61 protein-coding genes, 1 tRNA gene and 5 pseudogenes (2 of these 67 only partly in view) are annotated in these 55524 nt (G+C 52.1%); 22 read left to right on the top strand and 45 right to left on the bottom strand.

What is annotated here, in order from left to right; all coding sequences use genetic code 11:
* Together RAL90_RS16175 and RAL90_RS16170 are read left to right on the top strand one after the other, a co-directional pair.
* Positions 1-625, top strand: partial view of a TonB-dependent receptor gene (locus RAL90_RS16175; protein ID WP_306252479.1) — the end only. It extends 1481 nt beyond the left edge of the window; the window shows 625 of its 2106 coding nt (coding positions 1482-2106); its start codon lies off the left edge, out of view; its stop codon occupies positions 623-625.
* Positions 626-883: 258 nt separating this feature from the next.
* Entirely contained in the window at positions 884-1591 is a 708-nt protein-coding gene (locus RAL90_RS16170) for a hypothetical protein (protein WP_306252478.1), read from the top strand.
* A gap of 9 nt (positions 1592-1600) precedes the next feature.
* On the opposite strand, the gene metB is transcribed toward RAL90_RS16170, so the two are convergent.
* Both metB and RAL90_RS16160 read right to left on the bottom strand, forming a co-directional pair.
* On the bottom strand, positions 1601-2812 hold the full coding sequence (gene metB, locus RAL90_RS16165) for a cystathionine gamma-synthase (RefSeq protein ID WP_306252477.1): 1212 nt from the start codon (positions 2810-2812) through the stop codon (positions 1601-1603).
* Positions 2812-3843 carry an alpha/beta fold hydrolase gene (locus RAL90_RS16160; RefSeq protein WP_306252476.1) on the bottom strand — a complete coding sequence of 344 codons (1032 nt, stop codon included), beginning with the start codon at positions 3841-3843 and terminating at the stop codon, positions 2812-2814. The genes metB and RAL90_RS16160 overlap by 1 nt, the downstream gene beginning before the upstream one ends.
* Before the next feature lie 348 nt (positions 3844-4191).
* Between RAL90_RS16160 and RAL90_RS16155 the strand changes: the two genes are divergently transcribed.
* Positions 4192-4551, top strand: a complete 360-nt coding sequence (locus tag RAL90_RS16155; RefSeq protein WP_306252475.1) for a helix-turn-helix transcriptional regulator — start codon at positions 4192-4194, stop codon at positions 4549-4551.
* A 142-nt stretch (positions 4552-4693) separates the two neighbouring features.
* Here RAL90_RS16155 and RAL90_RS16150 read toward each other — a convergent pair whose 3' ends face one another.
* Positions 4694-5527, bottom strand: a complete 834-nt coding sequence (locus tag RAL90_RS16150; RefSeq protein WP_306249540.1) for an IS5 family transposase — start codon at positions 5525-5527, stop codon at positions 4694-4696.
* Positions 5528-5590: 63 nt separating this feature from the next.
* On the opposite strand from RAL90_RS16150, the gene RAL90_RS16145 reads away from it, so the two are divergent.
* The gene (locus RAL90_RS16145) at positions 5591-5998 is read left to right on the top strand and encodes an SRPBCC domain-containing protein (protein WP_306252474.1); all 408 of its coding nucleotides are present in this window, start codon (positions 5591-5593) and stop codon (positions 5996-5998) included.
* 47 nt (positions 5999-6045) lie between these two features.
* The gene (locus tag RAL90_RS16140; protein ID WP_306252473.1) at positions 6046-6585 is read left to right on the top strand and encodes a DUF4287 domain-containing protein; all 540 of its coding nucleotides are present in this window, start codon (positions 6046-6048) and stop codon (positions 6583-6585) included.
* Between the two features lie 15 nt (positions 6586-6600).
* Here the strand turns inward: RAL90_RS16140 and RAL90_RS16135 are convergent, their stop codons facing one another.
* Both RAL90_RS16135 and RAL90_RS16130 read right to left on the bottom strand, forming a co-directional pair.
* Positions 6601-7089, bottom strand: coding sequence for a GNAT family N-acetyltransferase (locus tag RAL90_RS16135; protein ID WP_306252472.1), 489 nt, complete (start codon positions 7087-7089; stop codon positions 6601-6603).
* 19 nt (positions 7090-7108) lie between these two features.
* The gene (locus RAL90_RS16130) at positions 7109-7567 is read right to left on the bottom strand and encodes a GNAT family N-acetyltransferase (protein ID WP_306252471.1); all 459 of its coding nucleotides are present in this window, start codon (positions 7565-7567) and stop codon (positions 7109-7111) included.
* Between the two features lie 105 nt (positions 7568-7672).
* Between RAL90_RS16130 and RAL90_RS16125 the strand changes: the two genes are divergently transcribed.
* Positions 7673-8080 (top strand): hypothetical protein, encoded by a 408-nt coding sequence (locus RAL90_RS16125; protein WP_306252470.1) that lies wholly within the window; start codon positions 7673-7675, stop codon positions 8078-8080.
* Positions 8081-8090: 10 nt separating this feature from the next.
* Here the strand turns inward: RAL90_RS16125 and RAL90_RS16120 are convergent, their stop codons facing one another.
* The 5 genes from RAL90_RS16120 to RAL90_RS16100 all read right to left on the bottom strand — a co-directional run bounded on the left by RAL90_RS16120 (position 8091) and on the right by RAL90_RS16100 (position 11941).
* Complete coding sequence (locus RAL90_RS16120) at positions 8091-8528, bottom strand: nuclear transport factor 2 family protein (RefSeq protein WP_306252469.1); 438 nt, start codon at positions 8526-8528, stop codon at positions 8091-8093.
* 17 nt (positions 8529-8545) lie between these two features.
* On the bottom strand, positions 8546-8854 hold the full coding sequence (gene yidD, locus RAL90_RS16115) for a membrane protein insertion efficiency factor YidD (protein ID WP_306252468.1): 309 nt from the start codon (positions 8852-8854) through the stop codon (positions 8546-8548).
* Complete coding sequence (locus tag RAL90_RS16110; RefSeq protein ID WP_306252467.1) at positions 8851-9291, bottom strand: iron-sulfur cluster assembly scaffold protein; 441 nt, start codon at positions 9289-9291, stop codon at positions 8851-8853. Before RAL90_RS16110 ends, yidD begins: the two co-directional genes overlap by 4 nt.
* Before the next feature lie 46 nt (positions 9292-9337).
* Positions 9338-11017 (bottom strand): FAD-dependent oxidoreductase, encoded by a 1680-nt coding sequence (locus tag RAL90_RS16105; protein WP_306252466.1) that lies wholly within the window; start codon positions 11015-11017, stop codon positions 9338-9340.
* Positions 11018-11422: 405 nt separating this feature from the next.
* Positions 11423-11941 carry a hypothetical protein gene (locus RAL90_RS16100; protein ID WP_306252465.1) on the bottom strand — a complete coding sequence of 173 codons (519 nt, stop codon included), beginning with the start codon at positions 11939-11941 and terminating at the stop codon, positions 11423-11425.
* Between the two features lie 62 nt (positions 11942-12003).
* On the opposite strand from RAL90_RS16100, the pseudogene RAL90_RS16410 reads away from it, so the two are divergent.
* Positions 12004-12725 (top strand): annotated as a pseudogene (locus tag RAL90_RS16410) (IS5 family transposase); the annotation flags it as partial.
* Here RAL90_RS16410 and RAL90_RS16085 read toward each other — a convergent pair.
* The 3 genes from RAL90_RS16085 to RAL90_RS16075 are packed head-to-tail and all read right to left on the bottom strand — an operon-like array spanning position 12718 to position 14765.
* Positions 12718-12891 (bottom strand): TetR/AcrR family transcriptional regulator, encoded by a 174-nt coding sequence (locus tag RAL90_RS16085; protein WP_306252464.1) that lies wholly within the window; start codon positions 12889-12891, stop codon positions 12718-12720. The pseudogene RAL90_RS16410 and the gene RAL90_RS16085 overlap by 8 nt on opposite strands.
* 52 nt (positions 12892-12943) lie before the next feature.
* On the bottom strand, positions 12944-14074 hold the full coding sequence (locus RAL90_RS16080; protein WP_306252463.1) for a VOC family protein: 1131 nt from the start codon (positions 14072-14074) through the stop codon (positions 12944-12946).
* Positions 14016-14765 carry a PQQ-binding-like beta-propeller repeat protein gene (locus RAL90_RS16075; protein ID WP_306252461.1) on the bottom strand — a complete coding sequence of 250 codons (750 nt, stop codon included), beginning with the start codon at positions 14763-14765 and terminating at the stop codon, positions 14016-14018. The genes RAL90_RS16080 and RAL90_RS16075 overlap by 59 nt, the downstream gene beginning before the upstream one ends.
* Positions 14766-14960: 195 nt before the next feature.
* Between RAL90_RS16075 and RAL90_RS16070 the strand changes: the two are divergent.
* Positions 14961-16078 (top strand): annotated as a pseudogene (locus RAL90_RS16070) (IS3 family transposase).
* Positions 16079-16301: 223 nt separating this feature from the next.
* Here the strand turns inward: RAL90_RS16070 and RAL90_RS16065 are convergent.
* A complete protein-coding gene (locus RAL90_RS16065) occupies positions 16302-16949 on the bottom strand; it encodes an NAD(P)-dependent oxidoreductase (protein ID WP_306252459.1) in 648 nt (215 codons plus the stop codon).
* Entirely contained in the window at positions 16949-17329 is a 381-nt protein-coding gene (locus tag RAL90_RS16060) for a PAS domain-containing protein (protein ID WP_306252456.1), read from the bottom strand. The genes RAL90_RS16065 and RAL90_RS16060 overlap by 1 nt, the downstream gene beginning before the upstream one ends.
* Positions 17330-17683: 354 nt before the next feature.
* Here RAL90_RS16060 and RAL90_RS16055 point away from each other — a divergent pair, with 354 nt between their 5' ends.
* The 4 genes and pseudogenes from RAL90_RS16055 (at position 17684) to RAL90_RS16045 (ending at position 20645) form a co-directional block, all read left to right on the top strand.
* Positions 17684-18400, top strand: a complete 717-nt coding sequence (locus tag RAL90_RS16055) for a bacteriorhodopsin-like (RefSeq protein ID WP_306252455.1) — start codon at positions 17684-17686, stop codon at positions 18398-18400.
* 9 nt (positions 18401-18409) lie between these two features.
* The gene (locus RAL90_RS16405; RefSeq protein WP_372340389.1) at positions 18410-19315 is read left to right on the top strand and encodes a Brp/Blh family beta-carotene 15,15'-dioxygenase; all 906 of its coding nucleotides are present in this window, start codon (positions 18410-18412) and stop codon (positions 19313-19315) included.
* 65 nt (positions 19316-19380) lie between these two features.
* Positions 19381-20352, top strand: coding sequence for an NAD(P)/FAD-dependent oxidoreductase (locus RAL90_RS16050; protein WP_306252453.1), 972 nt, complete (start codon positions 19381-19383; stop codon positions 20350-20352).
* Positions 20353-20357: 5 nt separating this feature from the next.
* Positions 20358-20645: pseudogene (locus tag RAL90_RS16045) on the top strand (TIGR03643 family protein).
* 255 nt (positions 20646-20900) lie between these two features.
* Here RAL90_RS16045 and RAL90_RS16040 read toward each other — a convergent pair.
* From RAL90_RS16040 to RAL90_RS16015, 6 genes and pseudogenes are all read right to left on the bottom strand, one after another.
* Positions 20901-21080: pseudogene (locus RAL90_RS16040) on the bottom strand (transposase); the annotation flags it as partial.
* A gap of 178 nt (positions 21081-21258) precedes the next feature.
* Positions 21259-21726, bottom strand: a complete 468-nt coding sequence (locus RAL90_RS16035) for a DUF4174 domain-containing protein (RefSeq protein WP_306252451.1) — start codon at positions 21724-21726, stop codon at positions 21259-21261.
* A 12-nt stretch (positions 21727-21738) separates the two neighbouring features.
* Positions 21739-21975, bottom strand: coding sequence for a hypothetical protein (locus RAL90_RS16030; RefSeq protein WP_306252449.1), 237 nt, complete (start codon positions 21973-21975; stop codon positions 21739-21741).
* Positions 21944-22063: a DUF2256 domain-containing protein gene (locus tag RAL90_RS16025; RefSeq protein WP_306252447.1), complete on the bottom strand. Its 120-nt coding sequence runs from the start codon at positions 22061-22063 to the stop codon at positions 21944-21946. The genes RAL90_RS16030 and RAL90_RS16025 overlap by 32 nt, the downstream gene beginning before the upstream one ends.
* Positions 22064-22254: 191 nt before the next feature.
* On the bottom strand, positions 22255-23088 hold the full coding sequence (locus RAL90_RS16020; protein ID WP_306249540.1) for an IS5 family transposase: 834 nt from the start codon (positions 23086-23088) through the stop codon (positions 22255-22257).
* Positions 23089-23308: 220 nt separating this feature from the next.
* Positions 23309-23842, bottom strand: coding sequence for a peroxiredoxin (locus tag RAL90_RS16015; RefSeq protein WP_306252445.1), 534 nt, complete (start codon positions 23840-23842; stop codon positions 23309-23311).
* Between the two features lie 231 nt (positions 23843-24073).
* Between RAL90_RS16015 and RAL90_RS16010 the strand changes: the two genes are divergently transcribed.
* Together RAL90_RS16010 and RAL90_RS16005 are read left to right on the top strand one after the other, a co-directional pair.
* Positions 24074-24661, top strand: a complete 588-nt coding sequence (locus tag RAL90_RS16010; RefSeq protein ID WP_306252443.1) for a demethoxyubiquinone hydroxylase family protein — start codon at positions 24074-24076, stop codon at positions 24659-24661.
* 17 nt (positions 24662-24678) lie between these two features.
* The gene (locus RAL90_RS16005; RefSeq protein WP_306252441.1) at positions 24679-24978 is read left to right on the top strand and encodes a VOC family protein; all 300 of its coding nucleotides are present in this window, start codon (positions 24679-24681) and stop codon (positions 24976-24978) included.
* A gap of 83 nt (positions 24979-25061) precedes the next feature.
* Here RAL90_RS16005 and RAL90_RS16400 read toward each other — a convergent pair whose 3' ends face one another.
* Positions 25062-25469 carry a thiol-disulfide oxidoreductase DCC family protein gene (locus RAL90_RS16400; protein ID WP_372340388.1) on the bottom strand — a complete coding sequence of 136 codons (408 nt, stop codon included), beginning with the start codon at positions 25467-25469 and terminating at the stop codon, positions 25062-25064.
* A 136-nt stretch (positions 25470-25605) separates the two neighbouring features.
* Between RAL90_RS16400 and RAL90_RS16395 the strand changes: the two are divergent.
* Positions 25606-26327 (top strand): annotated as a pseudogene (locus RAL90_RS16395) (IS5 family transposase); the annotation flags it as partial.
* A gap of 272 nt (positions 26328-26599) precedes the next feature.
* Here the strand turns inward: RAL90_RS16395 and RAL90_RS15985 are convergent.
* The 7 genes from RAL90_RS15985 to rpmI all read right to left on the bottom strand — a co-directional run bounded on the left by RAL90_RS15985 (position 26600) and on the right by rpmI (position 32133).
* Positions 26600-26674 (bottom strand) — tRNA-Thr (locus RAL90_RS15985).
* 13 nt (positions 26675-26687) lie between these two features.
* On the bottom strand, positions 26688-27386 hold the full coding sequence (locus tag RAL90_RS15980; RefSeq protein WP_306252437.1) for a GNAT family N-acetyltransferase: 699 nt from the start codon (positions 27384-27386) through the stop codon (positions 26688-26690).
* A gap of 5 nt (positions 27387-27391) precedes the next feature.
* Positions 27392-29803, bottom strand: coding sequence for a phenylalanine--tRNA ligase subunit beta (gene pheT, locus RAL90_RS15975; RefSeq protein WP_306252434.1), 2412 nt, complete (start codon positions 29801-29803; stop codon positions 27392-27394).
* A gap of 10 nt (positions 29804-29813) precedes the next feature.
* Positions 29814-30371: a hypothetical protein gene (locus tag RAL90_RS15970; protein WP_306252432.1), complete on the bottom strand. Its 558-nt coding sequence runs from the start codon at positions 30369-30371 to the stop codon at positions 29814-29816.
* The gene (pheS, locus tag RAL90_RS15965; RefSeq protein WP_306252430.1) at positions 30368-31441 is read right to left on the bottom strand and encodes a phenylalanine--tRNA ligase subunit alpha; all 1074 of its coding nucleotides are present in this window, start codon (positions 31439-31441) and stop codon (positions 30368-30370) included. The genes RAL90_RS15970 and pheS overlap by 4 nt, the downstream gene beginning before the upstream one ends.
* A 116-nt stretch (positions 31442-31557) precedes the next feature.
* On the bottom strand, positions 31558-31914 hold the full coding sequence (rplT, locus tag RAL90_RS15960) for a 50S ribosomal protein L20 (RefSeq protein WP_306252428.1): 357 nt from the start codon (positions 31912-31914) through the stop codon (positions 31558-31560).
* An 18-nt stretch (positions 31915-31932) separates the two neighbouring features.
* Entirely contained in the window at positions 31933-32133 is a 201-nt protein-coding gene (gene rpmI / locus RAL90_RS15955; protein WP_306252426.1) for a 50S ribosomal protein L35, read from the bottom strand.
* Between the two features lie 215 nt (positions 32134-32348).
* On the opposite strand from rpmI, the gene RAL90_RS15950 reads away from it, so the two are divergent.
* On the top strand, positions 32349-33281 hold the full coding sequence (locus RAL90_RS15950) for a hypothetical protein (protein ID WP_306252424.1): 933 nt from the start codon (positions 32349-32351) through the stop codon (positions 33279-33281).
* Positions 33282-33296: 15 nt separating this feature from the next.
* On the opposite strand, the gene RAL90_RS15945 is transcribed toward RAL90_RS15950, so the two are convergent.
* Together RAL90_RS15945 and RAL90_RS15940 are read right to left on the bottom strand one after the other, a co-directional pair.
* Positions 33297-34826 (bottom strand): hypothetical protein, encoded by a 1530-nt coding sequence (locus RAL90_RS15945; protein WP_306252422.1) that lies wholly within the window; start codon positions 34824-34826, stop codon positions 33297-33299.
* Between the two features lie 129 nt (positions 34827-34955).
* Positions 34956-36269, bottom strand: a complete 1314-nt coding sequence (locus tag RAL90_RS15940; protein WP_306252420.1) for an alginate export family protein — start codon at positions 36267-36269, stop codon at positions 34956-34958.
* 204 nt (positions 36270-36473) lie between these two features.
* Here RAL90_RS15940 and hemH point away from each other — a divergent pair, with 204 nt between their 5' ends.
* The 3 genes from hemH to RAL90_RS15925 are packed head-to-tail and all read left to right on the top strand — an operon-like array spanning position 36474 to position 39680.
* Entirely contained in the window at positions 36474-37508 is a 1035-nt protein-coding gene (hemH, locus tag RAL90_RS15935; protein WP_306252418.1) for a ferrochelatase, read from the top strand.
* A gap of 6 nt (positions 37509-37514) precedes the next feature.
* Positions 37515-38414, top strand: a complete 900-nt coding sequence (locus RAL90_RS15930; protein WP_306252416.1) for a histone deacetylase — start codon at positions 37515-37517, stop codon at positions 38412-38414.
* 42 nt (positions 38415-38456) lie between these two features.
* Complete coding sequence (locus tag RAL90_RS15925) at positions 38457-39680, top strand: serine hydrolase (protein WP_306252414.1); 1224 nt, start codon at positions 38457-38459, stop codon at positions 39678-39680.
* Here the strand turns inward: RAL90_RS15925 and RAL90_RS15920 are convergent, their stop codons facing one another.
* The 7 genes from RAL90_RS15920 to ppa all read right to left on the bottom strand — a co-directional run bounded on the left by RAL90_RS15920 (position 39681) and on the right by ppa (position 46555).
* Positions 39681-41117: an amidohydrolase gene (locus tag RAL90_RS15920; RefSeq protein WP_306252413.1), complete on the bottom strand. Its 1437-nt coding sequence runs from the start codon at positions 41115-41117 to the stop codon at positions 39681-39683.
* Positions 41118-41128: 11 nt separating this feature from the next.
* Positions 41129-42175: a low specificity L-threonine aldolase gene (locus RAL90_RS15915; protein WP_306252411.1), complete on the bottom strand. Its 1047-nt coding sequence runs from the start codon at positions 42173-42175 to the stop codon at positions 41129-41131.
* A 30-nt stretch (positions 42176-42205) separates the two neighbouring features.
* On the bottom strand, positions 42206-42913 hold the full coding sequence (locus RAL90_RS15910) for an HAD family phosphatase (protein WP_306252409.1): 708 nt from the start codon (positions 42911-42913) through the stop codon (positions 42206-42208).
* A 19-nt stretch (positions 42914-42932) separates the two neighbouring features.
* A complete protein-coding gene (locus RAL90_RS15905; RefSeq protein WP_306252407.1) occupies positions 42933-43322 on the bottom strand; it encodes an NINE protein in 390 nt (129 codons plus the stop codon).
* The gene (locus RAL90_RS15900) at positions 43315-43644 is read right to left on the bottom strand and encodes a TM2 domain-containing protein (protein ID WP_306252404.1); all 330 of its coding nucleotides are present in this window, start codon (positions 43642-43644) and stop codon (positions 43315-43317) included. The genes RAL90_RS15905 and RAL90_RS15900 overlap by 8 nt, the downstream gene beginning before the upstream one ends.
* 73 nt (positions 43645-43717) lie before the next feature.
* Positions 43718-45868 carry a sodium-translocating pyrophosphatase gene (locus RAL90_RS15895; protein ID WP_306252402.1) on the bottom strand — a complete coding sequence of 717 codons (2151 nt, stop codon included), beginning with the start codon at positions 45866-45868 and terminating at the stop codon, positions 43718-43720.
* 156 nt (positions 45869-46024) lie between these two features.
* Positions 46025-46555: an inorganic diphosphatase gene (ppa, locus tag RAL90_RS15890; RefSeq protein WP_306252400.1), complete on the bottom strand. Its 531-nt coding sequence runs from the start codon at positions 46553-46555 to the stop codon at positions 46025-46027.
* Positions 46556-46732: 177 nt separating this feature from the next.
* On the opposite strand from ppa, the gene RAL90_RS15885 reads away from it, so the two are divergent.
* Positions 46733-47197 (top strand): thioredoxin domain-containing protein, encoded by a 465-nt coding sequence (locus RAL90_RS15885; RefSeq protein WP_306252398.1) that lies wholly within the window; start codon positions 46733-46735, stop codon positions 47195-47197.
* A 36-nt stretch (positions 47198-47233) separates the two neighbouring features.
* Here the strand turns inward: RAL90_RS15885 and RAL90_RS15880 are convergent, their stop codons facing one another.
* The 4 genes from RAL90_RS15880 to RAL90_RS15865 form a co-directional block, all read right to left on the bottom strand.
* The gene (locus tag RAL90_RS15880) at positions 47234-47935 is read right to left on the bottom strand and encodes a lysozyme (protein WP_306252396.1); all 702 of its coding nucleotides are present in this window, start codon (positions 47933-47935) and stop codon (positions 47234-47236) included.
* A 75-nt stretch (positions 47936-48010) separates the two neighbouring features.
* Complete coding sequence (locus RAL90_RS15875) at positions 48011-48682, bottom strand: nitroreductase (protein WP_306252394.1); 672 nt, start codon at positions 48680-48682, stop codon at positions 48011-48013.
* 11 nt (positions 48683-48693) lie between these two features.
* On the bottom strand, positions 48694-49242 hold the full coding sequence (locus RAL90_RS15870; protein WP_306252392.1) for a hypothetical protein: 549 nt from the start codon (positions 49240-49242) through the stop codon (positions 48694-48696).
* An 86-nt stretch (positions 49243-49328) separates the two neighbouring features.
* Positions 49329-50798 (bottom strand): carotenoid oxygenase family protein, encoded by a 1470-nt coding sequence (locus RAL90_RS15865; RefSeq protein WP_372340487.1) that lies wholly within the window; start codon positions 50796-50798, stop codon positions 49329-49331.
* 155 nt (positions 50799-50953) lie between these two features.
* On the opposite strand from RAL90_RS15865, the gene RAL90_RS15860 reads away from it, so the two are divergent.
* Positions 50954-52183 (top strand): acetyl-CoA acetyltransferase, encoded by a 1230-nt coding sequence (locus RAL90_RS15860; protein WP_306252387.1) that lies wholly within the window; start codon positions 50954-50956, stop codon positions 52181-52183.
* Between the two features lie 15 nt (positions 52184-52198).
* Here the strand turns inward: RAL90_RS15860 and RAL90_RS15855 are convergent, their stop codons facing one another.
* From RAL90_RS15855 to RAL90_RS15845, 3 genes are read right to left on the bottom strand one after another with little or no spacing between them, the layout of a single operon-like run.
* Complete coding sequence (locus RAL90_RS15855; RefSeq protein ID WP_306252385.1) at positions 52199-52651, bottom strand: isoprenylcysteine carboxylmethyltransferase family protein; 453 nt, start codon at positions 52649-52651, stop codon at positions 52199-52201.
* Positions 52652-52709: 58 nt separating this feature from the next.
* Positions 52710-53915, bottom strand: coding sequence for a glycosyltransferase family 87 protein (locus RAL90_RS15850; protein ID WP_306252383.1), 1206 nt, complete (start codon positions 53913-53915; stop codon positions 52710-52712).
* A gap of 3 nt (positions 53916-53918) precedes the next feature.
* A complete protein-coding gene (locus RAL90_RS15845) occupies positions 53919-55154 on the bottom strand; it encodes a glycosyltransferase family 87 protein (RefSeq protein WP_306252381.1) in 1236 nt (411 codons plus the stop codon).
* Between the two features lie 88 nt (positions 55155-55242).
* On the opposite strand from RAL90_RS15845, the gene RAL90_RS15840 reads away from it, so the two are divergent.
* Positions 55243-55524 carry the 5' end (the start) of a glycosyltransferase family 2 protein gene (locus tag RAL90_RS15840; RefSeq protein ID WP_306252379.1) on the top strand. Its footprint extends 798 nt past the window's final position, so the window shows 282 of its 1080 coding nt (coding positions 1-282); its start codon is at positions 55243-55245; the stop codon falls past the right edge of the window.

The following is a 55524-nucleotide window of genomic DNA, read 5'->3' as shown; positions in this document are numbered from 1 at the left end:
TGAAATTGGCGACAATACTCTCGATACAGAGACCGCAACAGGCATAGAAGCAGCGATCCGCTTCAGAAATGAAGTCGCCTCCTTGTCCTTCAATGTCTTCCATACAACTTATGATGACTTTATCTTCCTTGGCGCCACTGGCGGAGAAGAAGATGAATTGCCGATCTATGAATTCCAGGCCGCGGATACAGTTTTCCGGGGCTTTGAGATCGCCGGTGATGTCATCCTAAGCGACGATGGGAAAACGGTCTGGACCGCAGACGCTGTTCTGGAAAAAGTCGAAGCTGAGAAAGATGTTGTGAACAACGACAATCTTCCACAGATTCCACCACTTGGCCTGCTCCTCGGCCTGCAAGCTGAGAGTGACTATCTCATAGTGCGGGGTGAAGTTGATTATGCTGCGGAACAGAATTCCGTTGCGCCATTTGAGCTGCCAACGGACAGCTATACGGCACTGAATGCCTTCATCAGCATAACGCCGATAAAATCTGACCCGACACTGAAAGTGCGCATTGCGGGCCTTAATCTGACCGATGAAGAAATTCGTCAGCACTCATCGCCGCTCAAAGCAGTGGTCCCACAACCAGGACGGAATTTCCGCATCTCGCTAGAAAAAAGCTTCTGATAGCTTCCTGGAAGTGCATCTAAAAAAAAGGCCCCGTTCGGTTGAGCGGGGCCAAGTTTATTAAGAGGGCTCATATCACACGGGTAATCCAGTGATATCAACATGCAGGACAGATAGCGGAAAAGTGTGACAGTTTTCACTCAGAATCTTGACAATCATTCTGCTATTTTCCACTTACCAAAGAACCCTCCCTTATCGCTTCATTGCCCTCTCCCTACAGCATCGCTAAGCTCAACAGTCACATGAACGGGGACGCGTATGATCCAGCAACTGGAAGAAGAGAATATCGTCAAGGAACTGCTGCGGTTACGGGCCCGTATCTCTGAGAGATTTCCGACTAGCGGCCTGTTAAAAGTATGTACCGATCTTCTCAGGGTTGGAGAAACCACTTCAAGGCGCGTACGCGCAGCAAGCAGGCCAAACCTTCTTCTGCGATCCTTCGTAATCATTGTCCTTGCCGGTGGCATCGCAGCCCAGATCGGGGCGGCCCGTTATCTTGAATATTTTGATCTCTTTCAGGGCGCCAGCACTGCGGAACTGACACAGGCGCTGGAATCCATCGTCAATCTGTTCATTCTGGCAGGTGCCGCCATCTGGTTTCTTCTGACACTGGAGGCCCGTGAGAAACGCGGCTTTATTCTGAAACATCTGCATGAATTACGCTCCTTCGCTCATGTGATTGACATGCACCAGTTGACCAAAGACCCTATGGCGATGAGCAGCAGCGCGACGCGCACTGCATCATCCCCGGACCGGAATATGAGTCCCTACGAATTATCCCGCTATCTTGATTATTGCTCGGAAATGCTGGCCCTAACCGGCAAACTCGCCGCCTGCTACGGCGAGCGCACGAGAGACACAGAAGTAATCGCCGCCGTCAACGATATTGAAACCATGACAACCGGTATGGGTCGCAAAATCTGGAAGAAAATTATGATGATAGGCGACGAGCATCTGCAGCACTGAACATCAGTATCAGCCTGAGGCTGCAGTTGCATTATGGTGAAATGCTGTAGCCTGATTAAGCGACTGGTTGAGATCAGCCAGCAAGTCAGCTTCATGCTCTAACCCGACCGAAAAGCGTACCAGCCTTTTGCTGATGCCCGCCGCTTTCTGGGCCGCCTCATCCATGCTGGCATGTGTCATGGTTGCCGGCGTGCACACGAGACTCTCGAATCCCCCCAACGATTCAGCAATCGTGAACACATTCAAACTGCGCAACAATGCGAGTGTATCAACCTGCTCGGCGAACTCTACGCTCAGCATAGCTCCAAAACCCTTCTGTTGCTTGCTGGCAATCTCATGCCCGGGATCATTTTTCAAACCAGGATAGAACACCTGACTGACGCGCGAGTCATCTGCCAGCGTTGCTGCAATGGAATGTGCTGTATTTTCCTGTTGCTGCAGGCGCACAAACAAGGTCCGTAGACCTCGTAATGTCAAATAACTGTCAAACGGGGCACCCGTAACACCTGTGCAGTTGGCCCACCAGGCCAGCTCTTCCCCAAGAGCAGCATCCCTGGAGAGAACTGCGCCGCCAACGACATCACTGTGACCATTGATGTATTTGGTCGTGGAATGAACAACTATGTCGCATCCCAAATGCAGCGGATTCTGCAATGCAGGAGACAGAAAAGTATTGTCGGCAACAGTGATTGTCCCCGCGCTTCTTGCCAGGGCAACAATGCGCGCAATATCAGAAACCCGTAACAATGGATTGGATGGTGTCTCTATCAGCACCAGTTTCGGTTTTTGCGCAAAGGCTTCAAGCAGCGCCTGCTCGTTGGTTTGATCCACAAACTGCAGTCGGAAATGTCCACGCTTGGCCCGCGCAGACAAAAGCCTGTAAGTACCGCCATAACAATCATGCGGTGCCAGGACCAATTCGCCGGGATTGACGAGATTAAAAGGCAGGTCAACGGCCGCCATGCCAGTTGCCGTGACAACGCCCCGCGCTGCGCCTTCAAGGTCAGCCAGAGCCTGCTCCAGGTGCTGGCGCGTCGGATTGCCGGAGCGCGAATAATCGAAACCGGGCTTCTGACAAGGATCTTTCCAACCATAAGTCGCAGACAGGTGTAATGCCGGAGCAACAGAATGATGCGTCTCATCCTGCGCAACCCCAGCAGTTGTCGCGATCGTCTGAGGTTTCGGCGTCGCTACTGATTGTATAGATGTCACATTACTCATTATGATAGCTCCTTCAGGAAATTCTTGAGATTTTTGTTGATTGCCTCGCTTTCTTTGAGAAAGGCATCATGTCCGTAAACTGATGAGATTCCGATCATTTCTGACGGGCCGGCATATCTGCGCTGTAACTCAGCTATATCTGCAAGCGGCACCAGCCGGTCGGAGAGAGCGCCAATAAAGATGGCCGGAACAGATATATCCTCCGGCCTTTCCTGATGACGGTCTATCGCTTCTGACAAAGATAAATATCTGGCTGGTGTAACCTGCCGCGCGTATTGGGTGCCTTTTGCATCAAGGTAAGGCCCCACACTTTGGGGACTTTCAAGACAGGTTTCGAAGCGCACAGAAAACTCCTCAGCTGCACGGTATGTTGTCATCGCTAATTGCCGTGCCAGCGCTATTCCCTCATCAGGTCTACCAGCATCGCGAGCAAGCTGAATGGTCTTCCGCTGCACCTGACGCCATGCCTGAGCCATTGGATTAGGCTCATGCGCAGCACACAATACCGCAAGGCGCTTGACACAAGCGGGGAAAAGTCGCGCATAACTCAATCCAATCATGCCGCCAAAAGATGCCCCCACCAGAGCATCAATGCTTTCGACGCCCGCACTGACGAGTGCCGCATGTATAAGCCTTGCAAAATCTTCCGGGCAGAGAGATGTTTCGCTGGTGAGTGAGTCTGGCGGATAATCTGCCCCAATCACGCAAAAGCGACTGAGATCAACCCCGCCATCATTGGTTGCAATGTCACGCCACCACCCTTGTTGTCCAGCTTCGCCAGAAGCAACAAAACGCGTGGCTGATATTCCCCCCAGCACCAACACCTTGGGACCAGCCAGATTACCCTCAAAGCGCAACCTTATTTGCTCATTAGGTAGCGCCGCGCCGTATTTTCCGCGCCATACAATCGGAATTTCGAAAACATGCTCCAGTGTTCCGCGAACTGACTGCAACCGTGGGAATGCTGCTTCCGATCCAGCATATACTGGTCCAGATTCATCAGTACTTATACAGGCATCCGCACAGCCCATGTTACAAGCTCCTTGCATTTAGACCGCTTGGCCTCAACGCAGGAAGTATTGCGAAATAATTGTATGGGAACGGCGCCGTCACTACGGACAATTGTCCGTAATTTGCACCTCTCCGCTTTAGCTACATTTATTTCGCGCCTGCAAGCTGAAGAGGTCAAATCGGCGCTTTTCATCTGATAACGCCACAAACACGAACCTGTCAACACGAAACTTCACCACCTTACCTCATTTTAGCATTTACCTTCAGAGCGGCGCTCCTTTGCCAGATTTTCTGACTTCGGGGATAGGATACCTGCACAGGGAAATATATTGACAGAATCATAATATGTAACTAGGTAGTTACATATTATGATTGAAGACGGTAAAACAGATCAGGTATTTCAGGCTCTGGCCAGTGCCGCGCGGCGGCAGATGCTAGATTTAGTTCGTATACACCCCGGCATCGCCGTTGGCACTTTGGCTGAATCTTTTGATTTCACGCGGATCGCTGTGATGAAGCACCTGAGTGTTCTCGAAAGCGCCGATCTGGTTATTTCAGAAAAGTCAGGGCGCACCAGAAAACTGTATTTCAACGCAATACCCATACAAATTATTTATGACCGATGGTCCGATGAGTACAGCGCCTATTGGAGTAGCAAACTGACACTCATCAAATATCAAGCCGAATCGAAAGCAACAAACAACACGAAAGAAACGAAAAATGGATAATAACAAGAAAATATACAAGATACTGATTAACGCCCCCATAGAGAAAGTCTGGTCAGAACTTGTTAACACCACATCACCACGGCCATTCTTCTACGGCGCTGTATGCGACACGCCCGGTCTTAGAGTCTGAATCAAAAGTCTTTCATATGAAACATGCTCTTGCCAGTCGTCTTGTTGCGATACGGATGTGAGCCATGAATAGCCATGCGATAGCTGAGGTCCAGCATCGTTCCCAATCCTTGGCGAGACGGCGTGATCGCCCTAACCATGCGAATGTGCGTTCTACGACCCATCGCCGGGGCAGGACTTTAAAGCCTTTCATTTTATCGGATCGCTTGATGATTTCCATCCGGAATGGACCGACTTTTTTAAGTTTGCGCTTTAGCTTATCTCCCGCATAGCCACCATCGGCAAAGATATGGCGAAGCCATGGAAATTTGTCTCGCGCTTCCATCAACACCGCTGGTGCGCCGTCGCGATCCTGTACATCCGCGGCATGCACAAGTGCTGTCACCAGAAAGCCTTCCGTATCCGTCAGAATATGCCGCTTGCGGCCTTTTATATTTTTGCCCGCGTCAAAGCCAGTAATACCGCCACTTTCTGTGGTTTTAACCGACTGGCTATCGATCACACCTGCGCTGGGGTGTGGGCTTCTGCCGTGTGCTTCGCGGCATTCAAACAGCAGGCGGTGATTGATCTTTTCCAGCAATCTGTCATCACGCCACCAATAAAAATATTTCTGAACCGTCGAAAAAGGCGGGAAATCCCTTGGTAACATGCGCCATTGGCAGCCAGTAGACGCGATATACAACAAGGCGTTCATGATCTCCCGCATCGGCCACTTGCGAGGACGCCCCATCCGATTTGGAAGAGGTATTTCAGGTTCAATCAAAGCCCATTCGTCGTCCGTCAGATCACTTGCATAGCGCAGGAAACTGCGGTCATAATATGTGCGGGTGGTTTCATTCCAACTCATCTGATCCTCCGTGTCTTAAGCAAACAAAGAGAATCATAAGTCGTTGAAATCACCCAGATACTTTTGGATCAGGCTCTTACACAAGGAGCGCCCTATCGCATGATTTCCGAAGATGGAAAAAATGTCTTTGTCGTGGGGGAAGTGCTGGAATTTGAACCTCCTTACCGTTATGTGCACACATTCAAATTCACCACCACGGACGATGCCCCTTGCAAAGTCACCTACACTCTTCAGGAAGTGGATGGCGGTGTGGAATTTTGCCTGATTACAGAAAATGTCCCTGCAGGCACGAAGACGGAAAAATCCATGGCATCAGGTGGCAAGTGGATCACAGAAAATTTCAAAGCCTATATGGAAACCGGCAAGGCTACATTTGGTGCGCGCATGATGCTTGGTATGATGTCACTTATGTCAAGCATGGCGCCAAAAGTAACAAAAGCAGAGAACTGGCCTCTTGGCACATATAAATAATTGGCAGACTGACGATGGCTAAATCACCAGAAGAAATGGCGGCTGCCATGATCGCCAATATGGCTGAAAAAACTGGCAAACCCCTGGAAGACTGGATCAAACTGGCAAAAGCATCCGGGCATGACAAACATGGGGCTGTTGTAAAATTTCTGAAATCAGAACACGGCATGATGCATGGATTTGCCAATCTCGTTGCACACAAGACGCTAAAAAGTGATGCCGGTAGTGCCACTGATGAAGGTCAGGATCTTGTGGCAATACAATATGGTGGCGCGAAAGCAGCTTTGAAACCTATCTATGACAAGATTATTTCAGGGATAAATAATTTTGGCGATGATGTGGAGCAAGCGCCCAAGAAAGCGTATGTCAGTGTGCGCAGGAAAAAGCAATTTGCCATTATTCAACCCTCTACAATAACACGCGTAGATGTCGGCATTAACCTCCAGGATCACTCACCAACTGAAAGGCTTGAAAAATCTGGCTCTTTTAACAGCATGGTTTCACATCGTGTACGCCTGCAAAACCCTGAAGATGTAGATGCAGAACTTCTGGGCCGGCTGAAATCTGCTTATGATTCTGCCAGTTGAGCACTTTACTGACCTTCAGCCAAGACGGGAGAAAGCGGAGGCATACGTCGCGTCACCCATTCCATCACCGAGGCCACCCTCCTGAAGTTCCTGCGCCATGAAATAGGGGCCGGCATAAGGCGAAGAAAAATTTGCAGCCAACTCCTGATGAAAACCAAAACGACGGTAATATTCAGGCTCTCCCAGAACAAAAACGGCATGCCAGCCTGATCGGCGAGCCCTGACGATCCCTTCCCGGATCAAGGCTGAACCAATACCACTTCCCTGACGGTCAGGCCGCACAGAAACAGGCGCAAGCCCCAGCGTTTGCGTCGGTGCGACCATTCTGGAAAACAGTATATGCCCGGTGATGCGCTCATCTTCCAATGCAACCAGCGAAAGCACTGCTTCGCGGGCAGACCTTAGCATATCAACAAGATTTGCCTCCTCCTTCTGCCCAAAGGCTTCCATCACGAGTTGGCGAACTTCTTCGTGTTCAGATTTTTTTTCCTCTCGTATTATCATCAGCATTTCCCCTTACGCACTATAATGCCAGTTTCATTCCCTCATGACTGGCGCTAAAACCCAGCCTTTCATAAAACCGAATAGCGTCAGGCCGCATCTTGTCGGTGGTCAACTGCACGAGTTCACAACCTCTGGCTCTGCATTTTTCCAAAGCCCAGTCGAGCATCGACTGACCCAAACCGGCACCACGATGCGATGCTGCGATGCGAACACTCTCAAACTGGCCGCGCCACATGCCGCGTCGGGACAGACCCGGAATGAATGAGAGCTGTAAACAGCCAACAATTTCCTGCTCAACAGCAGCAACTGCCATCAACTGGTTGGGGTCCACGCTTATAGCCTGAAATGCCTCTTGATAGCTCCTGTGTGGTGGATCTGAAACATGTTCACGCGACTGGCCAAGCTGATCGTCAGCCAACAATGCGATAATGGCCGTCAAATCTGTCTCTACTGCCTCTCTGAAGAGGTACTGGCTCATTCTGATCTCCCCACTGATTTTTTATCAACTCCGCTCACATTTATGTGTAGCCCTCTATCATAATACCGAGGCTGGTGTAGGTGCGCACCATAAGGAGATTTAACCATGACTGATTCCAAACTCAAACTCTCACTTTTTGCTATTCGCTTCACACTGTTTTTGTTCTTTTCTGTCTGGGCGATTGAGAAATTTATCAAACCTGAAACAACTGTCGCTATCTGGAAAGCGTTTTATCTGGCTGATACCTTACCGTTACAGGCGTCTTACATTATCGGTATTATTCAGAGTATAGCTGTCCTGTGTCTCCTCTTCGGCGTTGCGAGATTTTGGTCTTACGGATTTTTTCTTCTGATCCACGGCGTTGGTACCGTATTGACCTATGAACGCCTTCTTGATCCGTACACCGGATCGAACCACCTTTTTGCAGCAGCCATACCTGTTTTTGGCGCTCTAGTGGCACTGTTCCTGCTACGCGACGAAGACACGCTGTTCACGATCGGTAATAGAAAATAGACCAGATGCATCATTTGACCGCCGGGAAATACCAAACCCGGCGGATGAGCCCGTCTTCCAGTTCATATACAACAGTTGCGGACTGCTGACGTTCCTGATTGTCAGTATCTACCCATAACACTTTTTCAACACCACTGACATATGGGCCGTTGACGGCAGCGCCCTGCAGCACACTGACGCTCTCGAGGTCTGTTGCGAAATATGCCGCAAGGCCTTGTAGCATCGCCTGCTTGCCGGAAACGGAAACAGTCTGGGTAGACCCGGCTATATCAATCCATTCAATATCGGGGTGCATCAGGGAGGACATTTGTTCAATATCCTTCTGGTTATAAGCATTTATATAGGTGGTAACCACTTCATGCTTACCCGTCATTTCTGCATGTGCAGAAACTGAAAACAGCATGGCGGCCACTGCCATGGGTAAAAATTTCTGAATAAATTTTTGCATCTTATAATTTCCTTCGCCTAGACCCGCTCTTTCCAGGACCAGTCCCCATAACGCCAGGGCTGCCAGCGATAAGAAGGCAACTCTTCGGGTACAGGATCAAACCCGTGACTGCCCAACGGGTGACAACGCAGCAGCCGTGCCAGCGTCAACCATGACCCCCGCCAGAATCCATGACGCCGATATGCTTCCATGGAATAGTTTGAACAGGATGGTGCATGGCGACACCTTGTACCCATCGCATAAAAAACGACCGAGAATGTATGCTGATAAAGTGATAACAACAGCATGGCGCCGCGCGCCAGCAGCCCTGGCTTACGCCTGCTCACGCTTGCTGTTCCGCTTGAAGTTGATCAAGGCAGGCAATCACTGCTTCGAAAACAAGCATCGTGGAAGCATGACGCGCAGGATACCCGCGTATGGGCTCCAGTTTTTCCAACTCCTGCCAGCGCTCGGCAGTTGGCGGCGGCCCGTTATCTTTCAGCATGGAAAGCATCTGGTCTCGCACTTCTCTCAACTCCTCACGGCTTGCACCAATGACATGCCTTGCCACCAGCGAGGCCGCTGCCTGCCCCAGAGCACAGGCTTTGGCTTCAACAGCAAACTCTTTAACTTTGCCATCTTCGAGGTTCATGTCCACTGAGACCTCGGAACCGCAAACACGCGACACTTTTGTGGCGCTTGCCTGTGGAGACTGAAGGCGCGCCCCATTGGGGATATTGCCTGCTGCCTCAAGCAAGGCATTGGAATACACTTTTGCTAACATGACTTATAAATAACCATCCATAGCCGTTTTCGCCAGTACAGCTGCCTCACATGGCGCTCCCGGCCACATCACTGATCGCCCGGTGAATATCGCTGACCACGACAGAGCCCTCACCAACAGCACTGGCGACACGTTTGACCGAGCCTGCCCGCACATCTCCAACCGCATAAATGCGGGGCCTGCTTGTCTCATATTGCGTTGGCAATCGCTCAATCTTCCAGCCTGCCCGCACCAGATCCAGCCGCTCCAGCGCTGTGCCCGTTTTGATAAAGCCTTTGTCATCTCGACGTACCCCCTCCGGCAGCCATTGTGTGAAAGGCGCTGCACCAACAAAAAGAAAGGCAAACGGCGTATCAATTTTCTTTTCTTCATCCCGACATTTGACCGTTACGCCGGTCATGCGCAGATCTTCAAGCTGATCTGTGGCACTCCCGTGTAACGCGGAAATCTCTGTTTGCGGATGAAGGTGAATGTTCGGCATTTCTTCAAGCCGACGCACAAGATATTCTGACATGGTCTCCCGAATATCCGGGCGACGATACATCACATGTACTTCTTCCGCCGTCTGAGACAGAAAGACGGCCCCCTGCCCCGCAGAATTGCCCGCGCCAACAACTGCCACTTTTGCTCCGTGGCAAAGCTGAGCTTCCATGGGAGAAGCGCCATAATAAATTCCGCGCCCTTCAAACTCTTCGAGCCGTTCAACCGGCAACCGTCGATATTGTGCCCCGGACGCGATCACGACGGCTCTTGCCTTGAGCTTGCGGCCATCTTCCGTAGACAGGCTATACTCCCCTGTCTCAAGCAACTCCAAAGCGCTCGCCTTTGCGGGTGCGGCCATGCGGACACCAAATTTCTGCGCCTGAATAGCTGCCCGCTGCGCCAACTCAGCCCCTGACACACCTGTTGGGAATCCCAGATAGTTCTCGATCTTGGACGACGTACCCTCCTGCCCGCCCGGACCGTCACAATCCAGCGTCAGAACGGAAAGCCCCTCTGACGCAGCATAGACGGAACTGGCAAGCCCCCCTGGCCCGGCACCCACCACAATCACATCAGCCACGGCCCCATCAGGCAATAAGTCAAGGCCAAAGGCTTCAGCCAGATCAGTGACCGACGGTTTTGAAAGAATGCGCGATGCCCCGCGAATGACAACCGGCAGACTGTCTGCTGAAATATCTCTTGCTTCCATGATGCGGCAGGCAAGTTCGTCTTTATCCGGGTCAAGCCAGGCATGTGGCACTGTATGCTTGTGCAACAGATCACGCGCTGCAAACACCGTCCGGTCATAAGGCGCTCCGATGACAATAACGGCCTTGTGGTCTGCGTCCCTCGCAAAAATTCGCCGTGCCGTAAAGGTACGCACAAAGACATCTGAAAGGTGAGAATTTTCAACCAGCAGGCGATGAAAAGCTGCATAGGGAATATGCAAGACATCACCGGGCTTCCCCATGACGATACGCGCCAGAGACGCATGCCCTGTCATGGATGAAAGGTCGCCGGCAAACTGTCCCGGCTCCATCCAGCCGAGCCGTTTTTCCCCTTCTGCCGTTTCCACAAAAATATGCGTTTCGCCTGACAGGGTCACCAGACAATCAAATTCCTGCTCCCCCTCGGCGACCAGCACATCTCCGGCAGCGTGAGACTTTACCTCTCCAAAAACTTTCAACTGTTCGATTTCGCGATCATTGAACGTGTAGTTCACGTCAGCTGGCGGTGTGGTCATCTGGCAGGTGCCTCCTTGTCGGCTTTACGCATAGCAGATCAGACATCGATACGCCCCAGGAAACTGCCTGTCAGGCGTCGTTATGCGCAGCCGCGCCGACAAAAACACACTTTCGCGTCGGCCCACCTGCGCCAGTCTGATAACTGATCAGCTTTCCCTTCTTAACGTCAGCAATCCATACAATAAGGCCTCACCAGAGGGGGCACATAGATTTTTATTATCCAATAAAAACAGGATGTTGATATATTCTGGCGGGGAAAGGTCCCGCTCGACCAGGCATGTTATCCTATTCCCACTGTTTGAGGGAGAGGTGACATTGGACCGCCCTGTTTATGTACTCCAGTTGTCAAGTTAGGCTTGGCTTTATAAGGGCTAAACAAACCCGTCTGGAAAATGTTCGTGAAGTCATGTTTGCTTTAGAGTAATTTTATTTTTCAAACGGTCATTCACCACGGCAAGGATTGAACCCATTATCATTTTAACTGTCAGGTCTTCAACTTCCTTCAAGTTCGCTTTGCTCCTGAGAAAGTAAATACCGGCTGAAGCTGGCAGACCGAAAGAGATGTCCGTTGCTGCACGAGCGACTTCTATTGGCAAATCAAAGTGTCGGGAGACAATCTTGGCCAGATAGGTAACAGCTGCATCCCGCCCAAAATCAGTTGGATCATGATCCCGGGAGATGCTTGGTTCGGATTGGAGCCGCTCAATCAACAGTCCCCTTTGCGCTATGTAGGCAAGATATTGATGGGTTACACTACGAACAAGATCCTCGAAAGTTTCTGCACTTTCTGCAGCCTGAAACTGCAAGCGCCGCAGACTTCGTAGTTCCTGCTCCAGGAGCTCTTTAAGGAGTTCAGTGAGGTTATCGAAATATGTGTAAACTAGGGTCTGTACCCAATTTAACTGATTGATTTGTTTGTGCAAAGCGTGATTCAGGGATTTCCGAAAGGGAGTCTTAAATGGCGCGGTTTGATTTGTCGGATGAAGAATGGGCGGTGATTGAACCGTTGTTGCCAAAGGTTAGCCGCGGCCCGAAGCGCAAAGATGATCGTACGATCCTGAACGGCATCTTTTACATTTTGCGCACAGGCGCGCCATGGCGGGACTTGCCGGAACGATATGGACCGTACACGACTGCTTACAATCGGTATAACAGGTGGGGCGAGCGCGGCGTCTGGAAGGGCATATTCGATGCGCTCGCTGAAGAATGTGAGGACAGTCTGATCTTCATAGACGCCTCGATTGTCAAAGCTCACCGCGCAGCGAGTGGCTCAAAAAGGGGGAACTGGCGGAAGATATTGGACGCTCACGGGGCGGTCGCACAAGCAAAGTTCACGTGGCCGTAGATGAAAATGGCAGGCCATTGCGCATTGAGGTCACTGGCGGCCATGTTCATGACAGCCAGGTGATGAATGTCTTCCTCGACTGGGAGATGCCGCCTCTGGCGATGGTCCTGGACAAAGCCTATGGCAGTGCGAAGATCAGGCGCGATATCGCCGATGAAGGTGCGTTGGCGGTTATTCCCGCCAAGTCCAATGCGCGCAATCCGGTCCCGCATGACACCAGCCTTTACGCCATGCGTAATATTGTCGAGCGGTTCTTCTGCAAAATGAAAGACATGAGACGGCTGGCTACACGGTTCGAGAAATCTCGAAGGAACTTCATCAACATGATATATCTCTTCGCAGCAAAATGCTGGATCAATTGAGTCCACACCCTAATGACTTACTGACGCCTGCCTCCCGACCAATCTGCTCCATGGAAAGATTGGCCACGCCATCACGAGCCACAATATCAGCAGTACACTGCATAATCATTGACCGGCGAATTTCAGGGCTGTATCGTCGTCTTTTCTTTGGGCGCAGATCACTCATCAGACTTTTCTAGCATATTTTGGCCGACCTGTAAGCAGTTTACCGCAATAAGTCAGTCGACATCCGCGTGCATCCAGATCAAGTCGTCAATGGATTCTTCACGAGCTGCAGATTCATTTTGCTGTAATGAAAATACGTTTCCATCCGGGTCGGAAAAATAGGCAACGCGCCAGCCCTCTTGAAATCTAAAATCTTCAATCACGGCCACCCCCATACCTGCAAGACGCTCAACTTCCTTTTGCAAATCTTGCACTTCAAACGCGATAGAATTATAGCCAATCCGATCGAGCATCTGTGAATTTGAGTGTGGTGGCGTAACCGGATTTGTATACTGCCAAAATTCAAGATCCAGATTGCCGGTTGAGTACCAGGCAGCCTTGATCGCAACATTATCAATGTTCGCTATTTCGTCAGCCTTGGGATTATCAAACAGCTCTGCCGTCCGGCGAGGCATATATCCCAGCAGGTCACTGTAAAAAGCAGTCATCTTTTCAATATCAGGCGTGACATTGGCAACATGACCAACCCAAAACGCATCTGGCCTGCGCGGTGTCTCATCCACTTCAAGCTCGACCATGGTACCATCAAGGTCTAGGCCATACGCATACCGCATACCATACCCCCCAAGATCAACCGGCTCCTTTCCCCGGCTGACCATTTCCATACCTGCGGCTCGAAACTTCGCATACGCCGAATTGGATGAAGGAGAAATAAAGCAAATATGTGTATAACCTGGGCCTGAGACAGACCTGACTTCTGGCGACTCTGTTACTGACGGATCAAAATCTACCAGATGCAGGAATACAGTCGGCGTCTTGACAAGCGCGACCTCAACTTCTTTGTCCTTGTGATTTCCTATCCGTGACATTGGGAAAAGAGATTCGGCAGGCGCTTGATAGCGCTTTACAACCTCATACTGAACACCCTGGTTATAGAACTCCAGCGTTTGATCAATATCTGAAACGGTGACACTCACATACCGGACACCTTTTATGCCAGTTTCAAGTGGCATTTGCGCATTTACAACGGGATCCTGAACCTGGTCTGGTACGGGGACAGAAGTCGTTTCTTTACCGCAACCTGCAAGAGCCATTGCCGAAAGACTAATAACGAGCAAGCGCATCTTATTCCCCCTCATCCGCAAGGCCAAAAGCGAGTAGAACGTTACCTGAAATATTGCCAAATTTATCATACCCTGAATTGATAACCACCATATCGTCCAGAACGACCGGCCCTGTTGCGTCAATCGAACCGCCTTTTGCGTCAACGCCATTGACAGTATCGAAGGCAACATTCGTGTCGTAGCGCCACAAAAGCTCACCGCTGTCTGCAGCATGGACATTCAACAGGCCATTCAACGCACCAGCAAACACGATATCAGGTGTAGCGGTAACAGCCGCAGAAATCGCTATCTGACAGCGCCGCTCCGGCCTGTCACAGAACGGAGGTTCGACCACACTCCAGACTTCCGCGCCATCTTCAACGCGGTAGGTGTGCACTCCTTGCCTTGCTGGTCCGGTGGTCATGTGATGGCCGGGTGTATCAGCAATACCCACATGCACAACTTTCCCGTCACTGGCCATGCCCCAGTGAACACCCCCGTTATAACCGCCCATACCGGCACGCTGAGACCACAGAACGTTACCTTCATTATCCGGATCAAGACCAAAAACCATGCCCGACTTCTGCCCCGCGACAATTACGTCTTTACCGTCATGGCCTGTAACCAGCAAAGCCGGAGCCCCGAAGTCAAAATCAGGTCCGTCTTCTGCAGGGCAGTTAGGACCATCAACAACACATGAGCCATTCCAGGCATCACCTGTGACTGTTTGTTGCCCCCAGACAAACTCACCTGAAGACAGGCTCACTGCCACAATAGCGTCGCTTAGTTTAGTGGATGGGGATGAATAATTCTCACCCGTTCCGAAATACAAGAGCTGACGTTTGATATCTACAGTTGGTGTTGTCCAGATTGGTGCGCCTGATGGTCCCCAGGAGGTTACTGTCTTAGCCCCCTATAACTGTGCCACTTAAATCGTATTATTCTATGAGAATGTGGAGGTATTGAGATGGCAAGGAAGAGATTTTCAGACGAGGACATATTGAACCTGTTGCGCCAGATTGAGCTGAGCCTGGCATCAGGAAGCGACGTGCAGACGGCGTGTCGATCAGCAGGTATCAGCGATGCGACATATTACAACTGGCGCAAACGCTATGGCGGCATGGGTAAGTCACAGCTTCAGGAACTGAAAGGGCTGGAGAAAGAGAACGGCCGGCTGAAGAAGATTGTCGCAGAGCTTGAGTTAGACAAACTCATCCTCAAAGAAAGTCTCGATTATTTAAAGCCCAAGGTCTGACGATTGCCAATCTACGTCAGGCCGTCATTCATGTGCGCAAGAAGTTTGGATCGTCTGAACGGCATACATGCAGAACGATTGGCCTTGCCAGATCGACCTATCACTATCGAGCAGTTCCCAAAGATGATGACAGCCTGCGGCTGGCATTAATCAGGTTGGCCAAGCAGTATGGTCGGTACGGCTACCGCAAGATCACTGAGCTGCTGCAGGTTGAAGGCTGGAAAGTCAATCACAAGAAGGTCGAGCGCCTGTGGAGAGAAGAAGGACTGCAACTCCCCAAACGTCACAAGAGACGCAAACGCCTCTATCATAAAGACAGCTCGATTATCAGGCTGCGTCCGAAGTATCCAAACCATGTCTGGGCGATTGACTTCGTACATGACAAGCTCAGCAATGGTACCCAGTACAAGATGCTGACTGTGCTGGATGAATACACCAGAGAGGCTCTCTGCGTGACCGTGAAGCCTCGGATGGGCAATGTAGAGGTGCTGGAGGCGCTGTACCCATTGTTCTTGGCGAGAGGTAAGCCTGACTATATTCGGTCAGATAATGGCCCAGAGTTTAAAGCGGAAGCGTTCCAGAAATGGCTGAGCAAGGTTGGCATCAAGCCGATACGCATTTATCCCGGCAGTCCCTGGGAGAACGGTTATAATGAACGTTTCAATGGGACACTACGCAGAGAAGTTCTGAATGCTGAATGGTTCCATACAATAGATCAAGCAAGAACAGTCATCACCAGGTGGCTCAGACAGTACAATCATATCCGGCCTCATCAGGCACTCAATATGCGTCCACCTGTGCCTGAGACTCTAACAAGAAATGGCCCATAACAATGGGGCTTTACACTTGCAGTCTTCCCAAATACCCATGGACTGCTGGCATGAGTGGCTAGAGATCACGCCCAAGAAAACTGCAATCGAGATCGCTAACCTAGAAGCGCTCTTGCCAACACTACAGACGCTCACAGACGCTGTTCTCGGTGGTGAGCTGGATGCAGTGCTTAAAGCTTCATCTGCCGCACGCCGGGCTCAGTTTGGCAGGGGACAGAGTTCTTCAATGAACTAATACCGGTTTCAAACCTACGTGTTTCTCTTCGGATAGCGCATTTAGCACGAAGTGCGCGACGTCCTTCCGGGAAATCCAACCGTTTCGCCATTCGGAAGGCGATACCAAAACCCTATATTTTTTGGTCATTCTCGTGTTTGTAAGCACACCGGGACGAGCGATAGTCCAACGTAAATGGGATTCTATGATCATATCTTCCTGATTTGATTTATCAGCATAAGCCTTTCCGAAAACTGCCATAAATGGGAGTTTTTGAAGAGGGTTTATCGCGTTCCTTGAGTCTCCAGCACCAAATCCTGTGATTGATACTAAGCGTTGAATTCCGGATTCTTGCATTGTACGGATTAGCACTTCTGTGGATTTTGAAAATAAAGAAACCGGACCACTAAGAAGCTTCATATTGAACGGCACACCCAAGGACTGCACAACATAGTTACAACCTTGCATAGCTGATAACAAATCATTTTTGTTTAGTGCATCACCTTCGACAATTGAAAGTTGAGGATGTTCAATTTCAATCTTCGCCGCCGAGCGCGAAAACGCCGTTACAGGAAAGTTTTGTGATAAAGCAAATCTACATACCTCATAGCCGATTCCGGAACGTGCGCCGATGACAAGAATTCGTCCATTTTCCATCAGATCACTTCTTCTACTGGATTTTGAGCACCAGCAAAGTACAAAAGGCTCCCGTCTTGCCCGAAAATTGGACGGATACGCAGTCTATTTAGGAATTTTTTTCCGTCCTTACGATAATTCAGAATATCAATTGTGAATGTGGTTTTAGCTCTTAAACCCTGTCGAATAGCTTCGATTGCATGGGGGTTGGTTTCGCTGCCCTGAAGAAAACGGCAGTTTTGCCCAACAGCTTCCGCAAAGGAGTATCCAGTTTGCAACTCAAATTCTGGACTTACATAAATCATTGGGTTATCGGGCAACGAAGGATCGCTTATTACCACGCTCATACTCAACTCATCAGGCATAAGAAGCGTTTTGAGCTGTTCATTGTGCATAGCCATATCTGATCCTTCCTAAGCGTTGCATTTTTTAGTGAGCCCTGATTGTGGATGCTTCATCTAGGCTATCCGGCTTAAGTCCTAACCTAATTCGTAAAATTTCCTGATATAAATCGTACGAAATTTCCATATTCATTTCACCCTCAAACTTCTCTTCAAGCCAGAGCAGCTCAAATAATAGATGTGTGTTCTTTTCTGCATGTTCCATTTCTCAGGACGTAGGAAAACCGTAGCATTTGTCTATCATTGATATTGATTATTAAAATCATGCTCACCGCGATATCTGTACACCAATATTTTTGACTTTTGAAAACTCAAAACTACATCTCGCTCATACATGTTTGGAAAGGATTTGTAATGGAAGAACTTCTGTTGGATCCAAGCGATTACGTCGGTGTTTCGTTTTGGATAATCTCGGCTGCAATGGTAGCAGCTACTTTTTTCTTCTGGGTAGAACGCGATCGTGCAGTTGGAAAGTGGAAAACATCGTTAACAGTAGCCGCAATGGTTACGGGCATTGCAGCAATCCACTACTTCTACATGCGTGATGTATGGGCACAAACAGGAGAAAGCCCAACCGTCTTTCGATACGTTGATTGGCTTCTAACGGTTCCCCTACAGATTGTTGAATTTTACCTAATTCTAGCTGCAATTGCGGTCGTAGGGGCAGGTTTGTTCTGGAGATTGTTGGCAGCTTCGATCATTATGCTTGTCGCAGGATATCTCGGCGAGGTAAACGCTGATAATTCAAGCATACTCTGGGGTTTATTTGTCTTAGGAAGCGCCGCTTGGGTATATATCATCTACGAAATCTTTGCCGGTGAAGCGAGCAAGATCAATGCTTCTGCTGGAACTGTTTCTAGTAAGAAAGCGTTTAACGCGCTCCGCATCATTGTAACGGTTGGATGGGCCATTTATCCCCTTGGATATATTTATGGCTATGCCGGTGGTGGAAACATCGACCTGCTAAACATAATTTATAACCTCGCTGATTTCGTAAATAAAATAGCATTTGGAGTGGTAATCTGGGCAGCTGCTACGAGTGACGACGCAAATCAGTTAGCGAAAGCTTAGTTACATACCATGGCTTCTAAGGAGCTAGTTACCACTAACAAAACGATGCACGGAGTAACGTCCGTGCATCGCCTTATTCTGGTAGGGATTACAATACAACTCGCGATATTTTCGATAATATTTGGATCAATTGATCTTCTAAGTACAAATCACCTAATTTTTATTACGGTGCTGATCGTATTAATCGGCCTGCCCCACGGGGCTCTTGATATTCTAGTTTCAAAAGAAGCACAGATTTATAAAGGAATATTGGGCTTCACCCTTTTCCATTTGGGTTATGTGGCAACAGCTATCTCTGTGTTTATTTTATGGCTCTTCGCACCTGTTGTATCACTTGTACTGTTTCTCTTATTATCCGCATGGCACTTCAGTTGTGATTGGCGAGAAACCTACAACGGTCTGCAGCGTATGCTATTTGGAATAACTTTATTGTCGATCCCGTCCCTCTTCTTTCCGGAACAGATTAGCCAAATATACTCAGTACTTTCTGGTGAAGACGCTAGGATCATCATGGAGTTTCAGAGAGCTATTTGTCCCGCGGCAGTCATATTAAGCATCGCCAGTCTTGTTTTCAATAAGAGCGCTCACGCAATTGATATTGTTTGCCTCTACGTATTAGCAGCAACACAACATCCAATAATATTTTTTGCATTTTACTTTTGTGCGTATCACAGCATTCTTCATTTTACGCGAGAACTTGACAATTTTTCACACTATGCCGATCGGGTCCGTTACCCGGTCGTAATCCTATACAGTATCCTAGCGATTTTGGTTACAACTCCACTACTGCTGAGTATTTTCACATCCAGTCTTGTATCAGACGTCGTGATAAGCCAGATATTTATTGGTCTTGCCGCACTGAGCTTGCCACATATATGTCTGATAGAATTCAAACAACGATACAGTCGGACTTAACTTTGCATAAATTGCCCCTCTGTGGGGAACTGTGAAATAAATCAAAATTAAAAAAGGTGCCCAGATTGAGAATAGCTATAATTGGTGCAGGTATATCTGGCATTACTGCAGCGCGAGAGCTTAGCAATTATGCAGAAGTCGTCATTTTTGAAAAATCGCGTGGAGTTGGTGGAAGAATGTCGACAAGGTACGCCGGAGTCCATGAATTTGATCATGGAGCTCAATATTTTACGGCTTCGACTGAGGAGTTTCTATCAGTTGTTTCATCGATGATAGACCAGGAAATAGTTCAGCGGTGGCCGGCACGGGCGCAATACCTCAAATCTGGTTCTTATGAAAAAGATACAGGAAAAGATCGTTTTGTTGGCACGCCTAGGATGAACCAAGTCCCGAAATTCTTAGCTCGAGACTTAAACATCAATACGGAGCATCGCGTGCTCAGGATCGAAAAGGTGAACAATAGTTGGATACTGAGTTTTGACGATCAACAGGCTAGCGATCCATTCGACTGGCTAGTGATTGCAATCCCTGCCCCGCAAGCAACAACTCTGCTGACTGGAAACAAGGTTTTACAGTCTTTGGGGGACGTACGCATGAATGCTTGCTTCAGTCTTATGCTTGGGTTTGACAAAAGTATTGATGTTGGTTGGGATACACTTCGCGTCGATCATGACCCCGTTAGTTGGATCGCAGTGAACAGCGCCAAGCCAGGTAGACACAAACAATACGGCACACTAGTTGTGCAAACTTCCGAAACTTGGTCTAATCGACATCAAGAGTATGATTTACCTTGGATCCAGTCATCGCTGGAGACTGTCACCTCATCCCTTACAGGGTTGAACGTAGCGACTGCACCATTTCGCAAGCTACATCGTTGGCTTTATGCATCGAACGCCAATACTCCACACGGAGTTCCTGTTTCTGTACCTGAAGATCAGATAGGCATTTGCGGTGATTGGAGGGAGGGAGGTCGCGTCGAGGGAGCTTTTCTCAGCGGGCGGCGAATAGCTCACGAAATTATTAAACACATTCGATAAACTGGATGTCAGAGAACAATAGCCCTTTCGCCTCTATACACAGTTTCAATGCTCACCGTTCAACTTTAGAGATTAGCATGGTAATTCGATCAAGTACTGAAGAGTCGGAAATCATAGAATTAGCATGGCAAGACAATACTTCTTTTGATTCTATACGGATCCAGACTGGCCTAACCGAGGCCGAAGTGAAAAAGTTGATGCGTTGATGCCTAACACCTTCATCTTATCGTTGTTGGCGCAAGCGCGTGTCAGGTAGAAAGTCAAAACACACTGGATACTATGAAGCACTATAAAATTATCGTCTTAATGCGGTCTCCATTACACCAAACACCATTGTGTTATCTACATAGTTACCATTCTATCCGTATTCTTGACCCCATAATTTTTGAGCTTTCGTATCAGTTTGAACAAACTCTTTGAATCTATCTCCACGGGCACCGATCGCCCAAAGCGGTACAAGATCGTTAGTATGATTTCGAGACGCCCACTGATGACCTGGAATATTCCCCTTTCCTCTGTCTTGAACAACCAGAAAGTCATTAAATGGTCTCCAACGTCTTCAGCTTGCGGGCGTCCGACACGTCTATGCCGCCGAACTTCGCTTTCCATTTATAAAAACTAGCCGGGCTGACACCGTGCTTGCGGCAGACCTCTGACGTCGCCAAACCGCGCTGCTGTTCATTAAGGATCGCGATGATCTGTTCCTCAGTAAATCTCGACTTTCTCATGTCCGTCTCCTGTTGACGGACTCTCCATTCAAATGAGGGACCAATTGGGGCTCACGTCAGTGGGAACAAGATGATTCCAAAAAAATGCAATTGCAGCTGAAATCTTGAGGTGAATTTTCATAAAATACATTTTCGTATTAGTTCTTATAAAGATCAACAACTCCTATATTTCAAAAAATTATTGTTCAGACACCGAGCTATCTAATTCACGAATTCGCATTGGCATTGCGTCAATTATTGTGAACAAATCAGTTGGATCAAACACAGTTTCCCAGCGCTGTTTAACCGTGCCGTCTTTGCCGACGAGTATCGCTTTGTAATTTTGACTTTTGCCAAGCGAAAACTTGTCTTTCAGGCCCTTTGCGGCTGGGGCGACGGCATCGCCGAATAATGCAAATGATCGATAACCACTAACTTGAATAACAACAAGATCGCGCTCTTCAAGATCGTTAGTTACCTCTGAAAGTAGCGTCAACTGTTCAACCAACAGGTCCGAATCCCGATCGCTTGAAATTATCAATAGACGTTTATCCCAAATATAATCTGATAAATTTCGCTCCATCAATAATAAGTCCGCATTAGAAGACGGCTCATCAACTGTTTGCAACGCTGTGAATATAGAGAATAAGAGAATAAAAACGGACATATTAGACTTTTCCTATGTGTAATGAATTTCGAGTGCCGCAAGAATCTCTGGGATCTTTTTCTTCAATCCAAAAAACCCTTTTTTTGCATGTGGCCAAATCATACGATCATATTTTCTAGAGTACTGACAAACTTGAGTGTCGATACCTACAATCGCAAAATCAATTTTGCTACGAACAGGACCTATCGGTGGTTTGAGCAGACAAATTCCATCCAAGTCATTCGCCTCGATCTGAACAATAAACGACATTATCCCAGTTCCTTTTCCACTTCTTCCGCCAATTAAAGGGACGTTCGCAAACAGGACATAGTTTGGAGGGTAAGTTCCTTTTGCTCATGGGATACCCTGCTCGAGTGAATTGAGCGTTTTACCCAATTCTGTTTGAGTCCAGTCCTGCGCAAACCTCAACTTCACCCAAATTGAATTAGGGCAAGCTCTACAGATGTCTAGTACGCCTGTACAACCGCAAGATTACTCATTAAGAATGGCCAACGGCTGTATCCTCTAAGAGTCTGAATCAAAAGTCTTTCATATGAAACATGCTCTTGCCAGTCGTCTTGTTGCGATACGGATGTGAGCCATGAATAGCCATGCGATAGCTGAGGTCCAGCATCGTTCCCAATCCTTGGCGAGACGGCGTGATCGCCCTAACCATGCGAATGTGCGTTCTACGACCCATCGCCGGGGCAGGACTTTAAAGCCTTTCATTTTATCGGATCGCTTGATGATTTCCATCCGGAATGGACCGACTTTTTTAAGTTTGCGCTTTAGCTTATCTCCCGCATAGCCACCATCGGCAAAGATATGGCGAAGCCATGGAAATTTGTCTCGCGCTTCCATCAACACCGCTGGTGCGCCGTCGCGATCCTGTACATCCGCGGCATGCACAAGTGCTGTCACCAGAAAGCCTTCCGTATCCGTCAGAATATGCCGCTTGCGGCCTTTTATATTTTTGCCCGCGTCAAAGCCAGTAATACCGCCACTTTCTGTGGTTTTAACCGACTGGCTATCGATCACACCTGCGCTGGGGTGTGGGCTTCTGCCGTGTGCTTCGCGGCATTCAAACAGCAGGCGGTGATTGATCTTTTCCAGCAATCTGTCATCACGCCACCAATAAAAATATTTCTGAACCGTCGAAAAAGGCGGGAAATCCCTTGGTAACATGCGCCATTGGCAGCCAGTAGACGCGATATACAACAAGGCGTTCATGATCTCCCGCATCGGCCACTTGCGAGGACGCCCCATCCGATTTGGAAGAGGTATTTCAGGTTCAATCAAAGCCCATTCGTCGTCCGTCAGATCACTTGCATAGCGCAGGAAACTGCGGTCATAATATGTGCGGGTGGTTTCATTCCAACTCATCTGATCCTCCGTGTCTTAAGCAAACAAAGAGAATCATAAGTCGTTGAAATCACCCAGATACTTTTGGATCAGGCTCTAAGGATTTTCTCGACGTCGTGCTTATAAGCTCTCCTATTGAGGAATGACGTCGAGCAATACTTGGCTAAAGGAAGTTGCAGTCCCCATCACTGCTCCCCCCCCCCTGACATCACAGTGCTAAATACCCAGCGAACCAGGCAACCTACGCTGCGGCTTTTTCAGAACCCCTTAGATATCCGAGCATTGTTTCAGCATCGGATACTAGAAATGGATCATCCTCTGCGTTGTCGCAAAATCCTGGCTCTGTGAACAATTTCACGATCTCGCCATTATCGATGAGTGCTGAATATCTCCAAGAACGCATGCCAAAACCTAAATTGTCTTTTTCAACAAGCATTCCCATTTTTCGAGTGAATTCAGCTGACCCGTCAGGCAGAAGCAGGACTTTCTCCACACCTTGATGTCTTCCCCACTGGTGCATCACAAAAGCATCATTCACACTTAAGCAAACTACTTCATCAACTCCCAATTGTTTGAAGTGATCGTAATTCTCTTCGAAGCCTGGAAGGTGAGTTGATGAGCATGTAGGTGTAAAAGCTCCTGGCAGAGCGAAGAGAACAACTCTTTTGCACTCAAATAACCTATCGCTTGTCAGATCTTGCCAGCGATATGGGTTTGGACCTTGGACACTTTCGTCACGGACACGAGTACGGAATGTAACACTTGGTACTTTCATTATAATCTCCAAATTAATAAACACGACCCTGGAGATAGGTTGCTCTCTCACCTAGAGAAATCAAAAATTCAAATAGGAATGATCGAAAAAACTGATTGTGTCATGCATTGGAAAAGCGTTTGAAACGTAGACCGTTGCACTAAAAAAGAGAATTCAATATTGTGGCCGTTCGCTAGCAGTCACCTATGTAATGGGTTAGTTCAGTTGGAGAGGCGGTACGTCACTTTTGCTATGACAAATCTTCAGGAAAATACTACCTCGCACCAAATCCGTATCATCAAAGAATACCCAGCAGATTCTGTTGCGGTTCCATTGGCGATGAGAGCATGGATGAGGTCCAATCATGCTGGAGAAACGGGGGCTGTTTGGATTTATAGAGGTGCTCTGTTAGCCCTTTGGTCCCCAAAGATAAGGCGAATGGCGAAGAACCATATCCAATCTGAAAAACGACACCTCGTTGTTATGGATCAACTGGTGCCGGTCGAATCACGATGCCGACTACTAATGATATGGAAGATACTGGGTGCGGGACTTGGGTTTCTTTCTACCCTTTTTGGATACAAGACTTTTTGTTCCACTATCTCAGCTGTAGAATCCTTCGTCGAGGAGCATTACAATGAACAAATTGAATTCCTAAATGACCACGAAGGATATTCAGATCTGCAGCTTGTTTTAAAACGGTGTTGTGCTGAAGAAGTCCACCACAGAAATGATGCTGAGAGTGGTCTTTCAGGGCAACGCGGAATTTTAGATAAGATTTGGGTCAGTCTCGTCGAGAATGGTTCAGTTGCAGCTGTAAGCATAGCGAAGATTATTTAATTCGTACAGGTGTGAAAATGCTAGATGAAGTGCATCACGTGGCCATACAGGTTCGCTGTATCGGCGATTCGATGAAATGGTATAAGGAATCGTTTAATTGTGAAATTGAATATCAAGATGATTCTTGGGCCCTAATAAAATTCAATAACATGTATCTTGCTCTGGTTTTAGCAGAACAGCATCCTTACCATTTTGCGATTGTACAAGAAGGCATTGATCGGTACGGAGAACCAATTCCGCACAGAGATGGCACTCGCTCCGTATACATTAAGGATCCAGACGGGAACAATGTAGAAATGTTAGAGCTTGCCACTTGATGTACTCTGAAGTTTTTCAGTAACAGTTACATGCGCGAATAGCATAGCGACATCCTACAAAATCAGGCTGAACGGCATTGCGTTCACTTGAGCAATCTTTGTTTCGCGTTCGTCACTGAGCGAACGGTATCCTGCAATATTGGTCTTACCAACAAAAAGCAGAAGTACAGTCCATTCAGTATTGCGCGGCTTACAGGAAATCGTCCCAAAGGTCTCAGCCATGCAAGGCCTCGAACCTTACTCCAGATTTCTGTAAATGCTTGTGCACCTGATACAATTTCTCCACTTGGTATTTTTACGTGAAATCGGGCCATCATTCGATCACGTGAAACGTCACAAGAAAGAGGACGTACGTCGTCAGATACATCTTCGAAGTTAAAACGTTGATCAGGCCCTAATGCCGTTTTGAGCGTTCGAATCTCGACTAGGCAAATTGGGCAGCTGCCATCGTAACAGACTGTGGTAGGATTATCATTAGATTGGTCTGTCATTATTGTTATTTAGCGTGTATGTGGGCGGTTTCTAGGGTCTGTACCCAATTTAACTGATTGATTTGTTTGTGCAAAGCGTGATTCAGGGATTTCCGAAAGGGAGTCTTAAATGGCGCGGTTTGATTTGTCGGATGAAGAATGGGCGGTGATTGAACCGTTGTTGCCAAAGGTTAGCCGCGGCCCGAAGCGCAAAGATGATCGTACGATCCTGAACGGCATCTTTTACATTTTGCGCACAGGCGCGCCATGGCGGGACTTGCCGGAACGATATGGACCGTACACGACTGCTTACAATCGGTATAACAGGTGGGGCGAGCGCGGCGTCTGGAAGGGCATATTCGATGCGCTCGCTGAAGAATGTGAGGACAGTCTGATCTTCATAGACGCCTCGATTGTCAAAGCTCACCGCGCAGCGAGTGGCTCAAAAAGGGGGAACTGGCGGAAGATATTGGACGCTCACGGGGCGGTCGCACAAGCAAAGTTCACGTGGCCGTAGATGAAAATGGCAGGCCATTGCGCATTGAGGTCACTGGCGGCCATGTTCATGACAGCCAGGTGATGAATGTCTTCCTCGACTGGGAGATGCCGCCTCTGGCGATGGTCCTGGACAAAGCCTATGGCAGTGCGAAGATCAGGCGCGATATCGCCGATGAAGGTGCGTTGGCGGTTATTCCCGCCAAGTCCAATGCGCGCAATCCGGTCCCGCATGACACCAGCCTTTACGCCATGCGTAATATTGTCGAGCGGTTCTTCTGCAAAATGAAAGACATGAGACGGCTGGCTACACGGTTCGAGAAATCTCGAAGGAACTTCATCAACATGATATATCTCTTCGCAGCAAAATGCTGGATCAATTGAGTCCACACCCTAGGTCCAGAACACTAATCACATCATTGGAAAGAACATTCACTCCAGATGTTTGCTGATCATCTTCACTCAACAATATGGTATCATTTGCAGCGCCGATCATATTTTCTCCTCCCTTTAGCAAACATAACGACAAAGAAATTTAACTTAGGAGTCAACTGCTGAATTGCCTCAAGACAAATCTTAGCGAAAAAAAACTAAAGAAATACGGTTGTCCTGCCTCATTATAACTGTTCCACATTTTGGTATTGCACATCAAAATCTGGTGCCGCTGAAGAGATTTGAACTCCCGACCTTTTCATTACGAATGAACTGCTCTACCCCTGAGCTACAGCGGCGGTAATAGGGAAATTACTTTTTTGCTTCTGCGCGCGCAAGTGTTTCGCGGATATGTTCCAGTTTCTTTTTCTGCTGCCCGGCTTCCTCAAAATTTTCTGGCAAGAGCCATTTTTCGAAAGCCCGGGCACATATGGGCCATTCACGATCGAGCATGGAATACCAGTCCGTGTCACGGTTCTGACCTTTCACCACCATGTCCTGGCGGAACTGCCCTTCAAATGTAAAACCATATCGCAGCGCTGCGCGGCGGGATGGGGTATTCAGATGATTGCATTTCCACTCAAAGCGACGGTAACCGCAATCCTCAAACAGGTGTCGGCTGGCGAGATAAAACGCCTCGGTTGCTTCTGGCGTGCGCTGCAGGTCGGGGCCATAGGTTACCGCGCCGATTTCGGCGGACCCGACTTCCGGGCGCAACCGCATGAATGAAAACACCCCCAGCAGTCTGTCCAATTTTTTGCTGTGAATAACAAGCGTGCGCCAACCGTGTGTCGCAACAAGCTGTGTGTAGTCAGACTGAAACTGACGGGCACTTTGTGGCTGCTCCAGAGGAAGCCACTGCCAGATTTCCGCCGCCCCTTCCTGACACACAGCCTCAAAAAGTTGAGCGCTATGCGCGGGCGCATCAAACGGCATCAAATTTACAAGACGTCCCGGAAGCTCCCGATCACCCGGCAAAGGGCAGATTTGCCAGTTGGAAAGATCCTGCACCACGGTCAGCTTCGCAGGCTGGCGCCAGTTGCTTTTTGAACCTGCGCAATAATTCGCTGACTGATTGCCTCGATTTCCTCATCTGTCAGCGTTTTTTCTGTTGGCTGAAGGGTCACCTCAATCGCAAGCGATTTATGACCTTCCTCAACGCCCTTGCCTTGATAGACATCGAACAATGACACGTTGGAGATGAGTTTCTTTTCTGCGCCGCGCACGGCCTTGAGCAGGTTCTCTGCCGGCATGTCAGCCGCTACCACAAAGGCAAAATCCCTGTTGAGTGGCATCAGGTCTGATTTGTTTAAGGCAGATTTTGACTTGGTGGCCTTCTGTTTACCAACCGGGATTTTATCGAGAAAAACTTCAAACGCATAAAGCGGCCCTTCCACATCCATCTCCTTGAGGACGCGCGGGTGAAGTTCACCGGAATAAGCAAGGTGATTTTTTGGCCCCATACTGAGAATACCGGAACGCCCTGGGTGATAATGTGATGGCGCGCCTTCCATAATCATCAGACTGGCCACGGGAGCGCCGGTTGCCTCCAGCGTTTTCATGGCATCAGCCTTGGCTGCAAAGACACCATCACCGGCGCTGAGCTGCTGCCAGTGACGCGGCGAATTCAGCGCACGCAAACCAGCAGCAACTGTTTGCTGTCCATCCGGCTGATCGGAAATATAGCCCCCCCCCACTTCAAACAGGGCGAGGTCCTTGCGGCCACGTGCCGCATTGCGCCCAGCGGCAGCGACAAGTCCGGGCAGCACAGAGGGACGCATAACACCAAGGTCTGACGAGATCGGGTTTGCCAGCACTAGATCAGGGTTGGACTGCCCCGCACCAAAAAGAGCCGCATGGGGCGCATCACAAAATGACCAGGTGACCGCTTCCAGATAACCTGCACTCGCAAGCGCCCGGCGCGCCAAGCGGATACGATCCTGCGCCCTTGAATATTTGGGACGCTCCACCGCATCAAGCCGTGGCAAGGTCTCTTCCGGCAGGTTATCAAGGCCGATGATGCGGGCAATTTCCTCGACCAGATCAGCCTTGCCCTCAATATCCGGGCGGAAGGACGGGCTGGTTACGCGCCAGTCTGGCGTGCTGCGCGTGACAGAAAACCCAAGGGCCGTCAGGATACGCTCCATATCATCTTCAGATACATCAAGGCCGGTCAGGCGTTTGACTTCACCCGGCGGAAAACTGATCTGTTTCGTCCCGTCCGGTGCCACGCCAGCCATTTCCAGGTGACTGACTTCACCGCCACACATTTCCAGGACCAGCCGGGTAGCCTGGGCAAGACCTTCTTCTATCGACTGCGGGTCGATACCGCGCTCAAAGCGATAGCGGGCATCAGAAATGATACCGGTCTTACGGCCCGTTTTTGCGGTCCGTGTGGGATCGAAATAGGCTGCTTCAATGAAGACATTTGTGGTTTCTGCCGTACAGCCGGAATATTCACCGCCCATGATACCACCGAAACCGAGCACGCGGGCATCATCCGCGATGACAGTCATCGCCTCGCCAGGCTGGTATTCCTTGCCGTCCAGTGCCTCGAAGGGCACATCATCTGCTCTGCCCAGGCGGGCGCGAATGGGGCCAGTCAGTTTGACTGCATCATAAACATGCAACGGGCGAGCGCGATCAACCGAAACGTAGTTCGTCATGTCTACCAATGCGCTGATGGGGCGCAGGCCAATTTTCCCCAAAGCGTCCTGCAGCCATTGCGGCGACGGACCGTTTTTAACGCCGCGAATGTAAACGCCGCCAAAAGCGGGGCAGGCGTCCTTTGTCTCTTCCGTGAAATCAAGTTCAATCTTCTGTAGGCTGTCAAACTGGCCTTCAGGCAATTCGTATTGCTCCGTTATCAGTGTGCCAAGGCCGGCGGCTGCAAGATCGCGCGCCACGCCGAGGACACCATTTGTGTCTGGCCGGTTGGGGGTTACCTCAAAATCTATAACCGGATCATTGACACCCAGCACATCCACCACAGATGCGCCAATTTCTGCATCTTCCGGTGCTTCGATGATGCCGTCATGATCTTCGCCCAACTCCAATTCACGGGCAGAGCACATCATGCCGAAACTCTCGACACCACGTATTTTCGCCTTGGACAAGGTGACATCTATGCCGGGCACATAGGTACCGACGGCTGCATAAGCCACTTTGATGCCAGCTCTGGCGTTCGGCGCACCGCAAACGATCTGCTGTTCACCATCTTTTGTCGCAACCTTGCAGACGCGCAGCTTGTCCGCATCCGGATGCGGTTCGGCTTCCAGCACATGACCAATGGTGAAGTCCTTCAGGCGCTCCGCCGGGTTATCAACTTCTTCAACCTCAAGACCGACACGGACCATTGTTTCGACGATCTCATCAAGCGTCGCGTCAGTTTCAAGGTGCTTCTTTAGCCAGGAAAGGGGGAATTTCATAAGATAACTTTCAAAAGTCAGCCGCGCAACTCTTGATCGGTTGCGGCCGTATCGTGCTGTTCAGATTTGTCGTCCAGCACTCTTCGTAAACGGAGCAGAAGCAGGCTTCTATGATCAGGTTGCGATTTATGGAAGTTTTTAGTGAAGAAATATATTCTGCTGTCACCTTCTCAGAAGGCATAATAGCCGAGAACATTTCATACTCATCGTTACCACTCATGATTTCTCCGTATAAAGGAGAAGTCCAAATTTCTACCAAATCATTTGCACCTGGCAAAACAGCAAGACCAGACCGCACATCCTGCAATTGTGTCCCGTCCCATATAATCCTGGCATTCTCTATAAATGCAGGCCCCACACCAACATTCTGCACAATAACTGCAGACTTATGACCCATCTCAGTTGTTGTATATGACGTGAATATCTTCACAATTGGCAGAACAGAAGCTGCCTGCTGTTTGCGCACGGACTTTGCTTCATCCCATGCCACAAAAAGTGCAACCACGCCCACCACGATGGCGACGATGGAGCCAACGGTCTCGAAACTGATACGATTGCGCGCACTCACCGGCTCAACCCCGTCGCCGTATTCGGCTGATCCAGCGGATCAAACCCGTAATGTTCCAGCCAGCGGGCATCGGCGGCGAAGAAGTCCCGCAGGTCAGGAATGCCGTATTTCAGCATCGCGAGGCGGTCCACGCCCATGCCGAAGGCAAAGCCCTGATACTCATCCGGGTCGAGGCCGCAATTACGCAGGACATTCGGGTGCACCATGCCGGAGCCGAGAATTTCCATCCAGTCATCGCCTTGGCCAATACGGATTTCATTCCCCATACGCTCATACTTCACATCCATCTCGGCAGAAGGCTCTGTGAACGGAAAGAAGTGCGGGCGGAATCTTGTCTCAACGCTGTCCACTTCAAAGAAGGCTGCGACAAACTCTTTCAGCGTACCTTTCAAGTGGCCCATATGTGTGGTCTTGTCGATGACCAGTCCCTCGACCTGATGGAACATCGGCGTATGGGTCTGGTCACTGTCGCAACGATAGGTGCGGCCGGGAATGATGACCCGCAAGGGCGGTTTCTCATTCATCATGGTCCGAATCTGAACCGGGCTGGTGTGAGTGCGCAGCACCATGCGCGAGTTATCTTCCTTCTCGTTGAAGAAGAACGTGTCATGCATCTCGCGCGCCGGATGGTCCGGCGGGAAGTTGAGCGCCGTGAAATTGTGGAAATCGTCCTCGATATCCGGCCCCTCGCGAATTTCGAACCCCATATCTGCAAAGATCGCCGCAATCTCTTCCATGACCTGCGTGACCGGGTGGATACGGCCCTTTTGCACCGGGCGCACCGGCAAAGTGATGTCCACTTTCTCTGTGGCAAGGCGTGCTTCCAGCGCCGCATCTTCCAGCACAATCTTGCGGGCCGCGATGGCATCGCCAATCCGGGTTTTAAGGCCATTCAGCGCCGGGCCGAGTGTCTTGCGCTCTTCCGGCGAGACCTTGCCCAGCACTTTCATCTTTTCACTGATGACGCCTTTCTTGCCGAGGGCATGCACACGCAATCCCTCCAGCGCGGCTTCATCCGATGCTGCGGAGACTTTTTCAGTCAGGTCTTTTTCGAGCTCGTCGAGTTCCATCTGGTTTCTCTTCCAACACCTGCCAGCAGGCCGGCACAGTAAATCATTAAAAAAGCCGCTTCGTTTCCGAGGCGGCCTCTTGTCTAACACGTCCCCCAAGGGGGCACATAAGTTTTTTAGTTTAGCGCCGCCTGAGCCTGTTTCGCAAGCTCTGTAAACGCTGCCGGCTCCTGTGCGGCGATGTCGGCCAGAACCTTACGGTCTACCTCGATGCCAGCTCTGGACAAGCCATTCATGAATGTAGCGTAGGTCATGCCGTTAATGCGAGCAGCCGCGTTGATGCGCTGGATCCAGAGACGACGGAACTGGCGCTTGCGGGCCTTGCGGTCGCGATAGGCATACTGGGCGGCCTTTTCGACTGCCTGGTTCGCCGTACGGAACAGGTTTTTACGGGCCCCATAATAGCCTTTGGCGGCCTTGATTACTTTACGGTGACGGGCGTGGGCGGATGCGCCCCCTTTTACACGTGACATCTGATCTGATCCTCCGGCTTATCGGGCGTAAGGCATGAAGGATTTCACAATCCTTGAATCTGCCTCTGACAGGGTTCTTGTGCCGCGCTTCTGGCGGATCTGTTTTGGCGTGCGCTTGATCATGCCGTGGCGCTTGCCAGCCTGACCGGCTTTCACCTTGCCGGAGCCGGTGATCTTGAAGCGTTTTTTCGCTCCAGATTTCGTCTTCATCTTGGGCATTTTCTTTTCCTTTTCTGGCCCGCCGGGGGCACTTCAATAACAGCAGACGAGGCATACCCTTTCGCCAGCCTGCTTTCGGGAGAAGTGGGTTATAACGGGGGATTTCCCGGAATCAACCCGAAAAAAGCGCGCGCTTCCCGGTTGGTTAAAAGGGCGTTTGCGCGATCTTAACCGGCAGGGACTATCTTACCCGCAAAATGCCGGAGGAAACCCCAATGCACGCTACGCTGAAAGCTATTTCTGAAAAAGCCCATGTCAACGCGGAAGACGTGTTGCGCCTGCGCCGTGAGGTGTTTGGTGACCATGCTGTTGACCGGGAAGAAGTCGCCGTGCTGTTTCGCCTCGCAGAACAGGCCCCTTCAGGTGAGCGTGAATGGGCGCAGTTCCTGGCCGAGGTCACGACGGATTTCTTTGTGCGTCAGAAGACACCAGCTGGCTACATCACGGATGAGGACGCAGACTTCCTGCTGGCCTGTTTTGGTCCGGCAGACCGCACCAGCGCGCTTAAAATCGATACCCTGTGCCACATGCTGCAGGCAGCAAAGCATGTGCCGGAGCGACTGATTGCTTTTGGTCTTGAAACCGTGAAAGCGCATGTGCTGGCCGATCGCCGTGTGGATGCGCGTGAAGTCGAGCGGCTGCGGGCGTTTGTTTTTGCCGCTGGCGGGGACGGCAATGTTGCGGTGACGCGGCAGGAAGCCGAGCTGCTTTTCGATCTCAATGATTTGAGCCGCGCGGGCGACAATGACCCCACCTGGATTGCATTTTTTGCCCTTGCCATCAGCAATCACCTGATGGCGCATATCGGCTATGCCCCCATGTCGCGCGAGGATGCCCTTCAGATGGAGCGCAATATAGCGGACCATTCGGTCAATGTGAGTCGCTTCATGGGCCGCATCGCCGGGGGTGGTCTCAGTGGTTTTGGCAATGCTTTCAAAAAAGACAGAACGCGCGAGAAACATAATGATGCCCGTGCCGCAGAAGCAGCTGTTGCCGAGCAGGTTACGTCTCCTGAAGCCAGCTGGCTCGCAGACAGGATCGGGCTGTATGGCGACTATTGCTCAGCCGAGCAGGCGCTTATCGTGCGCCTGAAAGAACTGCGCGGCGAATTACCGCCAGAACTGGACGCACTCGCCGCCCGGGCATAACCCTCAAAAATATCCTCAGCTGACCAGGTACTGGCTGGTTGAAAAGAACAGGACCACGGCGGCAATCAGCGACGAGCCAACAATAATCATACGCGCCCTGGAATTATTCATCAGATAAAGAGAGATCGGAATGATGAGCAGGTTCACGATGATCAGGAAATATCCGTAGGCAGCATTCGGCACCACAGCGGCTGTATCGAACGTCCCTTCCGACAGGCTTTTGGCCAGAAATGGCAGGCCGACCGCCATATTAATCGACAGCACAAGACCTATCACAGCCTTGGAAGCGTCAGACAGCACAAGCCTGCTTGTTTTTACATAACTGATGGCCTTGGTCATGATCGTGAAACCATATTCCCGGCCCGCGATCAGACCCAGGAATACAAAGGTCGTGCTCATGGGAATGTCGCTCACTTCCTTGAAGAAGAACAGCAGCGTCGCATAGATGAAGTCGATCACTGTAGCCGAGCGGATATCCGTCACAGCCGTTTTGGCGCGCAGGATTTTCTGCACAGGCCCGCCCTTGTTGGCAAAAGTATAGCCAAGCAGTCCAACGATGACGAACATCGCACCGAAGCTTTCCAGCGGTAACAGTTCGCGCGGCAGGAAGACGAAGATATTTGCAAAGTCCTGGATCAGCCAGACGCCCCAGAGATAGGCCGTGGTCACCCATTGCAGGATGATCCAGTAAACAATCCGCCCGGAAGATACCCGCGTCGCCAGCACATATAGTGCAAGAAACGCGAAAACAGAAAAGACAACCGAGGCTACCTCGCGACTCATGCTGGCAAAGCCGAGATTCAGACTCGCACCAGACGGCGTGAATGCAAGGATTGCAAAAGCCGTAACAGCCGCAACAATCGCTGACATGGCGACGGCCATGGTGGAATTCTGGAATCTCACCACAGAGGTGATGGCGACGACATCAATGATCAGGCCACCAATGGCGATGCCGATGCAGGTGGCCGCGCCATAGGAAATCTCCTCATTGATCATCGGCGGGATGTAATAAATTGCCGTACCGATAATGATACCAAGAACAGTTGCAAGCCCCCAGGGCGCCTTGCGGCCAGGCTCATGTTCGCGGAAGAATTTTTCCAGCGTATTGGTGATCAGGACATAGACGAGCAGGCCCACAAGAAAGGCAAGGCCATAGCCGATCAGCGATTTTTCCAGCATGGAGGCAAGGCCGCCCACTGTCGCAAACACGGTCAGCACCATGAACGACGTAGACACCGGAACCCCAAACCGGGTGATAACCAGCAGCACCAGCGGCGGCAAAGTGTGATACCATTGCACTTCTACAGGCGGGTATTTTGAGGTGTTGGCCAGACGACCCCATGAGGGATCACCATCGTAGATGAACCAGCCAAGAGTAAACGTCGCGACAACAATAACAGAGGCAAACAGGAAGAGAACCTGCCATGGCAACCGACTGTTCGAGTTAATAAATGTCCCGAGGGTTTGCAGGGCGTCGTTGCCCACAACGGCATATGCCGCAAAAATGAAGCCGAGCGCCGCCCAGAGTGTAATCCCGAATTCCATAACCCTTGTCCTGTGAATAGTCCTGTACTGTCATACTTCCCCACAACCTCGGTACAGGCGCTGCGTGAAGGTTTTATGACATCGCGGCTGCAAAGGCGTGATATTCTTACAAGGACGAGGGCAGAATGATCAAAAACTGGCTGTTAATTGGGTATACCCATAAAGGGTGCGATTGCCGTCGGGACCGCCGGGCACATTCTTCAGGTACTCACCAAACAAAAGAGCAGAGGCCCCGACTTCCAACCGCAGATTGTCAGGCACAAGCCACTTCCTGACCCTTGCATCTAGCGTATGCCCCAGGAAATCGCCGGAGTTGCCGGTCACGTCCTGCAAGCGGGCAACGACAAAGCGATCCTCTGCTTCTGCCAGATAAGCTAACTGGTAAGCGATACGGCCATCCAACCCTTTCAGCTCATTATCAAAACTGAACCGAATACCCGGCGCCGAAAGGTTGGACCTGGTTAAAGGACCGTGGATACTGGTGTTGCCGAGATCACCGCGCCGGGTGCCGAAAAAACGCTCCCAGTTTGTAAATGACTGGTCGTCAGGGTTGTTGTCGCCGGTGGCGAGGTCATATTCCAAATTGAGCCGCATGGCCCAGTCGCCATCAAAAGTATAGCCGATCTCAGCATGAAGCATCTGGGCGTCAACATCGAGCTGTGATGTATCTGCCGGGTCGGCACTCGCCCGGCGGGTACCGAAGCGAGTCGCGGCCTCCACTTCAAAGTCCAGCTGCTGACTGGCAGGTTTGCGAAAAAACCGTACCCCCGGCCAGTACACTTCGCGATCCGGTGTCTGCCGTCGCGCCGTATCTTCATCATGCAGGCCATAGGCAAAGACCTCTCCGGTCACGCCCTGCCAAACCTCCTGCCGCTGCAGATATACTCCCCAAAACTGGCGGTTGCTTTCCGTCTCATCTGCCGAAATTTCATTATCTGCCAATGCCTGCCGATCACGCGGCTGTTTGCGCACCGGGCTCACATAGAACGCTTCAAGGCGCGACCTATCTGACAGACTCATCCGCAGATGCGCACCGTCATAGGCATTGATCGTATTTCGAAAACTGTTTCGCTCCACGAAACGGCGACTGCCCGCATCCAAAGTGAAGCGGCCAAGTTTCAAATCGGTTTCTCGCTGCCAGCTAAAAAGATGGTCCAGATGCAGGTCCGCATATGCCTGCAGAAACTCGCCGGTGTTGACAAAACTGGTGCTGAGCGGCGTGCCATTATCATCATGATAAGTGCGCGCATCCTGTAGTTCAGCTCCGAGAGTCAGCGGGGCGAAACTGGCCCTGGCATGTATCAGTGTACGCAAGGCCAGCAGTTGATCACTGGTGCCAGCATTGGCCGACCTGAACTGTCCGTCCAGTGTCTCGTAGCGAATGCGGGCATTGCCAGTGATGCTGAACCAGTCAGGAAGATCAATCGCCTTAACGGGCTCCACGGGCTCAGCAGCCTTTAGGGGCAGAAAAAAACTTACCGACCACAGGATGAAGAAAATTAGGCATCGACGAAGGGGCATGGCAGGCTCACCAATTATAATCAACAATACAAGAATAATTGATTATTTATATCACCACCAGCCTCTACGCAACTGCGGACCAATAAAAACTGGCCCTCGTTCCGCACATCGCTATATCTCCGGCCTATGAGCCATACACCTTTACACCTGCCTTCAGATCACAAAGCTGTCTCCATCGGCAAAACCGGTTTGCTGCTGGTCAATCTTGGTACACCAGACGGAACGGATGCTGGGTCCGTACGGCGATATCTGGCTGAATTTCTCTCGGACAAGCGCGTTGTCGATTATCCCCGTGCGCTGTGGTACCCTATCCTTTACGGTATCATCCTCAATGTACGACCGGCAAAAACGGGCCGCAACTATGCGAAAATATGGCGCACGGAAAGCGATGAGAGTCCGCTGCGTTATTTTACGCGCCAGCAGGCGGAATTGCTCGCGGCCCGAAATACAAATGACAGGCTGATCATTGATTGGGCCATGCGCTATGGCAATCCCTCGATTCAGGAACGGCTTGAGAGCCTCAGGGCGCAAGGCTGTGACCGGATTGTCATTTTTCCTCTGTACCCACAATATTCTGCAACAACGACCGGTACGGTCAATGACCGCGTTTTTGAAATATTGCAGGACATCTCCTGGCAACCGGCGATCCGCACCGTACCACCTTTCCACGACCATCCTGGCTACATTGATGCATTGGCAAAAAGCATCACTGAGTCTTTCGAGCCGGAAGGCAAACCGGACAAGATCATTCTTTCCTTCCACGGATTGCCAGAGCGCTACCTGCACAAGAAAGGCGACCCCTATCATTGCCATTGCCAGAAAACGGCACGCCTGCTGCGCGAGAAAATGGGCTGGGATGAAAATTTCGCCCCCCTTGGCTTCCAGTCTATCTTTGGTCGCGAAAAATGGCTTGGGCCTTCCACCGAAAGCCTGATTGAGAAAGCTGCCGAAAACGGCATCAGGCATGTCTCGGTCATCGCCCCCGGATTCGTCTCGGACTGCATCGAGACGCTGGAAGAAGTTGGCATTGGCCTGCGCGAAATGTTCGAGGAAAAAGGCGGCGAGAAGCTGTCGCTGGTGCCCTGCCTGAATGACAGCACTGACATGATTGATCTGCTGCAGGACATCGCCAGTCGCGAAACAGCCGGGTGGGTCTCCTGACTTTAGATGCAGTTTTTCTATTCCGATGATTTCAACCTCAAGCTACCGGAAAAACACCGTTTCCCGGCGCAAAAATATCGTTTGCTGAGAGAAAAATTGCTGGCAGATGGCCTGCTTGCGCGCGATCAGTTATCAGTCTCGGAACCAGCGTCGCGCGCCGACATTCTACTTGCTCACGACAAGGAATATATCGAAGGCCTGGAAGATGGCTCCATCGACCGACAGGCCATGCGCCGTATTGGCTTCCCCTGGTCACCGCAGATTCCCCTGCGCGGTTTCCGGACAGCCGGCGGCGCACTTCAGGCAGCTGAATATGCGCTCGAAAACGGACTGTCCGGCCAGCTTGCAGGTGGCACGCACCACGCCCATGCCGGTTTTGGCGCTGGTTTCTGCATCCTGAATGACTTTGCCGTCGTCGCCCTGAAACTACTGTCCGAGGCGCGCGCGGAACGCATTGCCATTATCGATCTGGATGTGCATCAAGGTGACGGCAACGCCGCCATTCTGGGTGATCACCGGCAGGTTTTCATTCTTGATATATATGGCCGCAAGAATTTCCCTTTCCGCAAAGTGCCTGCCACGCTAGATGTGGCACTGGAAGATAATCCGGGTGATGACTTCTATCTTCAAGAACTGCGCGCAGCATTGCCACAGGTCTGGAACTTTGCCCCTGACCTCGTGCTGTATCAGGCGGGTGTTGACCCATTGGTGCATGACCGGCTTGGCCGGATGGATATCTCTTTCGAGGGATTGATGGCGCGCGACAGACTCGTCCTGGAAGGCTGCCATACCCGTGGCATTGCGTGCTCCATGGGGATCGGCGGCGGCTATGCCAACCCGATCGAGCCAACGGTTGAAGCCTACGCCAATACCTATAGAGTGGCGAAACAGATTTACAGGTTCTGACGCGAAGGCGCCGGATGAGACTTTCCAGAAGGGGTATAAAGAATGCTGAGAATAACTCTGGTTGCGCTGGGCGCGCTCGCCGTTGGCGTCCTAGCTGGCGTTGGTGTTTATCGTGCTGTTGTGCCCTTTCCGAACGATGCTATCGCCCGTGGAGAAGCCTTTGAGCCGGAAAATGCTGTCTGGCTGTATCAGCATATGAGCGAAGTATATCCGACCCGGCATGTCCCTCGCGCGGAAGTTTCTGCCCCTCTGCCCGTCATTGAAGGTCGGCTGGAAGAGTTCACCTATACCCATGATGGCAAACAACAGCCCCTGGACGCGCTGTTTGACAATATGGAAACAACCGGCCTTCTAGTTCTGCACAAAGGAAATATCGTCTACGAACGATATGCCCGGGGCGCTGATGCAGGTACACTTTTTGCCACTTTCTCTGCCGTCAAGTCCATCACCTCAACGCTGGTCGGCTTTGCTATTGGCGATGGCTTGATTGATTCAGTTGAAGACCCGCTGGAAAAATATATTCCTGCCCTCACAGGCACCGCTTATGAAGGCGTCAGTGTACGCCATGCCCTGCAGATGTCCTCCGGGGTTCTGTTTGATGCTGATGGCGCAGCGGGCGAAGACACTGTCGAGGTGCTAACTCAAACAATGGTGCTCGGTAACAAGCGCATCAATGAAATGTCAGCATCTTACCCGCGCGCGCATGAACCGGGCACAGTGTTCAACTATAATACATCAGAAACCCAGATCCTGCTCTGGTTGGTAAAAGAAGTAACGGGCAAGCAGCCAGCAAAATATCTGGAAGAAAAGATATGGCGCCCCCTTGGCATGGACCATGATGCAGCCTGGAACCTGGATAATCCGGGGCCAGACGGTATGGAAATTGGCGGGGCTTTCTTCAATGCATCCTTACGCGATCTTGCCCGCTTCGGCCTTTTTATTGAACAGGACGGCATATGGAATGGCGAACAGCTTTTGCCTGCTGGCTGGGTCGATGAAGCGACCCGCATTGAAGAGCCGCATCTTGACTATGGCACCGTATTTGAAGGCTTTGACAGCGGATATGGCTATCAATGGTGGGTATTCCCGGATGGCAGTTTCCGGGCCTCGGGGGCTTATGGCCAGACGATTTACATCGACCGCGACAAAGATCTGGTTGTTGCCCGCACCAGCGCCTGGCCGGATGGTTATGTCGCCGAATCAGACCTTGAAAGCCGCGCCGCTTTTGCGGCGCTTGCCGATTTTCTGAACCAGCCCGCCGAGTAATTATTGCCGGTAATCAAGTGGTGGCTCGCGGTCACCCAGCAATGGTTCATACTCGTATCCGGGGCCACGCCGCTCGTTGAACTCCGTACGCGCAGCATCCAGCAGCGCTGGCTCTGAATAAAGTCGCACCGCCGTATTGGCGAGGGTCTTGGCGGCAAGGTCCATCCCCTTCTCGCCGATACTGGTGCCCCCGGCAGCGACCGCCTGCCATGAATGGGCGGACGTGCCCGGCACCCAGGTGGCGGTGCGAACCCCGCCAGTAGGCGCAGTCCAGCTGACATCCCCCACATCCGTTGAGCCGGCTGTGAAAAATTCGCGCTGGGGCTGGATTTCAACAGCCTGCTCCAACGGATCACCATCATCGGGCAAAGTTTTCTGCAGGGACAGGGCGAAGGCGCGCTCATCAGCGGAATACTCGACACCGCCGAGCTTGCTCATCTCCTCATGCAGGACTTCCTGCAACGCCCGATTGGGCAAAAGCGAAAGGTTACCGTGTATGATTTCCCGCTCAACCTCCGTCCCCGTCCCGGTTGCGGCACCCTCGGCGGCGGCTTCAATACGCGGCCACAGCTCACGCAGATAATCCGGGTCGGGATGGCGCACATAGTAATAGACTTCAGCAAAGTCCGGCACCACATTGGGCGCGAGCCCTCCTGCCGTAATCACATAGTGAATCCGTGTACGATCAGGCGTATGCTCGCGCAGCATGTTGACCATCATATTCATGGCTTCAACGCCGTCCAGCGCCGAGCGCCCTTTCTCCGGCGCGCTGGCGGCATGGGTTGAAATGCCTGAGAATCGAAACTTGGCAGAGCGGTTGGCGTTGTTGGTCGGAATATCGGCCGAGTTCGCATCGCCCGGATGCCAATGCAGTGCAACGTCAAGATCGTCAAAAAGTCCTGCACGGACCATATAGACCTTGCCGGAACCACCTTCTTCTGCTGGCGTTCCATAAAGACGGATTTCTCCCGGCGTACCTGTTGCCTCAAGCCAGCGCTTCACGGCGATTGCCGCAGAGACACTGCCTGCGCCGAACAGATGGTGACCGCAGGCATGGCCAGAAGTCATCCCCTCCATGGCCTGTTTCTCCGGCACTGGCCCCTGGCTGAAACCTGGCAACGCATCCATTTCCGCCAATATGCCGATGACAGGTCCACCGCGCGCGCCCTGGCGAAACCGCGCGACGAAGGCGGTCGGAATATCAGCCACCCCGGCCTGAATGGTAAAACCCTCATCTTCCAGTGTCTGCTGGAGCAATGCTGTCGTCTCGGTTTCAATATAGCCAAGCTCGGCCTTAGCCCAGATCGCGTTGGCGAGCGTGTTGGTTTGCGCTCCTCTGGCGGTGATATCTGCCGTTACATCAAAATCCGCCTCCTGAGCACAGGCGGGAACACAAAGCACCAGACAGGCTGTTGCCAGCAGGGTATTACGGATCATTCTCTTGCTCCTCATTGGCTCAACTCCCGCACTCTTTGCAGCAGCTCTTCAATTTCATTCTGTGTTGTGGCAAAACTAGTTACCATACGTTGCAATTTTCCTGACCACCTGTCACCCGGATAAAGCCAGTCATAAAACCGTGCGCCTTCCTGCCGCATCTGCTCGGCAACGCCGTCCGGCAAGGTTGCAAAAACCTCATTGATCTGGGTCGGCCAAACCACCTCGCAGCCATCAATCTTGCTGATCCCTTCGGAAAGCCGGGTCGCCGCTTCGTTGGCCTGCCGGGCCATGTCCAGCCACAAACTATCCTGCAAAAGGGCGACCCATTGCGCTGAAATAAAGCGGTTCTTGGAAAACACCTGACCAGCGCGGGATAACCGGGAGCCGAACTGCGTGGCCTTCTCCCTTTCAAAAAACACGATCGCTTCGGCCGCCATGGCCCCGTTCTTGGTGGCCCCAAAGCACAAGACATCGACACCCGCGCGCCAGGTCATCTCAGCGGGTGAACATCCAGCATGTGCAACCGCATTGCCAAAACGCGCACCATCCATATGCACACTCAAGCCGTGATGGTGGGCAATGTCGCACAAGGCCTGTACTTCGCCGGGCGAATAAACCGTCCCACTTTCCGTGCCCTGCGTCAGGCTGAGGGCAGCCGCCCGGACACGGCGCTGTTCTGGCGGATCATAAAAGCGCATTTCGCCTGCAACCTGTTCCGGCACAATTTTGCCTGCCGCACTGGCGATCGGCAGCAGCCGCGCACCGCCGGTGAAAAGCTCCACCGTGCCTGGCTCATCGATGTTGATATGCGAAACATCGCTGCACAGGATGCCCCCATAAGGCGGCACGATCTGCGACAGGGCCAGCCCATTGGCCGCGCTGCCAGTGGCAACAAAGAACACCGCACACTCATGCTCAAATACATCACAGAATAATTGACGGGCCCGCTCCGTCAGATCATCCCCGCCATAAGCCGGTACGCTACCTGCATTGGCGCTGATAATCGCGTCCATGATTTTCGGGTGAACGCCGGACCAGTTGTCGGAAGGAAAATGCATCTGGCAACTATGAAGCGTCCGCAGCTTGCGTCAAGTTTCGGTAACCGCGCGCTGTAACCCCTTGAACCGGGCGCGCAGAGCCAGGTGGCTGTCAATCACCTCCACGGCACCGGCTTCCAAAAGCCTGTCGCCATGACCATCATAACAATGACCGCCGCCGGTGAAGCCCCAGACCACCATGCCAGCGTCAATACCAGCCTTGACGCCATTGGCACTGTCTTCGATGACGACACAGCGGGCCGGATCAACAGCAATTTTTTCAGCGGCATACAGAAAAATATCAGGTGCCGGCTTGCCGTGATCGACCAGCTCTGCCGAATAGGCATGCGGCGCGAAGTAATCCCATAAATCAAAGCGCGTCAGCTTGTCGTGCAGAAACTGAATACGGGTTGATGAGGCAACAGCGCGCTTGAAGGGCAATGCCGCCAATTCCTGCACCATTCCCTCAGCACCGGGCACCGCCTGCAACATGTGACGGTTACGCCGACGGTTTTCAATCATCGCTGTGAAAAGCTCCCCGGCCTCCGCTTCTGTTGGTGGACGCCCCAATACTTTTCCATACTCCTCACCCAGCCGGGCGGCAAAAACATCATCACGCAGACCGGTGAACAGGCGCACCAGGTCGGCAGCCTGCCAATCGAACCCTTTACTGCGCATGAAGGCGGCCGTGTCCTCAAGGCCAACAACTTCGCTGTCCACAAGCACGCCGTCACAATCAAAGATGATGGCTTCAATCACAATGAGTCATTTCAGCCAGCTAAACCTGCACATCTTTGATGAGCTTAGCATTATACTTTCTAGTGCTCGCAGGTGTTGTGAAATAATCGACGATCACCCAGATGATAATCGGCAACACCAGCAGAAACAGAAAACCGCCTGCGTCGTGACCTTCATCCAGCATGATCACGCCCGCAATGAACCCGATGATGCCCAAGAGGCCGGCAGCCAGCTTAAGAAAGCCATCTCTGGCATTCTCAAGTGTAAATTTATCGATGCCGAGCCAGCCAAGAAAGTAATTATATCCATACTGAATAACTGGATTTTTCATCTGTTGAAAATAAGCCCAGTCAAAAGCCTCACGTGCGGTATCGCCCGGCAGCGCATCGCGTTCATCGAACAATTTTTTGAGAAACTCGTTTTCAGTCATGGGAGGCTCCTCTCATCTGGGCAATAAAGGCCTCAGCCATGCGCAAATTTTTCAACCGCGCCGACCCACCAATCAGAAAATAATCAACCAGTGTCCAAATACCCAATCCACCGAGCGTGACAAGTTTCAGGATCCCGATCAACGGCTGCCCCAGCGCCATACGGTCGATGCCATAATCGCCGACAAACTGGCTTGTAACGAACAAATGTGTCTGGTTCTTGCGCTTGGCAAAGAAGAAATCATCAAACTGCTTCTTTTCTGAAGCGTCCAACCCGTCCCTCATCTGGACAAGACGCTGATAATAATACCTGCTTGCAACCATTTAGCTGACTCCCAAAAAAAACGCCCCGGTACCGGGGCGTTTTAGCTTGAATAACAAATTGGTGCAAACGCCCCTAGCCAAGGTTGGCAAGGAAGGCGAGCAGCAGCAGCGCGATGATATTCGTAATCTTGATCATCGGGTTAACCGCAGGTCCGGCTGTGTCCTTGTACGGATCACCAACTGTGTCGCCAGTAACCGCCGCCTTGTGAGCCTCGGAACCTTTGCCGCCATGGTTGCCGTCTTCGATGTACTTCTTGGCATTGTCCCAGGCGCCGCCACCAGCTGTCATGGACAGGGCAACGAACAGGCCAGTGATTATAACACCCATCAGCATGGCACCAAGAGCAGACAGGGCTTCTGACGGCCCGGCTACAATACCGACCAGCACATAGAGAAGGATCGGTGTCAGGATTGGTAGCATGGACGGTACAATCATTTCCTTGATAGCCGCACTGGTGAGGATATTCACAGCCTGTGCGTAATCAGGCTTTTCGGTACGTTCCATGATACCTGGTTTTTCCCTGAACTGGCGACGTACTTCTTCAACAATCGCGCCAGCCGCCCGGCCAACAGACTGCATCGCCATGGACCCGAACAGATATGGCAGAAGGCCGCCAACAAAAAGACCAACAACAACATACGGATTGGACAGGGAGAAGTCATAGGTAATCTGATTGGTCAGGAACCATGAATATTGATCGACTGTCGCATCCTCAATGAAGTGCTTCAAGTCCTCCGTGTAAGCCGCGAACAGCACCAGCGCCCCGAGACCGGCAGAACCGATAGCGTAGCCCTTGGTGACAGCTTTTGTCGTGTTGCCCACCGCATCCAGCGCATCCGTTGTGTTGCGCACTTCAGGGTCAAGCTCTGCCATTTCAGCAATACCGCCAGCATTGTCCGTCACAGGACCGAAGGCATCAAGCGCCACAATCATGCCAGCAAGGGCCAGCATGGTCGTCACGGCAATAGCAATGCCATAAAGACCGGCAAGACTGTAAGTTGCGATAATGCCAACCACAATAACGAGCGCTGGCAAGGCTGTTGCTTCCATGGAAATCGCCAGCCCCTGAATCACGTTTGTGCCGTGACCACTCTCAGAAGACTTGGCAACAGATTTTACCGGGCGGAAATCAACGCCTGTGTAATACTCTGTAATCCATACAATCAGGCCGGTAATGATCAGGCCCAGCGTGCCACACCAGAACAGGCTCTGGCCGGTAAAGCTCTTGTCACCAACAATATATTCCTGGCCCCAGCCAAGAACGCCGTTCGTTACAATAGCCAGAACGATCCAGGACAGAATGCCTGTGGCAATCAGACCCTTATAGAGCGCGCCCATAATGTTTGTAGAGCCGGGGCTGAGACGTACAGCAAATGTACCAAGAATTGAGGTCACAATACACGCGCCGCCAATTGCCATCGGATACAGCATGATGCTGGTAATGGTCGCATCGCCAGCCGACGCAAACAGGATGGAGCCCAGAACCATGGTCGCCGCCATGGTCACGACATATGTCTCGAATAGGTCAGCGGCCATGCCGGCACAATCGCCCACATTGTCACCCACATTATCAGCGATGGTTGCCGGGTTACGTGGATCATCTTCCGGAATACCGGCTTCCACCTTGCCGACCAGGTCGCCGCCAACATCTGCACCCTTGGTGAAGATGCCGCCGCCAAGACGGGCAAATACGGAAATCAGCGAAGCCCCGAGCGAAAGGGCCACAAGGCCGTTCACAACCGTGCGGCTTTCTGGTGCTGCGCCAAACATGCCAGTCAGGATGGAGTAGTATCCAGCGATACCCAAGAGAGCGAGGCCGGCCACAAGCATGCCTGTTACAGCGCCGGATTTGAACGCAATGTCCAGACCCTTGCCAAGGCTTTCACGCGAGGCTTCTGTTGTGCGCACATTCGCCCGAACGGAAACCAGCATACCGATATAGCCTGCAGCGCCGGACAGAACCGCACCAAGAACAAATCCGACGGCTGGTACAAGGTCAAAGCCGAAAAGCAGCAACAGGGCGATAGTAACACCAACACCGGCTATCGCGATTGTCGTGTATTGCTTGTTCAGATAGGCTTGCGCCCCTTCCTGAATCGCAGCGGCAATTTCCTGCATCCGTTCGTTGCCGGTCGGGGCAGCCATCAGCCCCCGGATGGTCCACAGGCCATAAAGCACCGCAAGAATGCCCGCCCCGATAATGAGCCACAAAGATAGTGACATGAAATCCTCCAACTCTGATATTTGTTTAATTGCGGGTGATGGGTATCACCCCCTAGAGATTGGGCCGGAAACTGGCAAAACCCGGCCCTTAAATCAACACTAATCGTATTTTCCGACGCTGTTTGAGGCAGTTACGCCATTTCCAGCCTGTCAGGCTCAGGCCCCTTTGCCGGCAGCCACACCTTCTTCAATCAGCCGGATTGCCGTGGCCTTGTCTTCCCAGCCCTTGATCTTGACCCATTTGTTCGGCTCCAGATCCTTGTAATGCTCGAAGAAATGCTGAATCCGCTCCAGCATGATCGGCTGCACCTGCGTATGGTCCTGAATGTTATCGTAATATTGCGTCAGCTTCGGGTGCGGGGCAGCAAGGATTTTTTCATCCTGTCCAGCCTCGTCTTCCATAATGAGCACTCCAAGGGGCCGCGCCCGCAAGACGGCTCCTGGCACCAGCGCCCGGTTGCCCAGACACATTACATCTACGGGGTCGCCATCATCAGCAAGCGTAGCAGGGATAAACCCGTAATTGCACGGATAGCGCATTGCCGTGTAGAGAAAACGGTCCACAAACATGGCGCCTGATGACTTGTCGATCTCATATTTGATCGGCTCACCGCCAAGTGGCACCTCAATAACGACGTTGATATCTTCGGGGGGGTTGAGCCCGGCACTGATTTTGGAAAGGTCCATCACACGTCCTTCTCTATCTCTGGCATCTCGCCTCAGGGTCAGCGCCTTATGGCGACTATGGTGCGGTGCAGCAAGGGCAAAACCCATCACGCAGATGTGGCCAGCTTTGCCTTGATCTTGTCACAGAATTCTGGCGCTTATAGAAGAAGTACCAGACAGACCAAGCCGGAGATTCACATGCGCCTTCTGACTGCAATGACCCTGTTTTTTCTCGCCATCACCGTCCCGGTAAAAGCAGCAGATGCTGACATCTACCTGGTCAGCTTCACGGCAGACTGGTGCCCGAACTGCCGAGTGCTTGACCCGAAAATGGAGGAAGCGCTGGGCCGCTTCAGCGACGGCCAGATCGAGCATATCGTTTTGGATATGACGGATGCAGAGACGCGCGAACAGTCTTTCCTGAAAGTTGACGGTACTGTCTTTGCCGGTGTCTATGGCGATCACCTCGGCGTGACCGGGATCGGCATTCTCACGGCCCCTGACTCCGGGGAGAAGATCGCCTGTGTGACACGCGAACAGTCAACCGAGGAAATTGTCGAGATATTCCGGGTCGCGCGCGAAATCGTTCTCACAGAACCGGCGCTGCAACGCCAGACCGGTCTTGGCATGTGCCCGGTGGCAAACGACAAGGTGGCACTTTAGGGCTTTTGCCGGGGCCAGAAATTATCAACGGAAACTTTATCGGGACAGAAACAGTGCCCGCTCACGGGTGCGCCGTTCGATCAGGTGGTCCAGCACCTGACCGCCGCCTTTATTGTGATTGAGAAAAGCGTCTGCCGCCCCCTGCAGATCCCCCTCGTTGAACTTTGCCGGCACGAAGGAACGGCCAAAAGCGCCAAGCCCCAGATTATAGGCCAGAGAGACCATCGCAGAGAACTGGTTTTCCGTCGCCGGGCGCGTCAGCAGGCGCCGGACACCATCTTCGGCTGACTTCACATCCTGGCGCAGGAGCGCCTCAGCCTGGGCCTGTGTGATCGTGGTGGGGTCGCCTGCCTGCAGCTGGTGACCATAACCGATATAACGCCGCCCGCCTGAAGAATAGGCTTCCAGACGCAGCCCCTCACTCATTTTGATAATCTCAAGGCCGGCCTGATTGATCCGCAGCCCGGCATTCTGCGCGACCCCGCCAGTATTTGCTGTCGAAGCTGCGGGGGCTGGTGCGGGCAGCTTGGCCGCTTCGCTGTCACGGTCAGATGATGCATGCCCCTCATCAGCATCAAAAACCTGCCCGGTGAGGCTGGATACGACCGTCTCCAGTGCCTGAAAGCCCCGATCCGTGATATTTGTCAGCCATCCGGGCGCACCATAGCGGTCCCCGGCCAGCCAGAAGACGCCGACCACGATAATCCAGAATAAAAGCCGCCCGAAGAATTTCCCCATTCCCAATCCCCTTAAAAAATACAGTTTCAGCCTAACAGACCTGAGCAACCAGCGAAAGCACGTCCCGCGTCTGTCTTAGCGGTGAAAAACCGCAAACTCCGCGATATCTGCCCGCTCTGTTTCCAGCCTGTTGACCGTAGCGCTTTCATCTTCATAGCCAAGCGCCATGCCGCAATAGAGCATCTGCGTCTCTGGCAGGTCGAGAAAACCGCCCACCGTCTTGTAATAGATAGCCCAGGCTTCCTGCATACAGGTGGCAAGACCCTTTTCGACGGCAACAAGCGCGAAGGACTGCATGAACATGCCCAGATGCGCCCACTGGTTTTGCGCCATGTCCCGATCGATTGTGAAGAAGAGGCCTGCCGGTGCATCGAAAAAGCTGAAATTACGCGCCATCTGCGCCATACGCCCGAAACTGTCTCCTCGCTCAATCCCCAGCAGGGCGTACATGTCCCCCGCAACCTTGCGCTGACGACTACGATAAGGCTCCTTCATATCCTGCGGGTAGATGTCGTATTCAGTGCCTTCGCCAAGGGGGCTGGTGGCCATCACCGCCTGCACATGGGCTTTCAGGTCTGAGAGCGCGTCGCCAGTGACCACATGCACGAACCAGGGTTGAAGATTGCCGCCAGAGGGTGCCCGCGAGGCTGTTGAGAGTATTTCCTGCAACAGCGCGCTCGGCACTTCCCTGTCGAGGAAGGCACGCACGGACTTGCGGGCCGCAATGGCATCGCTGACACTTGTCATTGGCGACCTGTTCAGGACTGATTGTCAGCGTCGGACGAAACCTCAACCGGCGCACTGACTTCGCCTTCTTCGGTAAAGTCGCCATTCAGATGCGCTGTCCCGAAATAAACGCCTGCAACAGAGGCGAAATACAGAAGAACGATCAACCCATGATCGCGGGCAAACTTGCTGACTAGACGGAAGCGGATCGCCTTCCAGATCAGGAAAACAATGCCGACAGGCCAGGCGAAGGAAAAGCCGGACGCCTTGACGCCCTCGACCAGATCCTCACGCCGGGCAATGCCCATGCCACTTGCCGCAACGGCCGAAGCGGTCGCCGCATACGCGAGCAGCGCATGAACAGACCAGGCCGGGAAGGTGAAATCAAACCGGCTGGTGACCATATCCGTCGCCGCATTGTAAATTGGTGAGGCGAGGCCCGTGTAAAGACCATTCAGCGTGCCCAGAAGGCCCTGCCAGTCAGGCGCTGCAATGCCGAAACTGCTCAACAACCCTGCTAGAGCAAAAGCATTGATAACGACCGTAAGAGCGACCCAGATAAAAGAAAGCAGCTTGACCATGAATTTCCACCCCAAATAGCGCTGTATTGGCCATTACAGGATCGCAAAAACCCGATCCGGTCAAGGGCACGCCATATCCTGCCACCTCACCTGGCAGCTCTGATATCATCGCTTGAGGCCCATGTCGCATGGGTGCCGCTGCAAATGCGGTGCGGCAGCATGATGCGCGCGACCGGGCCTGCCTCAATATCTTTTGCGTCAAGAATAACACATTCAGAGCGGTTTTCCTTCATGTCAGTGATGAAGCTGACCAGATAGCCGTCATCCTCATCGCTCGCCCCGTCGCGTGGCACAAACGGTGCCTCGGAACCATATCGCTCCTCACCGAAATCATAGCGGATGGTCACGCCCTGTTCCAGATCATGCTTGAGGACACCTGTGAACAGAAACCAGCCGGGCCGGGACGTGACACTGTAAATATAGCGGTGTTTTTCACCTGCCACTTTCTGGTTGATCACACCGAACTCGACAATTTCATCATTATACAGTGTTTCCTCCCGGGTCTCACCGGTTTTCAGATTAAAGCGCCAGCGATGAAGCTCCGGCTTGAGCGAATGCAGGTCCACATAGGCGCGTAGTTTCCTGTATTTCTCCGGACCGTCTTTCACTTCCGGCGGTGTTGGATCATTCTGGAAATAACCATCCAGGATCACTTCATCGCCCTCTTCATAGGCGTTCATCCAGTGCAGCACATATGTCGAGGCGGCCTCGAACCATTTGATTTCATCGGGCTGGCCATAACGCGGCACGATCGCAAAACGCGCAGGCATGTCCGGATGATAGATCGAGGCGTGAATATCTTTTTCCAGCAGGGCCTCCGGCCAGAACACCGGCAGATCATTGAGGATGGAATAGTTCCTTGAAAACGCCATGTCATGGGGCAGTCGAGGGCCAGGAAGCTCCACGGGGATATAATGCTTCAACTCGTTGTCCGGCCCGACCACACCATAATGCATATACGGATGATGCTTCGAGTAGTTGAAGAAAAGCAGCTCCCCCGTGGCCTCATCCACTTTGGGATGTGCCGAGATGCCATCAATCGGCGTCCAGCTTTCTATACCAAGCTGGTCCAGCGTTACCGGATCAAGGCGATACCCCTCTCCACACTGATAGAATGTACTCAAAACCTGTCCGGCGTGAACAACAACATCCGTTGAAGATGAATCTTTCAGCCGCTCATGCGCGCCCCAGCCCGGACGCTTCGACTTCGCCGGATTACCGGCCAGTCCAACCCATAACGGACCGCCCGCCTCTGCCTCTGCCTCAAATCCACGTGTGCATACAAACCTGTTGCGATATGTCGCCTTGCCATTGGCAAAATGCATCATGTGCAACATGCCATCGCCATCAAACGGGTGATACATACCAATGGGATCATGCACCGGGTTCTCTGTGTTGCGGATATAAACCCCGTTCATGTCCGTGGGAATTTCCCCGATCACTTCCATATCCGTGGCATCATACTCGATATAATTCGGCGTCCAGACACCATTCATATACGGATGGTCATTCTCGGATAATGTCGGCTTGATCTCTGAAACAACAGTCGCTGGCATGGTTTTTCCCTGAATTTCTCTCGGCGTTCCCTGCGTGGCAGAGTGCGCCAATTTCGCCAGGGTATCAATCTGCCTATGCAGTTTTGCCGCTGCGCTCGTCCCTTTACGCATACCGGCCCAACACCGTAAACTGCCCATAATCAAGGGAGTGACCAATGGCTGACACCTATATTCTGGGCGGTGCCCAATCTGACTTTGCGCGAAATTGGCATCGCGAGGAGCGCAGCCTTTTTGATCTGTTCTCCGGCGCTGTGACACAAGCGCTGGCCGCCTCAGACATTGACCCGTCAGAGATAGAGGTTGGCCATGTGGGTAATTTCGTGGCCGAGCGCTTTGCTGATCAGGGCCTGCTGGGCGGCTTTTTCGGGCATATCCACCCTGATCTGGCTGGTCTGCCCACTTCACGCCATGAGGGCGCCTGTGCCTCCGGCTCTCTCGCAATCATGGCCGCCATGGCAGATCTGGAAGCGGGGCGGTACGAACTTGCCTGTGTCATCGGCGTTGAACTGATGCGCAATGTACCGGGGCAGATCGCTGCGGACCATCTGGGCACAGCGGCCTGGGCCGGGCGTGAAACGCAAGGGCGCACCTATGTCTGGCCCTCCATGTTCTCGGATATCGCCGAGGAATATGACCAGCGATACGGCCTGAAGCGCGAGCACCTCTCGGCACTGGCAAAAAAGAACTTCCACAACGCCAAGGCAAACCCCAACGCACAAACCCGGGAATGGACCTTCACGGAAGAAAGTTTCACTGACAGCGATGAAGCCAACCCGGTCATCGAAGGGTGGATGCGCCGTCAAGACTGCGCGCAGGTGACAGACGGGGCCGCCTGCCTGATCCTCGCCACACCAGAGCGCGCCAAGGCGTATGCAGATCAAAAAGGTATTTCGCTCGACAGCCTGCCGCGCATTTCTGGCTGGGGGCATTGCACATCCCCGATGCTGTTGGACGAAAAACTCGGCAGCACCCGCGGACAGACAGATTACATGTTCCCGTGGACCCGGCGCGCCATCACCGACGCCTATGCCAGAGCCGGCCTTGCCGGGCCGGATGATCTCGACGGTATTGAGACCCATGACTGCTTCACCATCACGGAATATTCCGCTATCGAACATTTTGGCATTACCGCGCCGGGTGAAGCCTGGAAAGCCATTGAAAACGGCGTGACCGAAAAGTCAGGCCGCCTGCCCATGAACGCCTCGGGCGGTCTCATTGGCCTTGGTCACCCGGTCGGGGCCACCGGGGTGCGCATGGTGCTCGACTGCGCCAAACAGGTGACGGGGCAAGCTGGCGACATGCAAATTGAGGGCGCGCGCACCATGGCAACCTATAATGTCGGCGGCGCCGCCACCGCGAACTGCACATTCATCGTGACGGCATAGGGCAGGAAAGCATCCCTAAAGCCAGCGCCTAACCCGCTGGCGGTAGGACTTGTAGTCCTCACCAAACAAGTCCTGCATAGCCTTTTCCTCAGGCCTGATCTGGAAAAAGGTCATGGTAGTGATGAACAAAACAACACTGAAAAAGGCCGCCAGATTGTTCTGCATGATGCTCCAACCAGTGACAATCAGCAGCATGGCGAGATACATTGGATTGCGTGATACGCGGTAAAGGCCAGTGGTCACCAATGTTGTGGCCTTGTTGGGCTCAACCGGATTCACCGTCGTTTTAGCAAGCGCAAACAACCCCACAGACATGGCAAGAATGGCACAGCCCGCAATATACAAAGTCACTGAGATCTCTCGACTCAACGGAATGGCGATATCAAGCGCGGGCAATAACCGTGCAGCGCCCCAGGCCACCAGACCGGACACAAAAACCTGCAACACAGGGGGATATTTAAGCATCATAAGGCACCTACCTTCCTGAACATTCAGGAGAATAACCTGCTGATGCGGGTGCTTTCAACTAAGCCCTTAGATCGGCGCTTCGTAAAGGAATTGATAGATTTATTTCTTCAATGCGCAGCAAGATCAGAAACAATGTGCACAGGACAGCGACAAACCCGATCTGCACGGGCAGCAAGGGCTGTATCGTCGGCAGCAGCAGCAGACATGGCCACGTCAGGAGGAAAAAGGCTTTCTCCCCCATGCGCCAGCCATCTGCCTGCACGGCCAGCAACAGGGCGGCAAAGGGCAGGAGCATTGCTGTCATTTCATAATAATAGGCATAGGGAGGAACGAGAAGTCCGGCACAAACGAGAAGTCCGCCGCGCAACAGCATGTCATCACTGCGCCGCCAGACAACAGCCACAAGTGCCACAAGCCCGGCGGCAAAACACCAATGCAATAACATCGCAAGATCATGCGGCACACCCGCAAGGCCAAAGGCCGAATAGGGGGAGAGCATCCGGGCATAGGGATATAAATGCCCACCTGCCGCCAGGTCTCCGGTAACGCGGCCAAGGCTTTCGATGAAGGCCAGCCAGCCGGACACCCCAAACAGAAATGTACTGACCATGGCGAGCAGCACAGACAGGACGGCTGCCACAAAGAACGCACGCCAGCATCCTGCAGCCAGGTAAGCGATTGGAATCAGCACGCCAAGCTGCGGCTTGATGGTCAAAAGCGCCGCGGCCACACCCGCCAGCAGGGGCCGGGTTTTTGCCTGACTTGCTGCTAGAATGAACAGGCCGCCAATGAAAAAACTGTTCTGCCCTTGCACGGCTGCCGTCAACAGCATGGGAGAGGCGATCGCCAGCAACAAACCATACCGTCCGATGGGCAACAGGCGCAGACAACCCGCCATGAACACAAACCCCGCCAGCAGCCACAGAAGATAGGAAAGTTTGTACGGTAACAGTGCGAGCGGCGCGATAAACAGGAAATATGATGGGGGGTACTGCCAGGTCAGGCCATAAAACTCAATCGCTGGTCCGACCCCCTGTAATTGCGCTTCAAACCAGGCAACATCATACGCCTGCAATGCCTCACCAGCCAGCACCGCCTGCGACGCACCATAAAAGGCCATGAAATCGCCCCCCAGATGCTGCCCCATGATATTTGTAAAATCTGTACTGAGGAGCACCGAAAATAGAATGCCGCCATAAAAGACAGCCGCTGTCATCACATTGATGCGCAGTACGCGGTCTTTTTCGAGCAGATGTGACAGCATCGTTCAGGCAGCCACCCGCGCAGAGCGCACAGGCCAGAACCCTTCTGCAACATGTGCCCGGCGCAATGCCAGCCAGAGCAATCCCAACACAAGGGCGAGCCCGGCCTGCGCCCCGATATATTTTGAAAGGCCCGGCAGAAACAGCGGCGCCATCCAGACAAGAGCAATACCGATTTCTTCCCCCGGCAACCAGCCATCTTCAAGCGCACGCTTGACGATCACGATCACCGGCAGGACAAGCACCGTCATTTCATAATAATAGGCATACGGAGAGCACAAAAAGACTGCACTACACAACACAGCCGCCCGCAGGTCTGGCGCTTTTATCCTGCGCCAGACAAGACCCACAAGGGCCATCGTTGCAAGCGCGGCCAGCACCTGTGCAGCCATGGCAACATCACTGGGCAGGCCGGATTTATGCAGGGCAGCAAACACGGTAGGCATTTTATGGATCGGATAAACCGCATCCTTCACCCCGCCCCCGACATTGATAATGCTCTCGAAAAACGCCGCCCATGCATCCAATCCGAAGACGAGCACACTCGCGCACGCCAGGGCGATCGCTGTACCAGCCGCAGTGAAAAAGGCGCGCCAGCAACCAGCAGCAATAAAAGCAATCGGCAGCAGAACGCCAAGCTGAGGCTTGAAGGTCAACAAACCTGCCGCCAATCCCGCCAGAACGGGGCGTTTGTCAGGGCAGGCCGCCGCCAGCACCAGCAGCGATGCGGTGAGAAAACCGTTCTGCCCGGTAATGACCGCATTAAACATCACTGGCGCCGCAAACAAGATCAACAGCCCAGCCCATTTCAGGCGGGTAACGCGTGACAGTACAAAGATAAACAGCAGCATGGTGCCGCCAGACCAGATGACATAACCGGGGAAAAACGGCAGTACCGCCAGGGGCATGATAAAAAAGTAATAGGTAGGCGGATATTGCCAGGTCAGCCCGAAGCGCTCGCGCGGCATCGCATTATCAAGAAGATAGGCCTCAAAAACCTGCATCTGATAAATATCCGCTGCAAGCCCGTCCAACACCGCCCGCGCCGCCGCCCAGAATGCCACGAAGTCACCGCCAACGGGGGGACCCGCCTGCAGGTTCATGTCCTGTGCCGTGAAGATGGCATGGGCGTAAACGCCATAACTCATCAAAACGAGTATAACGCAGGTAATCAGCACCCGGTCCGGCGTCAGGACCAGCGTGCCGTTGATAGCGGGGATATTTTTCAGCCGTGAATACATCTTTAGTGTTTTTACGCCAGCATGGTGAACAAACACTTATGGCAATAAAAATTTGCCACCTGTACGGATTAACAAGCTGGTAAGTATCATGAATATTCCACAAACGTCCCTCACCCCCCGCACGGCAGAACAACCAAGCCTGCTGTCGATTGTTTGCCCGGCCTATAATGAAGAAGAAGTGCTGGCCCTGTTTCATCGTCGGGTGCGCAAGGCAATGGCGGACATCGGCCAGACCTTTGAAGTGGTCTTCGTCAATGACGGCAGTCGGGACACAACCCTGTCTCTCATGCAGCAGATTCGGGCGCGGCACCCGAACACGACCATCGTCGATCTCAGCCGTAATTTCGGCAAGGAAATCGCCCTGACAGCA

The sequence above is a fragment of the Parvularcula sp. IMCC14364 genome, from assembly GCF_030758415.1.
Classification (GTDB): Bacteria; Pseudomonadota; Alphaproteobacteria; order Caulobacterales; family Parvularculaceae; genus Aquisalinus.
This window is presented reverse-complemented; position numbering and strand designations above follow the sequence as displayed.

Bases quoted from the DNA above. Each gene is read 5' to 3' on its own strand.
- RAL90_RS16015 (WP_306252445.1), bottom strand. From the start codon at position 23,842: ATGAAAGTACCAAGTGTTACATTCCGTACTCGTGTCCGTGACGAAAGT.
- ppa (WP_306252400.1), bottom strand. From the start codon at position 46,555: ATGGACCTTTCCAAAATCAGTGCCGGGCTCAACCCCCCCGAAGATATC.
- RAL90_RS16405 (WP_372340389.1), top strand. From the start codon at position 18,410: ATGGCTTCTAAGGAGCTAGTTACCACTAACAAAACGATGCACGGAGTA.
- RAL90_RS16160 (WP_306252476.1), bottom strand. From the start codon at position 3,843: ATGGGCTGTGCGGATGCCTGTATAAGTACTGATGAATCTGGACCAGTA.
- RAL90_RS15865 (WP_372340487.1), bottom strand. From the start codon at position 50,798: ATGCCAGCGACTGTTGTTTCAGAGATCAAGCCGACATTATCCGAGAAT.
- RAL90_RS15880 (WP_306252396.1), bottom strand. From the start codon at position 47,935: ATGGGGAAATTCTTCGGGCGGCTTTTATTCTGGATTATCGTGGTCGGC.
- RAL90_RS16065 (WP_306252459.1), bottom strand. From the start codon at position 16,949: ATGGAAAATGGACGAATTCTTGTCATCGGCGCACGTTCCGGAATCGGC.
- RAL90_RS16025 (WP_306252447.1), bottom strand. From the start codon at position 22,063: ATGAGCAAAAGGAACTTACCCTCCAAACTATGTCCTGTTTGCGAACGT.
- RAL90_RS15905 (WP_306252407.1), bottom strand. From the start codon at position 43,322: ATGACTGAAAACGAGTTTCTCAAAAAATTGTTCGATGAACGCGATGCG.
- RAL90_RS16125 (WP_306252470.1), top strand. From the start codon at position 7,673: ATGACTGATTCCAAACTCAAACTCTCACTTTTTGCTATTCGCTTCACA.
- RAL90_RS16155 (WP_306252475.1), top strand. From the start codon at position 4,192: ATGATTGAAGACGGTAAAACAGATCAGGTATTTCAGGCTCTGGCCAGT.
- RAL90_RS16005 (WP_306252441.1), top strand. From the start codon at position 24,679: ATGCTAGATGAAGTGCATCACGTGGCCATACAGGTTCGCTGTATCGGC.
- hemH (WP_306252418.1), top strand. From the start codon at position 36,474: ATGAGCCATACACCTTTACACCTGCCTTCAGATCACAAAGCTGTCTCC.
- RAL90_RS16135 (WP_306252472.1), bottom strand. From the start codon at position 7,089: ATGATAATACGAGAGGAAAAAAAATCTGAACACGAAGAAGTTCGCCAA.
- RAL90_RS16035 (WP_306252451.1), bottom strand. From the start codon at position 21,726: ATGTCCGTTTTTATTCTCTTATTCTCTATATTCACAGCGTTGCAAACA.
- RAL90_RS16030 (WP_306252449.1), bottom strand. From the start codon at position 21,975: ATGTCGTTTATTGTTCAGATCGAGGCGAATGACTTGGATGGAATTTGT.
- RAL90_RS15855 (WP_306252385.1), bottom strand. From the start codon at position 52,651: ATGATGCTTAAATATCCCCCTGTGTTGCAGGTTTTTGTGTCCGGTCTG.
- RAL90_RS16110 (WP_306252467.1), bottom strand. From the start codon at position 9,291: ATGTTAGCAAAAGTGTATTCCAATGCCTTGCTTGAGGCAGCAGGCAAT.
- RAL90_RS16085 (WP_306252464.1), bottom strand. From the start codon at position 12,891: ATGAGTGATCTGCGCCCAAAGAAAAGACGACGATACAGCCCTGAAATT.
- RAL90_RS16120 (WP_306252469.1), bottom strand. From the start codon at position 8,528: ATGCAAAAATTTATTCAGAAATTTTTACCCATGGCAGTGGCCGCCATG.
- RAL90_RS15925 (WP_306252414.1), top strand. From the start codon at position 38,457: ATGCTGAGAATAACTCTGGTTGCGCTGGGCGCGCTCGCCGTTGGCGTC.
- RAL90_RS15860 (WP_306252387.1), top strand. From the start codon at position 50,954: ATGGCTGACACCTATATTCTGGGCGGTGCCCAATCTGACTTTGCGCGA.
- RAL90_RS15885 (WP_306252398.1), top strand. From the start codon at position 46,733: ATGCGCCTTCTGACTGCAATGACCCTGTTTTTTCTCGCCATCACCGTC.
- rpmI (WP_306252426.1), bottom strand. From the start codon at position 32,133: ATGCCCAAGATGAAGACGAAATCTGGAGCGAAAAAACGCTTCAAGATC.
- RAL90_RS15950 (WP_306252424.1), top strand. From the start codon at position 32,349: ATGCACGCTACGCTGAAAGCTATTTCTGAAAAAGCCCATGTCAACGCG.
- RAL90_RS16130 (WP_306252471.1), bottom strand. From the start codon at position 7,567: ATGAGCCAGTACCTCTTCAGAGAGGCAGTAGAGACAGATTTGACGGCC.
- RAL90_RS16055 (WP_306252455.1), top strand. From the start codon at position 17,684: ATGGAAGAACTTCTGTTGGATCCAAGCGATTACGTCGGTGTTTCGTTT.
- RAL90_RS16010 (WP_306252443.1), top strand. From the start codon at position 24,074: ATGACAAATCTTCAGGAAAATACTACCTCGCACCAAATCCGTATCATC.
- RAL90_RS15920 (WP_306252413.1), bottom strand. From the start codon at position 41,117: ATGATCCGTAATACCCTGCTGGCAACAGCCTGTCTGGTGCTTTGTGTT.
- RAL90_RS15945 (WP_306252422.1), bottom strand. From the start codon at position 34,826: ATGGAATTCGGGATTACACTCTGGGCGGCGCTCGGCTTCATTTTTGCG.
- RAL90_RS15875 (WP_306252394.1), bottom strand. From the start codon at position 48,682: ATGACAAGTGTCAGCGATGCCATTGCGGCCCGCAAGTCCGTGCGTGCC.
- RAL90_RS15870 (WP_306252392.1), bottom strand. From the start codon at position 49,242: ATGGTCAAGCTGCTTTCTTTTATCTGGGTCGCTCTTACGGTCGTTATC.
- RAL90_RS16140 (WP_306252473.1), top strand. From the start codon at position 6,046: ATGATCGCCAATATGGCTGAAAAAACTGGCAAACCCCTGGAAGACTGG.
- rplT (WP_306252428.1), bottom strand. From the start codon at position 31,914: ATGTCACGTGTAAAAGGGGGCGCATCCGCCCACGCCCGTCACCGTAAA.
- pheT (WP_306252434.1), bottom strand. From the start codon at position 29,803: ATGAAATTCCCCCTTTCCTGGCTAAAGAAGCACCTTGAAACTGACGCG.
- RAL90_RS15930 (WP_306252416.1), top strand. From the start codon at position 37,515: ATGCAGTTTTTCTATTCCGATGATTTCAACCTCAAGCTACCGGAAAAA.
- RAL90_RS16150 (WP_306249540.1), bottom strand. From the start codon at position 5,527: ATGAGTTGGAATGAAACCACCCGCACATATTATGACCGCAGTTTCCTG.
- RAL90_RS15845 (WP_306252381.1), bottom strand. From the start codon at position 55,154: ATGTATTCACGGCTGAAAAATATCCCCGCTATCAACGGCACGCTGGTC.
- RAL90_RS15900 (WP_306252404.1), bottom strand. From the start codon at position 43,644: ATGGTTGCAAGCAGGTATTATTATCAGCGTCTTGTCCAGATGAGGGAC.
- RAL90_RS16105 (WP_306252466.1), bottom strand. From the start codon at position 11,017: ATGACCACACCGCCAGCTGACGTGAACTACACGTTCAATGATCGCGAA.
- RAL90_RS15915 (WP_306252411.1), bottom strand. From the start codon at position 42,175: ATGCATTTTCCTTCCGACAACTGGTCCGGCGTTCACCCGAAAATCATG.
- RAL90_RS16020 (WP_306249540.1), bottom strand. From the start codon at position 23,088: ATGAGTTGGAATGAAACCACCCGCACATATTATGACCGCAGTTTCCTG.
- metB (WP_306252477.1), bottom strand. From the start codon at position 2,812: ATGAGTAATGTGACATCTATACAATCAGTAGCGACGCCGAAACCTCAG.
- pheS (WP_306252430.1), bottom strand. From the start codon at position 31,441: ATGGAACTCGACGAGCTCGAAAAAGACCTGACTGAAAAAGTCTCCGCA.
- RAL90_RS16060 (WP_306252456.1), bottom strand. From the start codon at position 17,329: ATGGCTATGCACAATGAACAGCTCAAAACGCTTCTTATGCCTGATGAG.
- RAL90_RS15895 (WP_306252402.1), bottom strand. From the start codon at position 45,868: ATGTCACTATCTTTGTGGCTCATTATCGGGGCGGGCATTCTTGCGGTG.
- RAL90_RS15850 (WP_306252383.1), bottom strand. From the start codon at position 53,915: ATGCTGTCACATCTGCTCGAAAAAGACCGCGTACTGCGCATCAATGTG.
- RAL90_RS16170 (WP_306252478.1), top strand. From the start codon at position 884: ATGATCCAGCAACTGGAAGAAGAGAATATCGTCAAGGAACTGCTGCGG.
- RAL90_RS16400 (WP_372340388.1), bottom strand. From the start codon at position 25,469: ATGACAGACCAATCTAATGATAATCCTACCACAGTCTGTTACGATGGC.